This is a genomic window from Algibacter pacificus, assembly GCF_008033385.1.
In the GTDB taxonomy this organism is placed as follows: domain Bacteria; phylum Bacteroidota; class Bacteroidia; order Flavobacteriales; family Flavobacteriaceae; genus Algibacter; species Algibacter pacificus.
Genome location: NZ_VOGY01000005.1, coordinates 1 through 57,671, shown reverse-complemented (window position 1 = coordinate 57,671; position 57,671 = coordinate 1). Strand labels below are relative to the sequence as shown.

The following is a 57,671-nucleotide window of genomic DNA, read 5'->3' as shown; positions in this document are numbered from 1 at the left end:
AACTTTTGGTTATCAGCTTGAAGGTTTTGCATTTCTAATTTTGCTTTTTCGGCAGCATCTAATGCGTTTTGAATACCATCTTCTCTTGTTTGTAAAGAGTCTAAAATTGGTTTCCAAGCAAATTTTCTCATTAATACAATTAATATTAATAAAATAATGGCTTGCATAAAAAATAAGCCTGGCGAAAAATCATGTAATAACTGATCCATGTAAAACTATAAATTAGTTGTTATTTGTTTTTGTTTAATTTAAAAAACAGGCCCTGTAACCAACCGTTACAGGAATCTGTTCTTTTTTGTTTTTTAGGAAATTCTTATTTCCCTAAGATTAATGCACCGAATGCTAAACCTTCTAATAAGGCTCCAATGATGATCATTGCAGTTTGGATTTTTCCAGCTGCTTCAGGTTGACGAGCAATACCTTCCATTGCTTTACCACCAATTTGACCTAATCCGATACCACCACCGATAACGATTAATCCTGCTCCAATTAAATTGTACATACTAATTTGATTTTTATAAATATTAATTAAACAAATTCTTTGTTGGATTTCAATTCACGTTGAAATCATACTTTTTTATTTACTAGTGGTGATCGTCGTGTTCTTCAACGGCCATACCAATAAATAACGATGATAACATCGTAAAAATAAATGCTTGTAAAAAGGCTACTAATATCTCTATTACCATTATAAACAAAGATAATACAAGTGACATCCCTGTAGAAACCACAGGCCCAAAAGATACTTTTAATGTAATGGCTAAAGCAATTAAACTCATTACAACAAAATGACCTGCTGTAATGTTTGCAAATAAACGTATTAATAATGAGAATGGCTTGATAACCACAAAACCTACAAGCTCTATAACAGCTAATATTGGGCGTAATATATAAGGTACTCCCGGCATCCATAATGTGTGTGCCCAAAAATCTTTAGAACCACTAAACATATAAATTACTACTGTAAATATAGCTAAACATGCTGTTACAGCAATTTGCCCTGTTACGTTAAAACCTAGAGGTGTTAAACCTAATAAGTTTAAAATCCAGATAAAGAAGAATACCGTTAATAAGAAGCCCATAAATTTACGGTACTTTTTCTCTCCAATATTTGGTTTTGCAATTTCGTCCCGAACGTAGATTACTAAAGGTTCTAATACTCTAGAAAACCCTTTTGGAATCATTTTTCCTTTTTTATAACCTCTTGCTAAAGCACCAAAACCAAGCAGCATTAAGATACCAGCCAATAACATTCCAAAAACAGATTTTGTTATAGAAAAATCTAAAACCTTATGAGCGTTGGTTGCGTGGTGATGTTCATCAAAATTAATTGTTGAAGCACCACTTTCTAATTCGTATATTTTACTGTGAAGTTTTACTAATTTAACATCTCCTTTTTCAACTATCACCTTTCCGGCATCATCATGATGAAATTCCGAAGACATAAATGTTTTTAAACCATTACTAGTCCAAACAATTACAGGCAAAGGAAAACTATAATGTGTTCCCGATTCGTTGTGTGTGTAGAAATGAAAATCGTGCGAATCCTTTAAGTGATGTGCAATATAGTCATTAATTTCTTCTGCTGTATCTACTTTGTTTCCTGGTTTATGTTGTATTTCATCTCCATAAGAAAACATAGAAAACAACGCTAAAACTAAAACTGCTATAAAATTGATAGATTTTTTTACCACCACCATACTTTTTCTAACTAATAAATTTATGCTCTGTAAATTTTGTGCAAATGTAAGTAATAATTTAAAAAAGCAAAGCCTTTTTTTTAATTAGATTTCCTAAGAATAGAAAATTCTTAAAGAATTCTTAAAAAGTTAGTAATTACTTACTATTTAAGAGCTTTGAAACCACTATCGCTTCGACGATTAAAAACAGAACTAAGGGAATTACTAACCCAATACGTTCCATTTGGGATAAATTATCATTAACAAAAACCGACGATTGAAAAATTAAAACAAAAGCGCCAATTTTAAAAAACATTAAAGTTAAATAGGCATAACCGGCCTGGTTGGGGAGTTTTTCTGCAACTATTTCCACAATAACATAAACCAACATTGCAGCCACTGTATGAAAAAGATATATAGAGAGCAGTGAGAACGAAAGCGTTTTGGTTGTTAAATAGTTTTGAAGATTGTACGCTATTAAAAATAAAACTAAAAGAATAAAAGATACAATTGAAATACGCTTAATCATTAAAGTTTGTTTTTGTTTTGGTTACTTGTTTAATAACAGCATACATAGCAATAAAAACGGCTATTAAAGTAACTGTTTTGTAATAGAGTTGGTTGGTGTTATTAAATTTTACATCGAGCCATTCGCCCAATTTACTTCCTAAATAAATTGTTACCCCCATTTGTAGTGCAATGGATGAAAACCTAATAAATGGATTAAGCTGTTTTTTTGGCTGTTTTTTGTTGTCCAGCATGTTGTAATTCTTTTTTATATCCTTGCATGGCACACGATACATTAAAAGTTGCACCAGGCTCAACAGCTAATTTACCAATCTCCACTTCGCCTTCTATAACAGCTGTTGATTTTAAAGTTAATGTTCCAGACAACGCAAGTTTACCTGAAAAAAAACCTTCAAAATAAGCATCGGTACCTTCTAAAACCCCTGTTATAGAGCCCGACTTACCCACCACAACTTTACCTCTAGTTTTAATACTACCGTTTACGGCTCCATCAATTCTAAAATCACCCTCACTCACTAAGTCGCCAACAATTTTTGTTCCTTTGGCTATTATGTTTTGACTGGAAGTTACTTCTGCCATTTGTTTATTTTTTTTACTATCTGAAAACATGAACGTTTAAAGTTTTTGATTATTAAGAGCTAAATAAGTTTCTAAATTTTTATGAACTTGGATGATACTATAATTCTCTGACGAAATCACAAAAAACGGCTTAGCAATTTTGTTTTTATCTTCATCAATTAATAATTGCTCAAATGTTTCAGCGACCACTTCATTTTTTAAACCATGCACCAAAACAAATGTGGTTTCAGGATTATATACATCTACCGACGATGATAACCGATAATATTTAACATGTTTTAAAACAGAATCTAATGATGTTTTAAACTCAGGAATATTTGTTTTTTCAGCATTTTTAAATTGAAAAACAATTTTATAATTTATTTTTACTCCTTCTACAGCATCGATAAAAGTAGAATCTTCGAGCTTTGGAAGCATTTCGGATTCTATTTTTTGAGCCTGCTTGCCTTCGTCTGTATTTGCATAAGTTATTGCTAATTGGTTTATTCCTTTTTTATAAGCTTCAAAACCATATAAACGCCCATTTGCCGTAGCCTTTAAAAGTTCCAACTTGGCAACAATAGGTTCGCCATCAAAACGTTTTATATAATCTTCACTTTTAGAAATAACCTCGGCATAATTTTGATTTTCATGTAAATCGTAAAGCGCTTCATATAAACTTTCAGGGCTATTTTCATCTTTATCTGAAACTAATTCTGGGTGTTCTAAAATAGAAGCATAACGAGACTTTGGATAGTTTTTTATAATCTCTGTTTTTGCTATTGAAGCCTCTCCATTTTCACCTAAAAGTTCGTAAATCTTGTATAGATTATATTTCGATGGCAGAATTAACCGCTCCTCTGGATTACTTTCTAATAAATTCTGAAATTTAGCTTTCGCTAACTCGTATTCTTTAAATTTCTCTTTATAAATTAACCCTAATTGATAATAAGCATAGTTTCTTTGTTTTGAAATACTATCTATTTCCTTTTGTTCTGTTGGAATTTTAGATATATAAAACTGTGGATCATATTTTTCCTCATCTGATGCTAAAGCTAATAAATCGTTGGTTGAATCGGTTTTATATTCACCTGAAATAGTTGTACTCTTACTAGACCATCGCCAATTATCTTCCAAATCACGATTCCCCCAAATTTTTGCAAATTCATTTTTACCATAAGCTACCGTGGTTGGATTATAAAAATAAAACAATGCTGCTTCTCCCGTGGAACTATTTCGTGATTCCTTAGTATTGCCAGAACCTGAAAATCCATTATTTACAGTAATTAGCCCCGCATTAGCACCGCCTTTTTCTAATTTAGCAGCTTCTTTTTCTGCTGCTGCTTCCTCTATTTTAAGAGCTTTTACAAAATTTTCAAAAACAAGTAATCGTTCCGCTTTTGGCAAACGTACCAAATTTAAAATACTGTCATTATTTTTCGCAATAGCTTCGTAATAAATAACATCTTCCAAATTATCACGCTTACGTTTAATAATTCTGAAGGGTTTAGAATTTAACTTCAAGTTACTCATTGTACTATCAAAATAAGCCCCTGCCTTAGCATATTCCGAATTATCGAAAAACATATCCCCAAGTATCTCGTAGTTTTTAGATTTTAAAATCTTGTCTTGAGAATCACTGCGCAATGATTTATTAAAATAGGAAATAGCCAAAGAATCCGATCCATTATTTAAGTGAAAATCTCCAATTTGATGATAAATTTTATCTAAAAACGGCCGGTTTTCACGATTTTCCTCCAATTTGGTAAGCAACTCCATGGCTTCAAATTTATTCCCGTTTTCAAAATCGAAATTTTTAAATTTTTCGAGATAGGCGCTAATCATATAAATTCTAGGCGTTCTTCGGTTAAGTTCAATAACCTTATCGAAGGCAAAATTAGCACTATCTTTAATACCTAATACATTGTAAAGTTGCCCTTGAATAAAACGATACCGCCCTCTTTCATCATTATTCTTTGTTTCATTAGATGCAATTTCTAATTGCGTAATAGCACTATCTACGGCTTTTATATTTAAATACCCTTGAGCTAACATGGATGTGGCATCGGCTAAATCTTGCCCTTTTAATTCTTCTAGCTCTAAAAGGCGCTTTAAATTTTTAATAGCCAATTCATTATTATCCAAACGAATATTCGTTTTTTCTCGCCAAATTCTAGCCTGATTTATCTTGTCGCTTAACGGATATTTATAAAGAATATAATTAAAAGCCTCTATCGCCGGCACAAAACGTTCATCGAAATATCGGGCTTTACCAAGTAATAAATAAGCTTCGTCCATTTGCGGATTTACCTCTTTACCCTGAATATTCATACTATGTTTCTGTATGGCTTTTACAGCTTTTTCTTCAGCGCGCGAAAAATTTTCATTCTTAGATTGCCCGGGCAGCATGACTTCTTCCGAAATTTGCATACGCTCTATAGGCAACACATCCCAATAATTATCTTGATAACTATCGTTTAAACTTCTTTTACCGTCTTCTAAAGCGTTATAACCATTATAAATAGGATTGAACTCCGCCGTTACTGCGTGGAAATTCCGGCTAATAAATTTGTCTTTTTTTCGCGAACAGCTAACTATTAAAATAGTGGCTATTAATAAAGATAATATAGTTTTAAACGATGTTTTCAATGCTGGTGTTTTTAGTCAAAAATAATAACAAGAAACTCAGGCTATTATTATATAGCGTCGTAAAAATAAGCATCTTTTTGGATTTAAACCGCTTAACTACAGAAATTACTTCTTTTTTAGCTCGACACTTAAACCTTAATTATTTGGTATTTAAAGTTTAATAACCAAAGAGATCTTTTTAATCAAAAAGCGCTTTGAGTTCAGACGCTTCGCTTGGTTTTATTTTTCCAGCAAGTAATAAACTCAATTGTTTACGTCTAAGCGCTGCAACAAAACGATCTTTTTCAAGCTTGGTTTCTGGATGTACTTCAGGCACAGGAATAGGACGACCTGTCTCATCTACGGCTACAAAGGTATAAATAGCTTCGTTAGCTTTACTTCGATCTCCAGATTCACGGTCTTCAACCCAAACATCGATAAAAACCTCCATTGAAGTTCTAAACGCTCGAGACACCTTAGCCTCCACACTTACAACACTTCCTAATGGTATAGCCCGATTAAAAGCAACGTGATTTACTGAGGCCGTAACCACAATACGTCGTGAGTGTCTACGGGCAGAAATACTGGCTGCTCGATCCATTCGAGCCAATAATTCGCCTCCAAATAAATTGTTTAACGGGTTGGTTTCACTTGGTAAAACCAAATCTGTCATTATAGTTCTAGACTGTTGAGGTGTTTTTACTTGCATCAAAAAAATTAAGGGTTACAGCGAAACAAAGTTAGGGATTTTTATAAAAGCCAAAGAACACTGTGTATTTTTAAAACTTAGTCTAGCTTTTTAACAAGCAACCAAGCGTCATTATTATGAGAAGATTTAATTGTTCTCAAGGCTTTTTGAGCTTCTAAACGCGTTTCATAACTCGCATAAACCACTTGATGCAAACCATACTTGTTAGTTCCTATTTTTCTAGCATTAAAACCTTCAGATTTTAGTTCCTTTACAATTTTGTTACAGTTTTCCTCAACCCTAAAAGCACCAGCTACAATATGAAAATCACCTGTTTGTTTTGTAGCATTTAAAGTAATTGCTGGTAATGGATTTAAACCAAAAGTCGCTTGTTGAATTTTTGCATCCAATTCTTTTTCAGCTTTTTGCTGTGCTAATTGGTTATGCGTTTCTATTTGATTTACATAAAAATTAGAAGCAACTACCCCCCCAAGAGTTAACGCCAATACGGCAACAGCTGCATATTTTAAATACGATCTGTTTTTACGTTTTTCGGCAGTAACCCCAATTGGAATTACGTTTTCTATTCGCTCAGCTTCGGCTTTGTAAACTTCACGTGATACTACAGTAGTTTCAAATTGTGATAGCCCAAAAGCATCAGTTAAATAATTTAATTTATAAGATGGTTCAAATAAAATTTTACCTTCCTTGTTAAAAACAATAGTTCCTATATTTTCAAAAGATAATGTTTCGCCTTGCTCCAAACTTTCTTTTAAAACCTTAACACGTTTTGCTATTTTTTTATTGGCAAGCTCAAAGGTTGTATCTTCTACATCTGCAATATAATGCGCTAATAACCCATCATTTTTTTGAATTTGCTCATTAAAAGACAGCTCTTTTTTAGGAGGAAAAAACGTATTGTTTTTTTCATTTATCGAGGCCGAGACAGATTGTGTTAAAAATGAGCCCAACTCAGGGATGGTAACACATTCATATCTATATAGTAAGTCGCTTACGTAAGTTTCTAATTGCATAAAGACAAAGTTAGAAAATAATAGTTTTCGATAAAATTTATGTCAATATTTTTATTAACAGATTAAAAATTCTTTTATTGTATGTTGAAAACAAGCCATTTACAATGACAAAAAACAATTTACTCTACACTTTAGCTTTGCAACATATCCCAAATATAGGCGATATTACTGCTAAACGATTAATTTCTCATTGTGGTTCTGCAGAAGCTGTTTTAAAAGAGAAAAGACAAAATCTACAAAAAATTGATGGTATTGGCAGCGTTATTTTAGATAGCTTGTTTAAACCACATCATTTAAAAGAAGCTGAAAAAGAAATCCGCTTTATTGAAGACAACAACATTCAAGTATTTTATTTTGAAGGTGATGATTATCCAGAAAAACTAAAACACTGTATCGATGGTCCCATTTTATTATTCCAATCGGGGAAAGTTAATTTAAAAAAACAACGCCTTATTAGTATTGTTGGCACACGAAAAATTACAACAAACGGCATTGCTTTTTGTGAAAATCTTGTAGAAACATTAAAACCTTTCAATCCTGTAATTATTTCTGGTTTTGCTTATGGCACCGATATTACAGCACATAAAGCCGCCATAAAAAACAACTTACAAACCGTGGCATGTTTGGCGCACGGCCTCGACCAAATTTACCCCAAAGCACATAAAAAGTATATGGTTGACATGGAGAAAAACGGTGGTTTTTTTACCGATTTTTGGAGTACCGATAATTTTGATAGAAACAATTTTTTAAAACGAAACCGAATTATTGCGGGTTTAAGTGAAGCGACTATTGTGATAGAATCTGCCCAAAAAGGTGGTAGTTTAGTAACTGCCGATATTGCGAACTCGTATAATCGTGATGTATTTGCTGTACCCGGCCGCACTACCGACAACCAAAGTCTTGGATGTAATAATTTAATTAAGCAACAGCGTGCACACATGCTTACTACACCGTTAGATGTGCCTTATATTTTAAATTGGGAATTAGAGGATGCTAAAAAACCAGCCATACAAAAACAGTTATTTGTAGAACTGGACGCTACCGAAAAAGTGATTTACAACTATTTAAAAGAAAACGAGAAACAGCAATTAGACATCATTGCTATTAATTGCAACTTACCCATATTTAAAGTGGCTAGTATTTTATTAACTATGGAATTAAAAGGCGTTGTAAGACCATTACCGGGTAAACTATTCGAGATTATTTAGTTTTAAAACCCGTTATTAATAGGAACTACCACCAAACTAAAAAGCATTTTTTTAATTCACCATTTGGTAATTTTAACCAAAAAAGTGGCGAAAATTGGCGTTCTAAAATAGGGTTCGACAATTCTATAAACGCTGAATAGGTTAGCCAATCTACTTGTGTATGTGGTGCAATAATCCAATCTATTTTTTTAGGAATATAAAATTTACAGTTTGAAAACTCAATAAGACTTTCCTTTTTGATGTAGAATCCAACAATACAATCTTGATTTAATGTTTTTAGAATGATTCTTTCTCCAAAAGGAATAAATAATTGGGCTTTAAAATAGACTTGCTGAGTAATTTCTGAAGCTTTTAAACTGAATGTTTCTAAGTAAGATTCACAGTGTTTAGAATAAAGTAGTGGTAATTGCTTTTCGCTAAGTTTCTTAAGTTTTTCTACTAAGGCATCCTTTCTGTTTGGACCAATAAAATGATCTATTTCTGAAGTTCCTACGGAAGCATCATAAACATAAAACTTATAAATAACCTCTAAATGAATGGGCTTTTTATCTTTTAGAAGCAAACAATCTATTTCACCTAAGGTGGTTTTTCCGTTTTGAATTTGAAGATTTTCAGCAAGAATTTTAACAGCTGTATTCCGGCTTAATTCAAAAGAAACTAAACGCTCAATATATTTCCCGAGGCGCAACTTATCATCGATATCTAAATCTATTTTATCCGATTTAGAATCTATTTCAAATTGATACATATTAAAAACCACATCCTTTTTCCATAAACGTGGCGTTTTTAGGAAACCATCGTATCTATTCTGTACGTCTTTGGTGTGTTTTGCCACGGATTTTTGTAAAGTATGTTAAACCTATTAGACTATAAAAATCTAATAGGTTATTTTATAAAGTATCGTATTAATACCCAACCTTTTCGCGAACTCTGCTTAAAACATCATTTGCTACCAATTTTGCTTTTTCAGCTCCAATAGCTAAAACAGCATCAATTTCTTCAAGATTATTCATATAATAATTATAGCGTTCGCGTTGCGTGGCAAACTTTTCAACTATCAATTCAAACAAGGCTTGTTTGGCGTGGCCGTAACCATAATTCCCATTTTCGTAATTGGCTTTCATGGTTTCAATTTGAGCATCGTTTGCCAATAAACTATAAATAGCAAAACAGTTGCAAGTGCTCCAATCTTTTGGATCTTCAAGCGCTGTACTATCGGTTTCAATAGACATAATTTGCTTGCGCAGTTTTTTATCTGGTAAAAATAAATTAATGGTGTTATTGGCACTCTTACTCATTTTCCCTCCGTTGGTTCCAGGAATGAGCATGGTATTTTCTTGTATTTTACCTTCTGGCAATACAAAAGTCTCCCCCATTTTGGCATGAAAACGCGAAGCCACATCACGGGTCATTTCTATATGTTGTAATTGATCTTTTCCAACCGGAATAATATTAGCATCGTATAATAATATATCGGCAGCCATAAGCATAGGATATGTAAATAAACCTGCGTTTACATCCTCTAAACGATCGGCTTTATCTTTAAAACTGTGCGCTAATGTTAAACGCTGATAAGGAAAAAAGCAACTTAAATACCATGACAACTCTGTGGTTTGAGGAATATCACTTTGACGATAAAACACCGTTTTTTCAACATCTAAACCAAAGGCAAGCCAAGTTGCAGCCGTAGAATACGTGTTTTCTCTTAAAACTTTAGCATCTTTAATTTGCGTTAAAGTATGCAAGTTTGCGATAAATAAAAACGAATTATTTTCAGGGGCTTCAGCCATTTTTATTGCTGGAATAATAGCGCCTAAAATGTTTCCTAAATGTGGTGTTCCTGTGCTTTGTATGCCTGTAAGTATTCTTGCCATGTGTGCGTTCCCTAAAATGCGGGAATCTTGTTAAAATTAAACTCAATTTTTGATATATGAGCAAAGGTAATTTTTTTAATAGAATTGCTCAATACAATTATGTATTTTTGAGGACGATGAAAATTTTTAAATACATATTTTGGGTATTCTACCGTATTTGGTTTTATATATTGGTAGCTATACCAATACTTATATTATTACCAATTCTATTAGTTTCTATTGCTAAAGAAGCCTGGTACCCCCTGTTTTTTAGGTTGGCGCGGTTTTGGGCCAAAATAATTTTGGTAGGCATGGGCTTTGCGTATAAAATTGATCGTGAACAAAAACCAGATCGCTCGAAAAGCTATATGTTTATTGCCAACCACACCTCCATGGCAGATATTATGCTTATGCTGGTTTCGGTTAGAAATCCCTTTGTATTTGTTGGAAAGGCCGAATTGGCAAAAATTCCTTTATTTGGTTTTTTCTATAAACGCACTTGTATTTTGGTGGACAGAAGTTCGGCTAAAAGCAGACAAGCCGTGTTTTTAAGAGCACAGCGCAGACTACAAACAGGAGTAAGTATTTGTATTTTTCCTGAAGGCGGTGTACCCGAAGAACATATTGATTTAGATACATTTAAAGACGGCGCTTTCCGCTTAGCCATAAACCACCAAATTCCTATTGTACCTATCACTTTTGCCGATAATAAAAAACGTTTTTCTTATACTTTCTTTAGTGGAAGCCCTGGTAGAATGCGCGTAAAAATCCATAAATTTTTACCAACCGAAGGTTTAACAGCAAAAGACACGAGAACCTTGAATGATACGTCTCGAAACATTATATTCAACCAACTACAAGCTTTTAAAAAATAAAAAACCGCCCTAAGTAGAGCTGCTTTATTCACTATTGATTTTCGAGTTTAAAGAAAATCAAGATTTAACCAAAAACCTAAAATTTAATTGCAACACCAGTATACACCCCAACATAATAAGGTTTAAAATCGCCAAACGTATTTTTAAACGTATTAATTTGATATTTTATCATAGGCTCCAAATTAAGATCAATAGTTTTGTTAAGTTGATAATTTAAGCCCAATCCAAAATTAGCACTATAACTAACTTCATTAATATTGCTGGCCTCTCCTGAAAAGTAAGATTTTGTTCTTTCGGTATCTGTAAAAATCTCGTTTCCATTTAAAAACAAAGAACTAAAACCTCCAATAACATTTAACCCTATTTTTTTATTTACTAGTGCATATTGTAATTCTACTGGCACTTCAACATATCTTAAATTTTGACTAATTGATGTTCGCGAATCATCTATAAAATCGGCTTGTATATTAGCATCCAGCCCCTCACCACTAACCAGCAAAACCTGTGATGACACCCTAACCGTAGAAAGTTTGCTAGTGCTTACATTTTGCAACGGTTTACTACTAACCGAACTTACTCCTGCAGCCTCATAGACCACCACATTATCAATATTATACCCTAAACTTAAATTACTAATCCCCGAACGAACACTTAGCCTATCTGTTAAAGCATAACGCGCCGAAATACCATAACTTATATAAACTTCACCCGATTTTGAATTACTATTAAATTGAGGATCAATAGCAGACCCTTCACCCGATGTATTAAAATAAACAGGGGCCGCATTAGCAGCAATACTCCAACGGCCATCCTTTTCTTTTTTTTCTATAATTATACTATGTGCTTTTGCTAGAGCTTCCTCAATGGTTAAACTTCTATTTTTAGTATTAGCTACAATTTCATTAGGTATTACTTTTTCTTCTATTTTTGTTTCTGCTACAACATCCTTAGTCGCTGTTGGCGTTAAATTATTTTGAGCTTTATAAGAAGAAATAACGGTGTTTTTTTCACTCTCGGAATCTGTTACAATGTTTGTTTTAGCAGGATCTATTGGGCGATTTTCTTCACTTAATCTATTGGATGAAGCCAAAGAACGCTTTTTGATTGTATTGACATTCGAATTAATCGGACTATCTTTTTCTTTTGATGCTGTTTTAACAATTTCCGACTTTTTATTCACCGTTTCTTTCTGAATTTCTTCATTTGAAACTACTGTTTTAATCGAACCAGAGGTATTATTCCCCGAAATACTTTCACCTCCTATTTTAGAGGATCGTGTCGTTTCGGTATCAACAACCTCTTGTTGCTCTATATCTTCAGAAGAGTTAAAAACACCATTAATCCCTAAGCCTAAAAAGAGCAACAATAATGCTGCTACTCCAGCGTAGCGCCACCAAATTGGAATAATTCTACGTGTGTTCTTACTTGTATTAAGTTCGGCCTCAATTTTCTTCCAAACCGCATCACTAGGAACCGGTTCAAAGTCTTTTAAACCCTCCTTAAAAAGTCTGTCTATGTGTTTTTTGTCACGCATTTATAATGATTGCAAATAAGTTGTTTTTTTATGAGTTTCAATAGCTTGCTTCAAAATCTGTCGGGCTCTCGCTAAATTAGATTTCGAAGTTCCTATATTTATTTTCAGCATTTCGGCAATGTCTTTATGCGAATAATCATCTAATACATACAAGTTAAAAACAAGCCTATACCGGTCTGGCAATTCTTGAATGATACGAAGTAAGTAATCTATAGAAAGCTGTTCCTCTTCAATTTCAACTTCAACATTTTCAAGAGTTTCTTCATTAATAATATCAAAAACCTTTTCGTTTCGGTAGCGTTGCATTACGGTATTAATGGTAATACGTTTTAACCAACCTTCAAAAGAACCTTTGTGTTTAAATTGATCTATTTTTTTAAATATGGTTAAAAAAGCGTCTTGTAAATTATCTTCCGCTTCGGTATAATTTCTAGAATACTTTAAGCACACGGCGAAAAGTTTACTCGAAAAGAGTTTATACAGCTCACCTTGTGCTTTAGTATCGTTAGTTTTACAATGTTCTATGAGTTGCTTTAAACTCAAAATTATACACGTGTTAGTTAGTTTCTTCTTCTACAACAGGGACTTCAATAATTAAATATTGATCTTCACCATCGGCATCTTCGCCTTGCCAAAATTTAAAAATATATGAGTCGCTGCTATTAGTGACTATAAAATTAAATGTATCTTCAACTAATTGATCCTCTAGTGTTTCGCAATTATCATCTTCCAAAACATAATTAATTGGAGCTACAATACGTTCATTATCATTTTTACGATAATAAAATTCACTAAAAGAATAGCAGCTAGACGGTTGATAATATGAAACCGTAATGGGATAGGTTTCACCTAATGTAAAAGTTTCTGGAATATCTACACTTTCTACCGGTAAAATATCAAAACTATAATTAGGACTATCATCATTCACACTACAAGAAGCCAAAATTAGTGCTAAACAAATTACAAGCATTTTTCTCATTTCAATAATTTTTTTAGTTAAAATTTACGTTTTGTTTTATAGATGCTCTTTTTACAAAATGGTTGCGTAGACTACTAAATATAGCGCAAAAAAAATCCCGAACACCTCGGGATTTTATATTTTTAAAAGAAAATACTATTTTAATTAACACCTTCTTTAATAGCTACTTTTATTTTTTGTTCTAACTCATCAAAAAGCTCTGGATTGTCTTTTATAATGGCTTTTACAGCATCACGACCTTGGCCAAGCTTGGTATCTTCATAACTAAACCAAGAGCCGCTTTTCTTAACAATTTCGTATTCTACGGCAACATCAAGAATTTCACCAACTTTACTAACACCTTCCCCGTACATAATATCGAATTCGGCCATTTTAAATGGTGGCGCTACTTTGTTTTTCACCACTTTCACTCTAGTTTTGTTACCTAAAACATCACCATTACTACTTTTAATTTGTGTAGAACGACGAATATCTAAACGTACCGATGCGTAGAATTTTAAGGCATTACCACCCGTTGTTGTTTCAGGATTACCAAACATAACACCAATTTTTTCACGCAATTGGTTAATAAATATTACGGTACAATTTGTTTTACTAATAGACCCTGTAAGTTTACGTAAAGCTTGAGACATTAAACGGGCATGTAATCCCATTTTAGAATCTCCCATTTCACCTTCAATTTCACTTTTTGGGGTTAATGCCGCAACCGAATCGACCACAACAATATCAATAGCACCAGAACGAATTAAATTATCGGCAATTTCTAAAGCTTGCTCCCCATTATCGGGTTGAGAAATAATTAAATTATCGATATCGACACCAAGTTTTTCGGCATAAAAACGATCGAAAGCATGCTCAGCATCAATAAAAGCAGCAATACCACCCGCTTTTTGAGCTTCGGCAATAGCGTGTAATGTTAATGTGGTTTTACCCGATGATTCTGGTCCGTATATTTCAATAACACGGCCACGTGGATAACCGCCAACACCTAAGGCGATATCTAATCCTAGTGATCCGGAAGGAATAGCTTCGACATCTTGAATAGCGGCATCGCTCATTTTCATTACTGTCCCTTTTCCGTAGGCTTTATCTAATTTATCTAAAGTAAGTTTTAGTGCTTTTAATTTCGCTTCTTTTTCGCTGCTCATTATATATTTTTTATCTGAAGATTTATTTGCTAAATTACTACATCTTTTGTGAGGATACAATAATAGTTTTCAACATAATGGAGATTTCCATAAAGCTGATTAATTGGTATTTAGAAGAAATTAAGCCTCCCTACGCAACCATTTTACTTATTTTACATCTGTTATATGAAAAAGGGAAAATTGTTTGCTATGAAATTTATCAAAAAAAACAATTATTATTAACTAATTCGAAGAGCGCTTAAATATGTATTATTTAGGCGTTTTTTTTTATGATGCCCTTATTTATGAAAATACACTTATACATTGAATTAAGAAAAAACATAAGCAAACACACGCGCTAGGGATAGTAGTGAAAAGCCCACAGCCCGACGCAAGGAGGTGCGCGGACTTGTAACGAATAGCCCGACCCTTTTCGGGGAGCGCCCAAAAGATTTTCATTCTAAGGCTGAGTTGCTTTGAAAATATTATCTTTGCCGCTTAAAATATTTCTTAACCTTAAAACTTAGTATAGCATGCAACTGTACAACAAATTAAGCGCAGAAGAAAGGGCCGAATTAATTGACAACGCAGGAAAAAGTCGATTAACACTTTCTTTTTATCAATATGCCAAAATTGGCAATCCACAAATTTTTAGAGATCATTTGTTTTTAACTTGGGACGCGATGGACGTTTTGGGTAGAATTTATGTGGCTCATGAGGGAATTAACGGACAATTATCTTTACCAGCCGACCGATTTAATGAATTTAAATCGCATTTGGATACCATAGATTTCTTGAAAGATATTCGGTTAAATATTGCTGTTGAGCAGGATAATAAATCCTTTTTGAAGTTGAAAGTGAAAGTGCGTAACAAAATTGTTGCCGATGGCTTGAATGACGATACCTTTGATGTGCGTAATAAAGGTGTACATGTGGATGCTGACAAATTCAATGCATTAATTGAAGATGAAAATACCGTTTTGGTGGATATGCGAAACCACTACGAGAGTGAAATTGGGCATTTTAAAAATGCTGTAACGCCTGATGTGGATACCTTTAGAGAATCTCTAGATATTATTGAAGACGATTTAAAATCTCACAAAGAAGATAAAAATTTAGTAATGTATTGCACCGGTGGCATCCGTTGCGAAAAGGCGAGCGCTTACTTTAAACATAAAGGTTTTAAAAATGTGTTTCAGTTAGAAGGTGGTATTATTGAATATACACGCCAGGTGAAAGAACAGAACCTAGAAAATAAATTTTTAGGTCAGAATTTTGTGTTCGATGAGCGCCGTGCAGAACGTATTAGTGATGACGTAATTGCGAATTGCCACCAATGCGGCACCCCTTTCGATGTGCACACCAACTGTGCAAACGAGGCTTGCCATTTATTATTTATTCAGTGCGACACTTGCAAGGAAGAAATGAATAATTGCTGTTCTACAAACTGTAAAGAAATTCATGCTTTGCCATACGAAGAACAAAAAGCATTGCGAAAAGGCCAAGGTAATAGTAACGATATTTTTAAGAAAGGTCGTGCCGACCACTTACCATATAAAAAGGATTTACGTAACATTTTTGAGACTTTAAAAGTCGATAAAATCTAAATCTACAGTTATGCAAAACATAGAATTAATGGCGCCTGCCGGTAATTTTGAATCGCTACAAGCAGCTTTAGATAATGGTGCAGATTCGGTTTACTTTGGTGTAGAGCAATTAAATATGCGTGCTAGAGCTTCGGTAAATTTTACCTTAGATGATTTACCAGAAATAGCAAAACGTTGTGAAGCTAAGGGCGTAAGAAGTTATTTAACTTTAAACACTATAATTTACGATCACGATTTATCCATCGTAAAAACCCTAATTACACAAGCTAAAGCAGCCAATATAACGGCTGTGATTGCTATGGACCAATCGGTAATTGCGATGGCCAGAGAGCAGCAAATGGAAGTGCATATTTCTACCCAAATTAACGTAACTAACATTGAAACGGTTAAGTTCTATGCTATGTTTGCCGATACTATGGTTTTAAGTCGTGAGTTAAGTTTACGCCAGGTTAAAAAAATTACCGAGCAGATTGAAAAAGAACAAATAAAAGGCCCATCGGGAAAACTGGTTGAGATAGAAATCTTTGGTCACGGTGCGCTATGCATGGCGGTTTCCGGTAAATGTTATATGAGTTTACATTCGCAAAACTCATCGGCAAACCGAGGGGCTTGTAAACAAAATTGCAGAAAAAAATATACCGTAATCGACCAGGAAACTGGTTTTGAAATGGAGTTGGATAACGAGTATATTATGTCGCCTAAAGATTTATGCACCATCGATTTTTTAGATGAAGTGGTCGATGCTGGTATAAAAGTTTTAAAAATTGAAGGTCGAGGTCGCGCGCCAGAATATGTGGCAAAAGTGATAAAATGTTACCGCGAAGCTATTGATAGTATTGAGAACGGAACTTATAATAAAGAAGAAGTAATAAGCTGGATGCAAACCCTAGAAACGGTTTACAATCGTGGTTTTTGGAGTGGGTATTATTTGGGGCAAAAACTTGGAGAATGGAGTAAAGGTTCTGGATCGCACGCCACACAAAAGAAAGTCTATATTGGAAAAGGTACACACTTTTTTCCTAAAGCTAATGTGGGTGAGTTTAAAATTGAAGCTTACAATATTAATGTTGGCGATACCATTTTAATTACCGGACCAACAACAGGTGCGCAAGAATTAGTGGTTGAAGAATTTTTAGTAAACGACCAAAAATTAAGTGAAGGCACAAAAGGCGATTTGGTAACTATAAAACTACCGTTTAGAATCCGCCAGTCTGATAAACTATATAAAATTGTTGAAAATAAAGTAGAAGCCTAATGGTTGTTATCACGCTACAGCGGAAAAAATGTATTGGTTGTAACTACTGTGTCGAGTTGGCCCCAGAACAGTTTCAGATGTCGAAAAAAGACGGAAAAACCGTATTGCTGCATGGTCAAGATAAAAAAGGATTTTTCACTTTAAAATCTAACGATGAGCTTATTTTTGAAGCTGCGGATCATGCAGCTAAAGCCTGCCCGGTTAAAATTATTTCGGTAAAACAGGTTTAGTGTGTTTTTTGCCACAAATTCACGAATTTATTTTTAAAGCGTATGTGTTAAATTACACGAAATTTGAAACCCCTGGTTTCCGTAAAAAAAATAGAGTTTACTTTTTTAATTTTCGTGTATTTACAGCTATTTAATTAGTTTAAAATAAACGTGTAATCAATATCTTTTAAGTTTAAAACACTTATTCCTGTACGATTTTCTAGGTTAAACAGCGCTTGTAATTCTTTAATTTCTTCCCGTTTAAACATAAGCACCAAATTAGATTGCATGGACGGAATTGGAATTTTACGCTGCACCTTGGCACAAGCGTATTTATTTTCCCAATAATCGATTTCTATATTGATTATATAATCTTTAAATTGCTTAAATTCACTCTGTTTTAATTCTAAATATATATTATTGAATTCCAAATGATACACCCCACATTCACTACAAAAAGAAAGCTCTCCCGAAGGCACTCTAGATAAAATTTTAATACTATTTCTACACATAATCTATCTTTTTAATAGCAGTCCGTTTTTATTTGATTGTTATCTTGAAAAGCACTTAAAGGTAAATTTAACTCCATTGACGTAATGTCATCAAGAACGGCTAATACACCGTTTTGCATGGCAACAGAACCACAAATCATGATAACTCCACCTGTTTTTAAAACTCGTGAAATAATAACTGCTTGTTCCATAATTAAATTCTGAACATATTTTTTCTGATTTTCCTCCTGAGAAAAACTCACATAAAAACCAGAAAGCCCTTTGCTATAAAAAGCACGATCTATTAGTGGTGCATATATTTTAAGTGATGCTTTGGTTCGCCCGCCCCAGAACAGATATTTTTTTGTCAATTTGGTCTCATCATTTAACATACCTAAAAATGGAGCAATACCTGTCCCATTGCAAATCATAACGACTTCTTTAGCTTTTTTGGGGATATAAAATTCGGCATTTAGTTTTATGCAAGCAGTAATCATGTCGTTTATATTTAAGGTGTTAAAGAAATTTGAAACCAATCCGAACTCATGTTTTTTAATACTTAACAGTACATTATCATCCAGTTTTGCAATAGAATACAAGCGTTCTACCGTGTTATTTTCGGGATAAATTGAAAGTAAATCACCCGATTGAAATTTTATTTTTTTATTCGGTTTTAAATGAAGCAAAAAAGATTGATCTTTATTTATTGCTGTACGTTCAACCAACTGAAACGTTATTTGCTTTTTAGAATCTATTCTACTTACAGGTTCTTTTATATCGAGCTTTAAACCTTGACTCTCACTCCATGTTTTTACCCAAACATTAAAATCTGAAAACGATTGATTATTAATTTTTTGAAGTGGAATAGTTGGAATAAAATTTTGATGTAATTGCAACATCGCATCTACCATAATAGCATATTTACAATAATCTGGATAAGCCAAAGAACCGAAACCAACCACAGCATATTGTATGGTATTTGTTTGATTAATGCTGTGAACTAATTTTTCAAAATTACTGGCATTTGTAGGCGCTTCACCCTCGCCGTAAGTCGATGTAAAAACAATAAGATGTTTGGCTTTTTTAAAACTTGAATATTTGTTCAATTCAGTAATAAAAACGGTTTTTCCTGTTTCTAAAAGCGCATTAAAAAAAGCATTTGCTAGTCTGAAGGTGCTTCCTGTTTCCGATCCAATAAGAATAATATATTCCGATTCGTCTTTTTTGAATTTATTTTTTGGCACCACCCTGTTTTTTGTACGCCTAATACTCATAGCAAAACCAGAATAAATAAAAAATAAAATAGCGATACAAGTTAATAGTAAAACAAGAGACCACCATACACTTCCTTGCCCAGTATGCAAGACAAAACTAAAGTTTGAGGCTTGTGTAATTAATGGCTTTTTTTGATTACTAATTATAGCACCCGAAAACTGATTTACAAGTATTTCTTTATCTTTTAATTTTAAGGTAAAATAGTCTTCAATATCATCAGAAAAAGGGAATTCCAAATGCTCGACCTCTTCTAAAGTTGTATTTTGAAATATTTGAAAATCTGAAACATCAAGTTTTTGGGTTTCAGCAAAAGATTCATCTGGAAATTGATGCGCAATTTTTTCCGAAGGTAATAATGAAAACTTTTCTAAAGACAAGTAAACACCGGTAATGGTAACGATGATTATAGGAATAAGCGTGTAGCGACCAATGATGATGTGATAATATTGATTAAACGCTTCTTTTACAATTTTAGAGAAAAACTTTAGAGCACCACCTTGACGTTTAGCTATTAAAACAACGCCCGTTATCGCCATTAAAAGCAATAAAAAAGACACGATACCAATAATAGCACGCCCCGTAGATTTTAAAAATAACGACCGATGTAAATTAGTAGCAAATTTAAAAATAGGTGCTTTTTCAATAAGTTCTCCAATTTTTTTTCCGGTAAACGGATTGATATAAAACGTTTCATTATCGCCATCTTTTGTTATCACCGATGCACTAACAAAATTATTATTGTCTATTTCTATGTTGATGAGTTCATTGTATTCCGTTTGCAACGCACTAATGGTTGTCGCCAAAGACAGCGTTTCCCCATTTTGAACAGCATAAGGTTTTAGCTGATTCGAAATAGGTTCGAAAGCTAAAATTATCCCCGTAACAGAGGCTAGTAAAATAAATAAAGAAGAAGATATAGCCAGAATAAGGTGGCTATATCTCCAAATAGAAATGGTCATTATTGCAATATTTTTTGTTTTAAAGAGTGCTGTACCTTTTAGGTTTTATTGCGGTATCATACGCACGTAACGGATGTATCCTGTCCCCTCATGTTTAAGTTTTACGTTTTCAGATGTTAGTAAGAATTCTACATCTTTGGTATAGTATTCTTTATCTTCTACGGCCGTTTCAAAACGGATACTATAACCAGCATCTATTTTATCGTTATCAATTTCAATCACATTTATAGCGCGTTCGCCTCCTCCAATAGTTGCTCCTGTAATAGCGTCGATATCCGTTCTAGTTTTTCCGTAAAAACGCCACCATTCCGAAATATCATGATACCATTCGTCATCGTCGCCTTGTATATACAAGGTTTTTTCGTACTCGCCTTCAGGGTTAATTAAGGAGATAACAACATAAGCCCCTTCACCTGAATAATTAATCATTTGCACCATGTATTTAAAGGCGTTTGGTTTAGCTGAAAATGCAAAAGTGGCTAATAGCGTTACCGCAAGAAGCGTTAAAAAAGTGTATGATTTAATATTTTTTTTCATGTTTTTTATTTTAAGAAGTTAATATCGCTACCACTAGCTTTTAGCAATTCATTTTCTTGTGCTAAATCGAAAACCGACTCATCGAACTCGGTTAATGCCTTTTTATCTGCACCTTGAGCGATGAGATATTTTAAAATGGTAGTATCTTTAGATTTCATAGCAGCAATATGAAGCACGGAAAGGCCGTCGTTATTCCTTGCATTAATATCTATTTTTGAAGGTTCTAAAAATTTCAATAGATCTAAATCTAGTTTTTCAATCGCGATGTGGTAAAGCGTATTGTTATCTGCTTGTTTAGATGAAAAATTAACGTTATGCGCCTTTAAAAGTTCTGCTTTTTCATAAAACCCAGCTTTGTTTCTTCTGCTAAAAGCATTCACTAAATAATAGGCCAAATTATTGCCTTTAGCATCTATAATTGTCGCATCGGCATTATTGGCTAACAAGTATTCAATAACCTCCGGTTTATTACGTTCAACTGCCAATGTTAATGCCGATTGACCGTCTTTATTCTTTAAATTAATGTTTTTATTATGCTTTGCTAAATGTTTTACAATGTCCAAACTATTAGATTGAGCCGCTTTCATAAAGGGCGTGTTTCCTTTTTTATCAGCTTGATTAACATCAATACCTTTACCAATAAAATAATCTATAATATTAATATCTTTTGTGCTAGACACTACATTAAGCAACGGGTTTACACCTTCTGTAGTGGTTACATTTGGGTTTATCCCTAAGCTTTCTAAATAATTAAAAACATCCATACCGTTAGAATGTCCGCGACCACCCTGACTAGCAAAAATAAAAGCGTTGCCGCCTTTTTTATTGGTGGTATTATATTCAATGCCTTTAGCGACAAGCTTTTTTAGCATATCGATATTTCCAGATTTAGCCGTGTAATTAAACACACCATTTCCGTAATGATCTTTGCTTTTTAAACTGACACCTTTAGTTTCAAAATAATCGACAATATCAAAATTAGACACCTTCGGAATTAAAAGTAAAAGGGCATTGGCGCCATCTTTACTGGTTTCGGTTTTTACATTAGCGCCTTTGGCAATTAGGGCATCATAAATTTTAGTATTTGTTTCTCCTGCTGCTGCTGCAAAAATTAAGGGCGAACTTCCTTTATCATCAATAATATCTACTCGCGCTCCGTTTTCTAATAAATAATTTACAAGCTCTAAGTTTCCAGAATATGAAGCCCAAAACAGGTATGTTCTTCCATCGTGAGTGAGTTTATTAACCTCGTTTTCTTTAAAACTTAAAAGGTGTTTTACAATTTCGAAATCGGCCTTTGAAAAAATAGCACTGGTTACAGCATCGAAACCAGAAGAGGTCAATGCTGTTGGGCTGTTCCCTGCCTCTATGGTTTGTTTTATAGTTTCTAAACTGGGTTTAGAACTCCAGAATTTTTTATCGTGTAATAGGTTTGCATCTTGTGCCGTAATTTGCAAACTAAAGACTAATAAGAGTACTGTATTTAATATTGTTTTCATGAGGGGTTTATTTTACGAATGATTCTATTACTGGATTTATTTTTTCGGGAGTACTGTAGTTTTCTTCATCAAATAAAAATTTGTAAAGTGGTTTGTTGTCTACCTTTTCTTCAAGAATTAGGTTTTTGTTTCTGCCATAAATATCGTCCCATTTATTACGAACTAAAGCCCATTTTTCTTGATGTTTTACCCACCAATCTGCAGCCGCTTTACATTTACTATCCGCTACTTTAACGTAGGTGTTGTAGCCTTTTTCTTTTGCTAAAATCACATCTGCTTTTCCAGCTTCGCGAATAACTTTAGCATTGTCTTGGTCGTGTACCCAACCAGTACTTGTAATTTCATGTCGGTTACCACGCGTGGTTACATTGTAATCGCTACGCTTGGTGTATTCACGTCTTGGCAATGGGGCGTCGGTGGTGTTTTCCCAATAATTTTTACCATCTACATGCACCCAAGTTCCCGAACCTTCGTAACGTGGACTATCATCTACTTGATATACTTTTTGTGTCCATTGCCCTTTAACTTCGGCCTTTGGTTTAGTAACAAAATTCCAAGTATTATCACCATTAAACATATAAAAATCGGTGTTTTCATAAAGCCAATCTTGTCTCCAGTGCTTCACAATATAAGGGCTGTTTGGCGGGCCAACTTGCAATAAGTGCTGAATAGAAATTTTGTTTTTGTCATCTTCAACCAATTGCGCCCATTCCAAACCTTTATCAATTTTGGTCTCCGATGGTTTGTAAAGCGAGTCTTCACTATAGTTAAAAGTTTCTGCAAAATTGAAAGTCACTTCAAAACAGCCACACATCTTTTTAATGGCTGCGGCATCTTGTTTTTTTTTGTTTTGAGCAAATCCAGCAAAGGATGTTGTTAAGGAAATTAAAGTTAATAGTGCTAGTTTTTTCATTTTGAAACGTTTGTTATCGAGGATTAAAAAATAATTGAAAATTTGTTGTTCTTATTTAGACTGAATTAAGATAACTTATATATTTGCAGCAAATTTATATAGAATGAATCTAAATAAAAACAATATTGTAATCTTTTTTCTAATATTTTTTTGTCTCATTGGATTTTCTCAAACAGAAAACGAAACTGCTCAAGACATGAATAGCTTAGAGGAAATTGTGGTGACTGGGCAATACAATCCGCAATCTATCCGAAAATCGGTTAACACTGTTATTGTTATAAATCGTGAACAAATTGAAAATCAAGCAGCCAATAATTTAGCCGATTTACTGAATTATAATTTAAATCTAACCGTAATTCCGAATTCGAAAAGTGGAAAATCGACCATTTCTTTTTTTGGTTTAGACGCCCAATATTTCAATGTTTTGATTGATAACATTCCATTGGTAAGTGATAATGGTTTTGGAAATAATATTGATTTAACGCAAATAAATTTAGATGATATTGAGCGTATAGAAATTGTAGAAGGCGCTATGGGTGTGGAATACGGCGCCAATGCTGTTTCGGGCGTGATTAACATTATCACCAAAACATCAATAGATAACAAATGGCGCGTTCAGGCGCTTTTACAAGAAGAAACGGTTAGCGATGAGTATACGTGGTTCGATGAAGGCCGGCATATTCAGGGTTTAAATATTTCGCATAATATTAATGAGCATTGGTTTAGTAGAATTGGTATAAACCGAAATCAGTTTGCGGGTTTTTACAATAATCAATTGGGTAAAAACCATTACCAAAACGACAGTTTAAGAGGCCACAGTTGGCTACCTAAAACACAAATAAACACCAATGCCTTTTTAAATTATAAGAAGAACAATTTCCAGCTTTCGTATAAAACGGAATATTTTAATGAGGTGATTAATTATTACGATGCTGCTGTTCGAGCCAATATTGATACCGACTCACAGACTAGTAATCCGTCGGCAACCGATAGAATTTTCACTACCAATCGTTTTGTAAATAACTTAAACATTAACGGACATTTTACCTCTGGAGCAAATTATGGCTTATCACTTTCTTACCAACAGCAAACCCGCGATTTAAACCAATTTACTTACTACATCCTTACTCAAGAACGAACAAACGAAACCGATGAAACCTACCAATCTAGCAGCGTGTTTTTTGGAAAAGGCTTGGTTAGTAATTTGGTAAAAAGCGATGTTTTTAATTTTCAATTGGGTTTTGAAAGTCGCATAATGAAAGGTTTTGATACCGAAGCTTCGGGAGATGTTACTCAGTTAGACAAAGTGCAAAAACAAAATAATACAGCTGTTTTTGGTTCTTCGGAATTTAATTTGAGTGAAAAATTCTCAATACGTCCAGGAATTCGATATGAGTACAATTCCTTATTTCATTCCAAATTAATAAATTCTTTTAGCACGCGCTATTTAATGAATCATGGTTTTGAATTACGAGGCAATATTGGTACATCTTACCGTACGCCAAGCTTTAGCGAGTTGTACTACTATTTTGTAGATTCTAATCATGATGTGCAAGGCAATGAAAATTTAAATCCTGAAAACGGGTTCTCGGCCGCTGTAAATCTTAAAAAACGCACTTTGATAAATACGGTTTCACTGATAAATACTTTTAAAATCACCTACCTCAATGTTAACGATAAAATAGATTTAGCCGTTGTAAATTCTTCACCTTTACAATATCAGTATATCAATATTGATGCTTATAAATTATGGGGGATCACTTCGGAAAATAAAATTAAAACCAATAATTGGTCTTTTAATTTGGGCGCTACGCTTCAGGGTATTTCCCAAATTGCAAATAATGAAGTGAATGCTAACAATGATTTTCTGTATTCGTTTCAAATAAATACCAGTGCGAATTACTTCATTAAAAAATGGAATACTAGTGTAACGCTGCTTTTAAAACACAACGGTAAACAAAAAGATTATGTGGCCTCGGGAACCGATTCCAATAAAAATGCTCTATTCGAAAAAGCAACAACCAACGCTTATACCTGGCTAGATGCTTCTGTTAAAAAATCTTTATTCAACAATAAAATTCAAGCGACCCTGGGAGGTCGAAACTTGCTAGATGTCACCAATGTTACCGTTAGCGGTTCTTCTACCGGCGCTGTACATTCAAGCGCTAACAGTTCTTTATTGTTGGGTTATGGCCGCTCTTACTATTTAAAACTTTTATACAATCTTAATATTTAACCAATAAATACTTTTAATTATGAACAACAAATTTTCAACTTTAATATTATGCGTTTTTGCTCTTGTTTTATCAAGTTGTAGCAGTGATGAGACGCCCAGCGACCCCATAAAAATAGTGATAGAAGGCGCTTCCATTTCACCAGAAGTTGGTGGGCCAAATGAACAAAACCAAGTTTATATTGACTTAAGTACCAATACAACTACTGCCATCCAAAGAGATACTTGGGATTTAGGGTTTTATTCTGGAACAGAATTTAGAGTAGCAATAAATGGTTCAATTTATATGGCCGTAGCCGAATTAACTGAAACAGATATTGATGCCGTTTCGTCGTTATCAACCGAAGTTCAAGAGTTACAACCTAGTGTCGCTGTAGGAACTTACAAGGCTGAAAACATTATTTATGTAGACGCTCCGGATGGAACTATTTCAGAAACAGCTATTTCAGAAATTTCTGCTACCGATGTTGATAACAAAGTGTATCTAGTAAACTTAGGAAACGAAGTTGGAACGGAAACCCCTTCTACAGGTAGTGTAGAAATTTCTGGAGATTCTAGAGGCTGGAAAAAAATACGTGTTCTAAAAAATGGAGACGATTATATTTTACAATATGCCGATTTAGATGCAACCACTCACAAAGAGGTTACAATTTCTAAAAATTCAAATTACAACTTTACATTTTTTAGTTTCAATACCGAAACTGTAGTAAATGTAGAACCTGAAAAAACCGAGTGGGATTTAAATTTTACTGTTTTTACTAATGAAATTGAAGGTTACGGCTCTTATGGTTATTCAGATTTTGTTGTAAATAATGTAAAAGCCGATGCTAAAGTATATATGATTGACACCGATATTGACGCGTTTACTTATGCCGATTTTGCTTTAACCGATGTAGTTGATGCTAATTTCACTAACGATCAACGTAGTGTTGGAAGCAGTTGGAGAAATGGTGGCGGCCCAGGATCTCTACCTTCTTTAAAAGACCATGTATTTTACGTAGTAAGTGATACAGACGGAAACCTATATAAACTTAAATTTTTAGCATTAACCAACGCCGATGGCGAGCGCGGTTACCCAGAGTTTATTTATAGCTTGTTACAATAAAGTTTTATATTTATTCCTAATTTTTAATTGAGTTTAGTGAAAAAAGCCACTTTTAAAAGGTGGCTTTTTAATATCCTTTAAACAGTCTTCTATCACTTAATCCAAGTGATAAATTTCCATAATATCATGCAAATACTTTTCGAAATCAATTTTTAAATCGATTAATTTTCCCGTGTGTACATCGAATACCCAACCGTGCACTGTTAAGCCGCGATCTCTATAAGCCTTTTGTACCGCTGCCGTTTTAATAAGATTAACGCACTGTTCTTTAACGTTTAACTCCACTAAACGATCGTATCTTTTTTCTTCACATTCAATGCTATTTAATTCTAATTTATGAATTCTATAAACATCACGAATATTACGTAACCAAGGATTTAAAATACCTAAATCTGCCGATTGCATGGCGGCTTTAACGCCTCCGCATCCGTAATGTCCACAAACCACAATATGATTCACTTTTAAATGATCTACAGCGTAGTTTACTACAGACATAACATTCAAATCGATACTAATCACCATATTAGCGATATTACGGTGCACAAAAACTTCACCAGGACCTAACCCCATTAAATCTTCCGCCGTTACCCTACTGTCACTGCAACCTACATATAATAATTCTGGTTTTTGTCCTTTTCCTAAATCGTCAAAATAATTTTCGGAAATCGCTAATTGTTTTTTAATCCAACTTTCATTGTTTTCAAATACTTTCTTTAAATCCATATCTTATTTTTTAATTCTACAAAGGTAAAACAATCTAATTTGCATCCTTCACATAACGTTTCACCCATTGCAAACAAGATTTAAAATCTTTAAAAATATGTTCATTAGGTATAAAATCTGGAATAATATCTATGCGCTCCATCATGTACCGCGGTTGTTTTAACAAACCGACAAATAGTACTTCAACATGATTGTTTTTTAATTCTTGTAACATATCTTCCATAGCATACAAACCAGATTGATCCATATATTGCATGCGCCCTAACCTAATAATAACGGTTTTTGCGGTATTTGGGATTTGTAACGATAAGGCTTGAAAATCGCTAGTTGAACCAAAGAATAATGGCCCTTTTAAATGTTTGATAAAAACTTCATTTTTTAAATTTTCTGGAAAACCTGCTTCATCATCCCACATCTCTTCTTTTAGAGATTTAACATCGGAACGCTCCGCGGTTAAATCTCCTATTTTTTTCATAAACATTAACGACGCAATAATTAAACCAATACCAACAGCATAAATTAAGTCCCAAAAGGTTGATAAAAGCAACACAACAATCATAATTAAAACTTCCGAACTCAGTTTTACAGGCCCAAATTTTATATCTTTTGGTAAACTAGGAATTGCTTTTAAGCCTTTATAATCCATAACACCAATACCAACAGTAATTAAAATACCCGCTAAAACGGCTGCTGGAATTTTGGAAGCGACAGGTCCTAAAGCAAGCATGATGACAAGTAATATGACGCCTGCAATCATTCCAGAAAGCTTAGTTTTTCCACCAGCATTAATATTTACAACCGTACGAATAGTAGCTCCTGCTCCAGGAATTCCACCAAAAAGAGCCGCAATACTATTACCAATACCTTGCCCTATTAATTCTTTATTCGGCTTATGCTTTGTTTTTGTCATATTATCAGCAACTACACTCGTTAAAAGAGAATCTATAGCTCCTAGTAAAGCTAATGTAAGTGCTGTAAAAACATAAGGTGTTATACTACCCAAACTAAAACTTGTAAACATTTCTAGTTTTGGTATTGGGATACCGCCCGGGATTTGAGAAATAGGTCGATACCCTAAATTAAATCCATAAGCTACCCCTGACACCACGATTAATGCGACTAATGTACTTGGTACAGCTTTAGTAATACGTTTAAAACCATAGATTATAAATATAGTGGCTAAAGCTAAAACCAATTCTAACCAATTTATATTTTGCAAAGCACGAGGCAACACTTTTATAGCTCCAACGGTTCCAGAGGCTTCTTTTCCTGCTAGAGTTTGTGCTTCATTTAATATTTGTTCTGCTGAAATCCCTTCAGCTTTAGCAATAGTTTCTTTGAAATTTTCGAGCACCAAAAGGCCTTCTCCTGCTTCTTCTTTTAAAATATTTTCAAGTAAAATTTCTTTGGCTTGCGGTTTAAATTGATCTACAAATTCCGCGTCTTCTTTTGGGTAATAACCAATAGATGGGAGAATTTGAGTTAAAAGAATAATGACTCCAATAGCCGTCATAAATCCAGAAACCACGGGATATGGAATATACCGAATGTATTTACCTAGCCCTAAAAGCCCTAACCCCACTTGCATAAATCCTGCTAACATAAAAACCGTTAAAATAGCAGGTAATGCTTTTTCTACACTACCATCGTTAGCAGCAACAAGACCAGCAATAACTACCATACTTACAGCAGTCATAGGAGCAGTAGGTCCTGAAATCTGCGTGCTAGTACCTCCAAAAAGAGCCGCAAAAAAGCTAATAAAAATAGCGCCATATAAGCCAGCCTCAGGCCCTAAACCTGACGACACTCCAAAAGCTAAAGCCAGTGGGAGCGCCACTATTCCTGCCGTAATGCCACCAAAGGCATCGCCCTTTATATTTGAAAATAAACGCTTCATATACTGGTTTTAAGTATTTCTCTAAGTTAACTTAAATTTTTAACGATTTAAAAAATTTAAACCGCCTTTTGTTAGAAATTTACAAACGCAATAATATTCACTTGATCTCTGCCTGAGGTTTCAAAAAACTGATTCATATACCCCAATTCTAGTCGTAGTTGTTCAGAAAAGGTATATCCTAAACCGCCATAAACCCGATTTCTATCAAACACCGACGATTTAGTATTTAAAAATATTTCGTTATAGGCCGAAAGATATAATGGATTATTCCCTTCTTCGTTATACTGAAGTGGGATTTTTACGCCTAAAAAATAACGAAAACGCATTTTAAAATCAGCTTCAACAAAACGTTGTTCAAAACGATAGCGATGGCTTAACCCTACTTTACCAATACTTTGTTTAGTTGTGAATTGCTGAAAAATACGATGCTCGTTTACAGATACTTTTTCATCGGTTTCTCCAACATAATTTTCGGATAATATATAACCATATCCTAATAATATATTGTTTTTCTCTGTGATATTATATCCTAAACCGGTACGTAAAAGCAATTGCTCTAAATCACCAACAACATTATAATTTCGGTACTGTACCTCGTTATGAATATTCCACTTGCTATTTATTTTTTTGTTTCCAATATAAATCAACCAGTTTCCTAAATCGCTATCTTGGGCTTGAGCAAATATTGGTAACATTAACACTAATATTAATGCTACCATATTTACCTTCTTCCTTTTTACTTTTCTATTCATAAAACTTTACTGCACCTGTATTAACATCATACATAGCACCAATTATTTTTATGGCGCCGCTTTGCTCCATTTCTGTTAGTATTGGGCTTTCGGCATGAATTCTATCAATCATTAACTGCACATTCATGTGAGATACTTGGTCAACAAATTCTAAGTTCTTAGAATTTCTTAAACTTTCATCTTTAGGTTCTGTAACGGCATGGACTGCAGGGTTTATTTTTTGAACTAACTTTGTTAAATTACCCATTTCGGCACCATCGCAAGCACCTTTTACAGCACCACAACTAGTATGCCCTAAAACAACAATAAGTTCTGTACCGGCTAGCTTACATGCAAACTCCATACTCCCTAAAATATCTTCGTTTACAATATTTCCTGCAATACGAACGCTAAAAATATCGCCTAATCCTTGATCGAAAATCAACTCGGCAGAGACTCTCGAATCGATACAACTTAAAATAGTTGCAAAAGGAAATTGTCCAGAGCTGGTATCGTTTACTTGTTCTAAAAGGTTTCGGTTCGCTTTTAAATTTTGTTGAAACCTTTGATTACCTTCTTTTAAATATTGTAATGACTTTTCAGGTGTCATTGTTGCCTGTGTTTCTTTTGTATGTGCTTTCATAATATTTTCTTTTTTTTTAAACAACCTGTTTTTGTGTGCTACCGGTTATAAATAGCGACACCTTTAAATTGTTAATTACATTTTTAATATCCGATGTATTATTAGAAGTTAAATCGGCATTATCCGCACGATTTACAAGCAGTAAGTTCACTTGATTTTTTTCTAAATAATTGGATAGATTTTTTATGGTATTATCATTTTTTTCAAATACAAAATCAATGGTTTTATTTACATCAATCGTATTCATTTCTTCTGATTTATCAATACTTTTTACAATATTGAAGGTTTTTAAGTCCCCAGATGTTTTAGTCTTTAAATCTTCCGTAAGGACTTGATTAAAACCTTGCGATTTCCCATTTAGCAATCCAATATGCACATCGTTTTCTGGAACTAATCCAGGTTCACCAGAGATTATCACCACTGGGCCTTCATGTATTTTTAAAACAAAATCAGCGATATGGTCTCGTGTGAGCTTGATAAGTTTAGAATTCCGTTTTCCTAACACAATAATATCTGGTTTTGTCGCTTTTATATAAGCTTCGATTTCAGACTTCAGATGACCAATACGAAAATTTGACGTGATATGAACCCCATAACTTTTAATTAAGGGCTTTATCGTTTCTTGAATTTTATTTCGTAATAGATTTTGCTCGTGATTTAGAGACCGGATAGCCGATAACTGACTATCAGTTGCGATAACTTCGGTTGGTTTTTTCACATAAAACAAATCCACCTCGGTATCTAACATTTTGGATAAACTAATCGCACTTGTTACGACACTGTTAGCATGTTTCTTTAAATCTGAAAGTACTAAAATTTTAAATTTATTACTTTTCATAGCCTTTAGCTTAAACTTAAACTCGACTTCTTTCTTTCATTAAAAAACTTAATAAAACTTGCAGGGTTTTCTACAATACCGCGTTTAGAAACCAACTTAATATCAATATTTCGTTCCTCTGCTTTGAAAAGAAAATCTTCAAGAATTTCAATAATATCGTTATCTAAATACCTTGTTTTAATAAGGTTAATCTCCAAATAAGTGTCTTTAGGTAAACTATCCAATTCTTTTAAAATAGCGCCTTTATTAAAAAAGGTTACTTCTTCCGCTAAGGTCATTTTTATTTTATGCTTTCCGTTGCTGTTATCTTCAATATGAAGAAAATGAGAGTTTTGGTAACTTTTTAAAAGAATAACCACAATACCAACGGTAAGTCCTAATCCAATACCCCAAAGCAAGTCGATAAACACAATACCTAAAACAGTTGCGGTAAACGGAATAAACTGTTTCCAACCCATTTTATACATTTTTAAAAACAAACTAGGTTTTGCTAATTTATAGCCTACAACTAATAAAATGGCTGCTAGAACTGAAAGAGGAATCATATTCAATAATCGTGGGATGGCTACAACTGATATTAATAATAAAAATCCGTGCAAAATAGTTGATAATTTTGACATTCCACCCGATTGAATATTGGCCGAACTACGCACAATAACTTGTGTTATTGGTAACCCTCCAATTAAGCCCACGACAATATTTCCTGTGCCTTGGGCTAATAATTCACGATTGGTAGGGGTTACATTTTTATGAGGGTCTAATTTATCGGTAGCTTCAACACTTAATAAGGTTTCTAAACTAGCCACTAAAGCAATAGTAAACGCTACAATCCATACATCTGGATTTGTTATGGCTGAAAAATTAGGAAAACTAAACTGACCCAAAAATGAAGAAAAATCTTCTGGAATTGGCACACTAACCAAATGAGATGATGCAATGCTTAAGGTATCACTATCTTTAGTGAAAACAAAATAAATAATACCCATAACAACCGCTACGAAAGGTCCTTGAATAACTTGAAATATTTTAGCTTTTTTTGCTAATACTTTGTCCCAAAACAATATAATTCCTAAACCTATTAGGCCAATGAGTAGAGATCCTAAAATAATATGATCTGTAATATTGAATAGGGCTGAAAAAGTATTTTCACCAGAACTTTCAACAAAACTATCGGCACCTTCAAGCTCCGCATCATAACCAAAAAAATGTGGAATTTGTTTTAAAATAATAATAATTCCAATACCAGTTAACATGCCTTTAATTACAGAAGACGGGAAATAATACCCTATAACCCCAGCTTTTAAAACTCCAAAAATAATTTGAATAATACCCCCTAAAACAACAGCCACTAAAAAATTCTCATAGCCTCCTAAAGAACCAATAGCCGTTAAAACAATGGCTGCTAATCCGGCAGCAGGTCCACTAACTCCAAGGTTAGATCCACTTAAACTCCCAACAACAACACCTCCAACAACACCAGCAATAACTCCAGAAAATAGTGGCGCACCACTAGCTAATGCAATACCTAAACATAATGGTAACGCAACAAAAAACACGACAATACTCGCGGGTAAGTCGCTCTTAATATTTTTAAACATAGATAAATTCACTTTAGCCGAAGTGTTATGCTTCAGCGGTTTTAATAATTTTTAATAATCGAATAATATTGAACAAAACTGTTCAACAACGGAAAAATTATTAAGCGAATTTTGGAGGTGGAGAAATTAAATTAAGGTAAGGTTTTGAATAATTTTTAACATAATAGCTTAAATGACTTATTGCTTCTTTTAAGCTAACAAAAACATCGTTATCTTGATTTTCTAAAATAATATCTTTTACTGTTTTAACTTTTGGCTGTCCATTTTCTTCTTCTTCTGCCATTGAGAAAAACAACGAAATATCAACAGAATTGTCAACCATAGCAATTACAGTTGGAGCCGTTAAAAACACCAAAAAAGAAAATAAGAAGAAAAAAGAAACGATGTTTCTTGACATTTATTTTAAATTTTATCGATTGCTAATATACCATTAAAATCTTATGCTTATAAAAAACACGCTATTAAAATGCTGTTAATGTTTTAATATCTTCGGAAGACAGCCATCCCGTTTTTCCATCGGATAGCTTTATTTTTCTCCAATTATCAACAGAATCTACAACCTGAACTTTTGTGCCTTCATGAAGTCTAAAGGCTTCTTCACTTCGTAAATTTGGTTCACTTTTTACTCGAGATTCTTGTGCAAAAACAATCGCTGGTTTGTCTTTTTTATCTAATGCATATTTCTGAAAAGCAAAGGCCAACGCAACACACAATAGTATAAAAGACAGTGTACTCCCTATAAAAGCTAAACGTTTTCTACCCGAAGAATAAGCAAAATAATACATTAAAAATAACAGTACAAAAACAAATACAAGTACTACAGCGGCTTTGGCCCAAGCATCAAAACTCATGCTGTGTGTTATGCTTTTAAATAATTTTGAAAAACCAACATCGGGCACAACTTCAATTGCATCGATAGTCATGTTTTTAGCAAAAGCTAAGTTGTTTTTAATCTCTTTATCATTTGGTGCTAACTGCAGCGCCTTTTCATAATAAAAAATACTTGGAGCTATATTATTTAGCTTGTAATGGGCATTAGCAAGATTGAAATACAAATCCGCGGAATGGTTTTTAGTATCCAAAATAGATTCATATTTTGAAATAGCTTCTGCATATTTACCCTCGTTATAAAGGGTGTTACCTTGTTCAAAAAGGATATTGTTTTGGGCAATTAATCCAAAACTGAACAAAAACGAAAGTATGTATAGTAAATTCTTCATATTAACGTGCTTGTTTATCAATTAACGAAATGGTTTTAGCCGCTTTACTATAATCTTCCTGCATGGTTATAATATCTATTGGCGTATAACGTGCTAACTCGCAGCTTTCTAAAATACTTTTAAAATCCTTTATAACTTCGGCATCGACTCGCTTTTTCGATAGTAATTCGTTTATTTTATCTTTACTTAACTCGTTAGTTTCAATGTGTAACTTCGCTTTTAAATAATTGTGTAATGCTTTTTCCAAAGCAATATAAAAGGCTTCTTTTTGCCCTAAAGATTTTTTAGCACTGCTTAAATATTTCTTCGCTAATTTATCGGCTTTTCTAATACGATTTCCGAAAACATCGGCATCCCGTGTTGCTTTCTTATTACGAAAAACAATAGCTATTGGAATCACTAAAAATGGCAACAACAGCAAGCCCCAAAACAAATTGGTTTTAAAGAAATAATGAGGTTTTATACTTGTAAAATTGGTTTTAGTTTTTATGAATGCAAATTGGTCGTTATTTAAAACCACCGCTTGTTTAATAGTGTTTGCTGTTGCATTGTTAACGCTTTCATTGGGATTATTTAAGGGGCCATTTTGAACATCGATAACAATCTCTTTGGAATTTAATCGTTTGTAACTTTTCGTTTTTAAATCGAAATATGAAAAGGAAATACTCGGAATTGGATATTTACCTTTATACTGTGGCACCACCGTATAACTATCGGAAATATCACCTTGCATACCTATAGAATTAGTTTTAATGTTTTCGGTATGTTCTGGTTCGTAAACTTCCAAAGAACTTGGTAACGACAACTTAGGAAGTTTAAACAATTTTAAATTCCCATTTCCTCTTACAGCTACTTTTATTTGGAGCGATTCTGAGGCATCAAGTTCTTCTTTAGAGCTGGATACATCAAAACTATAACTTCCTACGGCACCAGTAAAATCTGCTGGTTTACCTTGTTCTGGCAGCGGCTTAACCGTAATAGTTTGGTTGCCGGCCGATATGGTTTTACTAACACGAGACATTAAGGCGTTTCCAAAAAAATCACGGCGGTTTGTTGGCACCCGCATAGAAATATTTAAACTTAATGGCTCGATATTTAATTTGCCGGTTTTTTGTGGGTATAATACTGTTTTTCTTAAAACTAAAAATCTATAACTTTCGCCTTTATACGTGCCATTTTCTACTTTCTGACCTTGAGTGTTTATAGTTTGACTCCAAAAATCGTTATAACGCGGACTATCAATTTCATTCCAATTATCTACGGCTAATTTTGGCGATACGTAAAGCTTGTAAACCACAGTAATGGCTTCATTTAAATACGGATTAGTTTTAGAAATTTCGGCTACTAAATGAATATTTTCTGAAGCAATATAATTAGGATCGTTTGGATCCTTAGGTTTATCTACTGCGGCAGTAACCTCAACTTTTACAGGCACCGTTTTATAAACTGTCCCATCAATAACAATGGTGGCTTGAGAAATAGTAAACTTTCCGCGTTGTTTTGGGGTTAAAAAATAGGTGTATGTTTTTTTATAGGTACGCACACCATTAATCCAAGAATTACTCACAGATTGGTTGGGTCCACTCACATTAAAGTTTGAAAAATCGGGTGGATTAAAATTATCACCATCCTTATTCATTTCAAAATCGACTCGTAAACGTTCGTTTATACCTAATACCGTCTTACTGACTTTGGCTTCAAATTTTACTTGAGCAGAAGCTAAACTAGTAATAAGTACAAAAAATAATATGTATATATGTTTTACTACTTTCATGTTATAAATTTAAAAACCTATCGGAATTTTAAAATCTTTTTAGATACCGAAAACAAATTGCTAAACTACCAATCCTTATCGGTTTTAACCTTAACACCTTGCACTTTTTCTGCATTCATTTTTTCTTGAACTTTTTGTTCTTGGTTATTCATGGCTTCCAGCAAGTTTTTTATTTGCTGTGGAGACATTTGCCCCGGCTGAGGTTTAGGCTGTTGCTGCTGTTTATCCTCTTTATCGCCATCTTTACCTTGATCTTCTTTTTCGTCTTTAGGCTTGCCATCTTCATCTTTTTTATCGTCGCCTTCTTTCTTATCTTGATCGCCTTCGTCTTTTTTATCTTCTTTATTATCGCCGTCCTTATCTTTGTTATCCTTATTTTCTTGGTCGTCTTTTTTATCCTTGTTATCTTTTTGATCTTCGTTCTTATCTTGTTTATCGTCCTTATTTTCGTCGTCTTTGTTTTGATCTTCTTGTTGCTTAGCACATGCTTTTGCCAAGCCTAAATTGTAACGCGTTTCATCATCGGTAGGATCATTTCTTAAGGCACTTTTAAAAGCTTCTACAGCTTCTTTACATTTTTTACCTTTCATTAAAATGGTTCCAATGTTATGAAATGCTTTATGTTTTTCAGATTTAGACGTTGCTTTCGTTGCTGCTTCCTCTAGCCTAAATACAGCTTCGTCTAAACTTCCTTTAGTATAATAAGCGTTTCCTAAATTGTAAGCGCCTGCAATACTATTAGGATTTTCAGAAATGGCTTTTCTATATTCCATTTCGGCCGAAACATAATCATCTTCATTTACCAAGTTATTACCTTCATAAACGTAATCGTTCGCTTTTTTAAGTGCTTGTAAATGTGCCTTTTCTTCATCTTGTGAAAAAGAAAAAAAGGTTACAAACAAAACTATAAATGTAATTAAGTATTTCATTTTTAAATTCTTATACCTAAGATAAAAAACTTAGATTTTTTTGTTGTTAACGAAATTATAAATTCTCATTAAATAAATTCAACTTTTTCAACCAACCAGTTTTTCGTTCTAATAAGAAAACATCTATTAGTAAAAAGAAAATACCCAAACCTAAAAACCATTGAAACTGATCTTCAAAATCGGCAAATTGTTTGGCTTCAAATTCGGTTTTGTCCATACCGTTTAATATCTCTCGAATATTTTCAACGACATCATTGGTGCTTTTTCCGTTAATATACACCCCATCAGCTTCATCGGCAATCTTTTTTAAGGTGTCTTCATTTAAACGTGTAATTACCGTTTCGCCTTGGCTATCTTTTTTATAGTTTAAAACAATGCCATTTCTTTTAATAGGAATGGGGCCACCTTTTATATCGCCAACACCAATGGTAAAAATCCGAATCCCTTCGTCGTGTGCTTGTTCGGCCACAGCAACGGCGTCTTCACTATGATCTTCTCCGTCGGAAATTATAATTAAAACCCGGTTGGTTTGTTCTTCATTATCAAAATATGTGGTAGCTAATTTAATAGCCTCATTGATTGCTGTTCCTTGTGAGGAGAGCATATCGGTATTCATATTATTCAAAAACATTTTAGCCGAAGCATAATCTGTGGTTATTGGTAACTGCGGAAAAGCCTTTCCGGCGTAAGCGATAATCCCAACACGATCGCTGGCTAAATTATTGATGATTTGCGTCACCAATTGTTTCGATTTTTCCAATCGATTTGGCGCAATATCTTCGGCCAACATACTTTTAGAAACATCGACAGCAAATACAATATCCACACCTTCACGCTTTACCGTTTCTAGCTTTGTCCCTATTTTAGGATTTACCAATGCAATGGTTAAGCATAAAAATGCTAAACATAACACCACCACTTTTAAAATGGATTTAAACAGCGATTTATTTGGGCTTAAACGTTTTAATAACGCTTTATCGGCAAACTTTTTTTGTGTTCGGTATCTCCAAAATTGAAGTAGCAAAAACAGGACAATTATTACAGGAATAATTGCCAAAGTCCAAAACCATATTTTTTCTTCTAATTGAAACATTTTTTTTAGTTTTCAGTCTCGGTCACAGTTTTAAGTTAGCGACGAATCTTAACTGCATTTTTTTGTTCTAAATTATTATTTATTTATATGAAACTTTTAAATAATGTATGGCGCAATAGTAATTCTAACAATAATAAAAAGCCTGCTAAAAGCACTAATGGTCTGTATTTTTCTTCGTAATTATAAAATTTAAACTCTTCAACATCTGTTTTTTCAAGCTTGTTAATTTCGCTATAAATTTCTTCTAATTTCTTGTTATTTGTAGCTCTAAAATATTTTCCACCGGTTACATTGGCTATTTCTTTCAGTAAAGCTTCGTCTATTTCCACTTTAATTCTTCCGTATTGAAATTGGCCTGTTCGAGGATCGATAGCTACTGGCGATAAAGCCATACCATTAGTTCCTAAACCAATAGTATAAGTTTTAATACCATATTCTACAGCTAATTCACTGGCGATTTTAGGATCGATAAAACCCGAATTATTAACCCCATCGGTTAATAAAATAATGACTTTACTTTTGGCTTTACTATCTTTTAATCTATTTACAGATGTTGCTAAACCCATACCAATAGCGGTTCCGCCTTCAATAATATTATTGTATTCAATACTTCTTAATGAGCGTAATACAATAGCTTTATCGCTGGTAATTGGTGTTTTTGTATAGCTTTCCCCTGCGTATTCAACCAAACCTATTCGATCGTTTGGACGACCTTTAATAAACTCGGCTGCCACTTCTTTTAGTGCATCTAAACGATTGGGACGTAAATCTTTCGCCAACATACTGGCCGAAACATCAATGGCCATAACGATATCGATACCTCGTGTGGTTTTGGTTTTAGAGGATACATCTACCGTTTGCGGTCTTGCCAAAGCCATAATTAATAAGGCCAAGGCCAATAAACGCAAAGCAAACATAATGGGTTTTAATTTTGTTAACCAAGAACTGGTTACTTTAAACCCTTTTAAACTCGACATTTTTAACTCTGCCGTTTGTTTATTATGCTTAAACACATACCACAATATAGCTAGCGGAAGCAATAGCAACAACCAGAAAAATTCCTTATTTACAAATTCGATGCCTTCAAACATTATTCTTCTGCTTTTTTAAGTTCAACGGAATTTATAATACGTTCCACAATTTTATCGGCATACGGATCTGTTTTATTCCAAACAATAGAAATACGCTGTAAAATATTGTTAGTTGAAAATTGTAAAATCACATATTTACCTTCATAAAATTCTTTGGAATTTAAAATTGGGAAATTTGCCGTTCCATGTGTTTTTAATCCTTCTGCACCATTAGGTGTTGTAAATTTATCGCTTAGAACTGCAATATCGGTAACTCCCGCCTGCTCCAATTGTTTTATAGCACCATCTTGAGCTTGCTTTAAATCGATATTTTCATCCTGCTTAGCTTGCTTTAAAACTATTGTAGATACATCGACACTAAAGAAGTTTAATAAACTTCCGTAATTAAAACTTGTAACACTCATTTGAGCCTGCGCTTCCTCTGGAAGTTCAACCGAACTGCGTTTTAAAACCTTTGGCGTTGTAATAGTAATTGGAGGAACCCCGTAGGCACTAGTTACCCAATCGCCCTCTAAAAGCTCGATACTATCATGCCCGATAAGCGTATCTTTTACATAACCAAAACCATATTTTAAAGAGAAACCTACAAAGGTCGCTATCAATAAAAACAAGGCAATAACTACGGTTAAAATTACTTTATTACGCTTCTTTTTACGGGCTTGTGCTTCACGATACTGTTCATCAAGAAGTTTTTCTTCTTCTGTTGGTTCTGGCAAGGCTTCTTTTACATTATCAATTTCAACATCAATTGTGCTTCGGTCTAATTTTGCTAACTCAATATCTGGCGCAGATTTGGCAAACTTTACTAAATCGGCACGCTTTAAAATACTTTCAATATTTTTAATATCCTCTTTACTTAAATCAACCTGATTGCCTTCTTTAAGTATATTTAATCGTGTAATTAACTCATCCGTGGTACTTTCTAAGGCGCGATCGTAAACTTTTTCATCTAAATATTTACGGATAATAAACGTTAATTCAGAATAATAATCTTTTAAATTTTCTTGTTCTAAATACGGACTTTCATCAAGAGTTTTCAAGGCTAATTTAGCACGATCGTATGGTGGAAGTAAAGCAATTTTTTCCTCTTCGGAAAGTGGTTTTTTACGCCAAATAAACCAATACAACAGAAAACTAATGGCAGCAATAATTAACAACACTATTAACGCTGTTTTCCACCAATCGCTAGGCGATTTTTCAACTTCAATAATAGGCTTAATATCATAAAGCCCTTGTTTTGTAGTATCTATTACCACATTGTTTACTTCAACTTTTAACGAATCGGTAAAAAATGTTTTGGTACCAATAATTACTTTTTGGCGTGGAATAGTGTACGATCCCGAATCGAATTGGGTTAAACCATATTTTTTAACAAGGTTGTATTTGTCGTTCTTTTTTAAGGTATCAACCGCATAAGATTCTATCATTTCTAAAGGCGAAAATGATTGCCCTTCGGGGAAAACCACTAAACTCGTCGTATCGGTTTCTACCTGAATATGATAGGTAATTTGCTCACCAATTTTTATGGAAGTGGAATCGATAGCCGATGTCACTTGCGAAAATGAGAAAAAAGAAAACAAAGAAAAGAAAATAGCCAGCATAACGGAATTTCGCCCGATAGCCAACACTTTGTTTGATGTATTTATATTTCCTATAGTATGTTGTTTCACTTTCAATTTTTTTAATTCTTATTTAGAATTATGCGCGGTGTTTAAAATAGCCTAATAGCTTTTTAACGTAACTTTCATCCACTCTACAATCTATAGCACCTGCACCCGATTTGGTAAAACTCTCTTTGTAATACTTTACTTTTTCGTGATAGAATTTACTGTAGTTTTTACGTACCGATTTTGATGATGTATTTACCAACATGAGTTCGCCCGTTTCTTCATCCTGCATTTGCACCATGCCTAAATTCGGAATCTCTTCTTCACGTTTATCGAAAATTCGAATACCGGTAACATCGTGTTTTTTAGCCACAATTTTCATGGTTTGATGATAATCGTCGGCAATAAAATCGGACAACACAAAAGCAATCACTTTTTTCTTCATGACATTTTGCATGAATTTTAAAGCTTCGGCTAAGTTAGTTTGTTTACTTTCTGGTTGAAATTCGATTAATTCTCGAATAATACGAAGCACATGCGAACGTCCTTTTTTAGGCGGAATATATAATTCTACTTTATCTGAAAATAAAATAAGCCCTATTTTATCGTTATTCTGCGTTGCTGAAAAGGCTAAAGTTGCAGCAATTTCGGTAACTACTTCATTTTTAAACTGGCTTTCGGTACCAAATAATTCCGATCCCGAAACATCAACCATAAGCATCATGGTTAATTCGCGTTCTTCTTCAAAAACTTTTACGTAAGGTTCGCTATAACGCGCGGTAACATTCCAATCAATGTTACGAACATCGTCCCCAAAATTGTATTGGCGTACTTCACTAAAGGTCATACCACGACCTTTGAAGGTAGAATGATATTCACCTCCAAAAATATGATCAGACAGTCGCCGTGTCTTAATCTCTATTTTTCGTACTTTTTTTAGTAATTCTTTAGTATCCATGTATTCAGTAAACAGTTTTCAGTCGCAATATTCAGTTATCATTAAACCGTTGAGTTTTTAGTATTCAGAAAAATAAGTCACTACCCACTAAAGCTGAATACCGAAACCTTTTTATGGCACTTCAATCTCGTTTACTATCTTATTAATGATATCTATAGAGGTTACATTTTCGGCTTCAGCTTCGTATGTAATACCTATTCTATGGCGTAACACATCGTAAACAACAGCACGAACATCTTCTGGAATAACATAACCACGACGTTTAATAAACGCGTAACATTTTGCTGCTGTCGCTAAATTAATACTACCACGTGGCGATGCCCCAAACGAAATTAAAGGTTTTAAATCGCTTAGTTTATATTTTTCTGGATAACGCGTTGCGAAAATAATATCTAATATATATTTTTCAATTTTCTCATCCATGTACACCTCTCGAACCGTTTCCTGCGCACGCAAAATTTGCGACACCGAAACTACAGGATTTACTTTTTCCCAAGAGCCTTTTAAATTAGAGCGCATAATTAATTGCTCTTCATCTAATTTTGGATAATCTATTACGGTTTTTAACATAAAACGATCGACCTGTGCTTCCGGTAACGGGTAAGTTCCTTCTTGTTCCACAGGGTTCATTGTTGCCATTACTAAAAATGGTTTATCTAATTTATATGTTTCATCTCCAATAGTAATTTGCTTTTCTTGCATCGCTTCTAATAATGCCGATTGCACTTTGGCTGGCGCACGGTTTATCTCATCTGCTAATACAAAATTTGCAAAAATAGGCCCTTTTTTAATCGAAAAATCATTAAGCTTCATGTTGTAGATTAACGTCCCTGTAACATCGGCCGGTAATAAATCTGGCGTAAACTGGATACGGCTAAAACTACCATCTACGGCTTGTGCCAACGTATTAATCGCTAATGTTTTCGCTAACCCAGGAACACCTTCTAATAAAATGTGTCCTTGCCCTAATAAACCTATTAGTAAACGTTCCACCATGTGTTTTTGGCCTACGATTACTTTGTTCATTTCAAGCATTAATAAATCAACAAAAGCACTTTCCTTTTCAATTTTCTCGTTAATAGACTTAATATCAATTGTACCTGTTTCTTCCATTATTTTCTTGTAATTTAAAAGCCGAATATACAGCCCTTATTTGAGGAGTGCAAATTGTTAATTTTTTTCGGTTGACGCTGTTAAAAATTGGTTAAAAATTAAACAAAATGCAATGTTTTCGGACTTTAACCTATTATTATGATAAGTTTTTCTTAATTATTTTTTTATTTCTTTTTTAATGCAAGTTTTTAACTATAATTTATTATTAATACCTGCACCATAAACTTGTTTTTAAGTATTTTTATAGATGAATTAATTATGAATACACAACAGCATGACAAAAACAGCCCTAATTACAGGTGCCACTAGCGGAATTGGAAAAGCAACAGCCTTTGAATTCGCTAAACATGGTATTAAATTAATACTCTGTGGCCGACGATTAGAACGCCTAAACACCATACAAAACGCACTAAAAGACCTAACCGAGGTACATATTTTGAATTTTGATGTACGAGATAAAGAAGCGACACTCAATGCCATTAACAGTTTACCTGAAAATTTTAAAACCATCGACATTTTAATAAATAATGCTGGAAACGCCCATGGATTAGACCCCATTAACGAGGGAAACATTGACGATTGGGATGCCATGATGGATATTAACGTTAAAGGTTTACTCTATGTTAGTAAAGCCGTTATTCCACAAATGACCGAAAGACAATCGGGGCATATTATAAACATTGGCTCATCGGCAGGAAAAGAAGTTTATTCAAAAGGCAATGTGTATTGCGCAAGCAAACACGCCGTTTTAGCCATTACAGAAGGCATGCGTATCGACTTAAACCCTTACGGTATTAAGGTGGGCGCCGTAAACCCAGGACTGGTAGAAACCGAGTTTTCGGAAGTTCGTTTTAAAGGCAACCCCAATGCCAACAATACCTACAAAGGCTTTAAAGCTTTACAAGCCAAAGATGTTGCCGACGTTATTTATTTTGCCATTTCACGACCACCACACGTTAATCTGGCCGATATTTTAATGTTCTGTACCGCACAAGCAAACAGCACTATCGTTAACAAAGAAGCATGATTAACAAACGCCTCCTCATAAAACACCTTTTGGCTCACAACGATGAGAATAGTTTTTATGACAAAAAGCGTAAAATTGATATTGGGTATAAAGAAGGGAAAGCCAAGTTTTTAAAACATGTTTGTGCATTATCAAACAGCAACCCAAAAAACAACGCATACATTGTTATTGGAGTAGAAGACGAAGAAAACAATATTGTTGGCGTCGATTTTTTTGATGATAGTAAAATTCAGAATTTAATAAACGCCTATTTAACCAACCCACCCATTGTGCAGTATGAAAACATCCCATTTCCGCATCTGCCGGACCACAAAGTTGTGGGTTTGGTTACCATTAGACCAACAGGAAAACTAACATCCCTCCGAAAAAACGTTTGGAAATACTACGGAGGCTCCATCTTCTTTAGAGAAGGCAGCATTAGCATGCCTAAAGTTTTTGAAAGTGACATAAAAGATGTTAACTCCAAAATTGTTGAAGCCATAGAAAAAAATGCGCAAAACAATATTGAACACACCCTCGACGGCGTTTTCGATTTCATGAAAACTCGTGTGGACTACAACCCACAATACAAAGTGTTTCAAGAGTATTTTGTAATCTGCTGGGCTGGGCAAAAAAAAGTCACCAAAAATCAAATTTACTACTCACGGGTCGATATAAAACTGATTAACGAACAAGTTCTTTTATTTTTTTCCGCCTTAGACGAGGTCTCCATATCAATAACCGATGAGACCTTTAAAATTATTGAATATGTCAACTTAGCATTTCAAAATTCAAACAAATATTACCCCTTAGAAGAAACCCTTATTAAATTTGAAAATAACGCGAGTTACACCATAGAAACCAAACTTTTATTCGAGCCACCACAGTACGACAAAAAAGTTTTACACCACATTTACAACAGCAATAACAGCATTCTAGAAAAACTAAAAAAAGGCCTATCATTAACCCAACAAGAAGAAAACGATTTAAAAAACCTCCCCGTTACCTACTTAATTTGCTACCTTAATTTGTTTCACGAAGCCATCGACAAACTAAACGAAGCCAAACCTTATTTAAAAAAACACAACACCGAAGTTTATACTTTATACAAAGAAACCGTACGTATTTTAAGAAAAATAAAATATAGTTAACCTTAAGGTAATACTAAAACCAACACATTTCCCAAATTATTTTTAAATTTGCAATGCTATTAATCTTTTTAAGAAATTAACCTTGATGCTTGTTTTCATTTCAGCCGGAAACAGTTCAAGGTTTTTTTATACTAACAAACACCAAAACTCCAACAGCTCGTTTTTTTTTGCATAAAAAAAGCGTCCTAAAAATAGAACGCTCATTATATTATATAACATCTAAGAATAAAATCTTTATTTATTCATATTTTTTATTTCATCAACAAAAATATCCAAATCCACACCTCTTTCTACTAATTTCAGTGCTTTATCTACAATATATTTCACATTATCAGAATGAAAACCAAGTCCTAATGCTATTTTCTTCAGCAAAATCACTTCTTGTTCACTTTTAATTTCATCCACATAAACCATACGGGTCAAATCATACAAACGCTCTAAACGACGATCGTAAGATACCGGCGGATTAATTGGATGATTTTTATAATCCTTCAATATAATCTCAAAATCACCTTCACTAATATCCAATTTATGTGCTAAACGTTTTAAAAACGCTTGCTCATCATCCGTAATAATGCCATCATTCATTGCTACTTTTACAATCGCTGCAAAATGGTCCTCGTTACGTTTTTTAAAACCACTATCAAATAAATCTGAAAATGACATATCTTAATTTCTTTTAGTTAGTGCTGCAAACCTACATCTTTTTTTTAAGATTTTAAACCTTAAGTTTATTTTTTTGGGCGTTCCCCAAGGGTCAGGCTTTCCTCTGCAAGTCCTCGCGTTGCTGATTTCCATCAGCAACGCTGTGGGCTTTCCGTTGCAATCCTTAACGCAAATACAGAAATGCCTCAGATAATTTAGTCCAAAAAATTTAACATTTTTGGCAAATTCAAACCCCTCATAAACCCATCTAAACCTTATATTTGCAAACGTAAAACCATAATTACGTGAGTAAATCTATCCTCTCGCAAACTTATTTACAGACTTTGCAAACGCAAAATCTGCAAACTGCTATTGCCAAAAATCAAAACAAAATACATTTAAAAGGTCTTGTAGGCTCATCACTATCTTTCGTTATTGCCAATGCCTTTAAACAAGAAGACAAACCTTTTCTACTCGTTTTTAACGACAAAGAAGAAGCCGCCTTTTACCTCAACGATTTAGAACAACTTTGCAACAACAAAGATGTTCTATTCTACCCAGGAAGTTATCGTCGCCCTTACGAAATAGAAGAAACCGATAACGCCAACGTATTACTCCGCGCCGAGGTTTTAAACCGTATCAATTCGCAAAAAAAACCGGCCATTATTGTTACCTATCCCGATGCCCTTTTCGAGCAGGTGGTTACCCGCAAAGAACTGGAGCGCAATACACTAAAAGTAGCCGTAAACGATAATTTATCCATAGATTTTGTAAACGAAGTCCTTTTCGAATACCAATTTAAACGCGTCGATTTTGTTACCGAACCCGGCGAATTTTCAGTTCGTGGCGGTATTGTCGATGTCTTTTCATTCTCTAACGACTTGCCTTATCGTATCGAGTTTTTTGGAGACGAGGTGGATACCATCCGGACTTTCGATGTGGAAACCCAATTATCCATCGATCAAATAAAAAAAATAAACGTTATCCCTAACGTTGCCAATAAATTATTCGAAGAAAAACGTCAAAGTTTCTTAAAATACATAGCTCAAAAAACAATTATTGGTTTAAAAAATGCCGATATACTCTTTTCAAGAATCGACGATTTTTACAAAAAAGCCGAGGATACCTATAAAAATCTATCTTCCGAAATAAAACAAGCCAAACCAAATGAGCTGTTTTGTAATTCCGCCATCTTAAAAAAACAATTACTCGACTTTTCAATTATAGAATTCGGAACCAATTCTATCATGTCTAAAATTGGAAACGCCGTTCAAATTATAGAGTTTAAAACCACACCGCAACCATCTTTTAATAAACAATTCAATTTATTAATAGAAGACTTAAACAGCAATCATAACAAGGGTTATACCAATTATATTGCCTGCGTTAGCGAACAACAAGCCAAACGTTTTCACGATATTTTTGATGATGTGGAAGGCGACGTTTCTTATCAAACCATCGTATTATCTTTACATCAAGGATTTATAGATCACGATACTAAAATAGTGTGTTATACCGATCATCAAATTTTTGAACGTTACCATAAATTCAACGTAAAAAATGGCTATGCAAAAAAACAAGCCATCACTTTAAAAGAACTCACCAATCTTGATATTGGCGATTACGTCACGCATATCGATCATGGTATTGGACGTTTTGGCGGACTTCAAAAAATAGATGTTGAAGGCCAAAAACAAGAAGCTATTAAATTAGTTTATGGCGAAAGAGACGTGCTTTATTTAAGCATTCATTCCCTGCATAAAATCACAAAATTTAATGGAAAAGACGGCAAACCTCCTAAAATTTATAAATTAGGTAGCACCGCTTGGAAAACTTTAAAACAAAAAACCAAAGCACGGGTAAAACACGTGGCTTTTAATTTAATAAAACTTTACGCCAAACGTAAAACTAAAAAAGGCTATCAATACAAACCCGATAGCTATATGCAACACGAGTTGGAAGCTTCGTTTATTTACGAAGACACCCCCGACCAAAGCACCGCAACAGCCGATATTAAAATGGACATGGAAAGCGAACGCCCCATGGACCGTTTAGTTTGTGGCGATGTTGGTTTTGGTAAAACAGAAGTCGCTATTCGCGCGGCTTTTAAAGCGGTAGACAACGGAAAACAAGTGGCCGTTTTAGTACCAACAACCATTTTAGCATACCAACATGCACGTACTTTTCGTGAACGTTTAAAAGATTTCCCGGTTACGGTAGATTATGTAAACCGCTTTAGAACCGCTAAAGAAAAACGCACTACCCTAGAGGGTTTAGAAAACGGTAACGTAGACATTATTATAGGTACCCACCAAATTGTAAACAAAAACGTAAAATTTAAAGATTTAGGACTTTTAATAGTCGATGAAGAGCAAAAATTTGGAGTTGCCGTAAAAGAAAAACTAAAAACACTAAAAGAAAATGTCGATGTACTAACCTTAACCGCAACACCCATTCCAAGAACCTTACAGTTTAGCTTAATGGCAGCCCGCGATTTATCGGTTATAACAACACCACCACCAAACCGCTATCCTATTGAAAGCCACGTGATTCGTTTTAGTGAAGATGAAATTCGAGATGCGGTGAGTTATGAAATTCAGCGTGGCGGACAAATTTTCTTCATTCATAATAGAATAGAAAATATAAAAGAAGTAGCTGGCATGATCCAACGCTTAGTACCCGATGCCAAAATTGGCATTGGCCACGGGCAAATGGATGGCAAAAAACTAGAACAACTCATGCTTGCTTTTATGGATGGTGAATTTGATGTTTTGGTAAGCACCACCATTATTGAAAGTGGTTTAGACGTGCCCAATGCCAACACTATTTTTATAAATAACGCCAATAATTTTGGCCTAAGCGATTTACACCAAATGCGCGGCCGTGTTGGGCGAAGCAACAAAAAAGCCTTTTGCTATTTTATAACCCCAGAATATTCGGCCATGACCGACGATGCCCGAAAACGCATTACCGCTTTAGAGCAATTTACAGAATTAGGTAGTGGGTTTAATATTGCCATGAAAGATTTAGAAATTCGCGGCGCTGGAGATTTACTCGGTGGTGAACAAAGTGGATTTATGAACGATATTGGTTTTGACACTTATCAAAAAATATTGAATGAAGCCATTGAAGAACTTAAAGAAACAGAATTTAAAGACCTTTATGACGAACCCGAAGAAGATCGCGTTTATGTAAAAGATGTCACTATAGACACCGATTTTGAATTACTTTTTCCAGATGATTATGTTAATAATATCGCTGAAAGATTAATCCTATATACGCAGCTAAATAATTTGAAAACCGAAGCCGAATTACGTACTTTTGAAACGGAATTAATCGATCGTTTTGGAGAACTTCCAAAGCAAGTGACCGATTTACTAAATAGTGTCCAAATTAAGTGGTTAGCAACCAAAATTGGTTTTGAGAAAGTCGTTATGAAAAAAGGGAAACTTGTTGGTTATTTTATAAACGACCAACAAAGTAATTTTTATCAAAGTCCGAGTTTTACCAAGGTTTTACAGTTTGTACAAACACACCCTGGAGCTTGCACAATGAAAGAGAAATCTACCCGAAATGGCTTACGACTTATGCTAACTTTCGAAAACATAAAAACAATAAAGCAATCTTTAAGCGCATTGCAACCCATCGTGGCTTAATTTTTGTTTCATTTTAAAATTAAATAAATACATTTTCAAAATTGTGAAACGTTTACTCTATTTAATCCTCTTATTACCTAGTTTTTTATTTGCCCAACATAGCATAAAAGGCACATTCTCTCCTGCAAAAGATTACAATTTTGCTTTACTTTACAAAGTAACACCAACCCTATCTGCTTATATTGCTAATTCCGAAGTGGATAAAGAAACCGGGGGTTTTGAATTTCAGTTAGATTCTACACACACAAAAGGCATATATCGTGTGGTTTATGCCGTACCACAAGAGGATTACAATTTCGACGTGATTTACAACGGCAAAGAAGATATTGAATTGACTTTTAATTCTGAAACTGGGGTTATGTTTCAAAAATCTTCCGAAAATAAACTTTTAGCTTCCTACACCAACAGCATGTCTATGGTAACCCAAAGCATTGGTAATTTCTTTAGATCGGGAAGTAAAAAAACAAAAGCTTTAAAATCTATTTTTAAAACACAACAAGACACACAACACGAGTTTGAAAAAGCAGCCCAAGGCATGATTGCTTTAGAATTTATAAAAGCCAATAAACCTTTTGTTCCAAGCGATTTTGAAGATTTGGAAACCTATAAAAACCAATTAAAATCGCATTATTTCGATTATGTAGATTTTAATAATCCAACATTACAAAGCTCCAGTTTTTTAGAAGAAAAAATGCTGAATTACGTATTTGGAATGTCATCGGAAGCAGAAGATGATGCCACCAATTACAAAAATAATATAAACGTTTTTTGCGACGCTTTAAAAATAGCGCCTTACGGTGTGCAACGTATTTTACTGGTTGATTTATGGGAACAAATGGCCGATTTAGGTTTCGAGTCTGTTGCCAATTATATTTCAGACAATTATTTAATGACCGTAGCAAAAGCGCTAAATGACAAAGAATTAATTAGCGGCTTAACTATCTTTAAAACCTTATCGATTGGTAAAAAAGCTCCAGACTTTCCTCTTAAAATAAAAAAAGAAGGTAAACTTATTGACACCCAATTAAGCAAACTAGATCTTGCAAAAAATTACATTGTAGTCTTTTGGAGTAGTACTTGCTCACATTGTTTAGATGAAATTCCACAACTAAAAACCTTTGTAAATTCTTTGGATAAAGGTTTGGCAAAAGTTGTTGCTATTGGTCTAGAAGATGAACCTTATAATTGGAAAAGCCTCACCTACGATTACCCGAATTTTATACATGTTTACGGCGAAGGAAAATGGGATAATGAAATAGGCGATGCCTATAACGTTACAGCAACACCAACCTATTTTATTTTAGACAAAGACAAAAAAATTATATCAAAACCCGAAAATTTTAAAGCTTTACAAGCCTTTTTCAACACAACAGAAGAATAGTATAAAACAAGCAACATAAACACAATTTTAAAGACCACAACTTTAGTGGTCTTTTTTTATTTTAAAAAATTAATGTTTTAAGTATAATTCCTTAAATTCGCATCCTTACTAGAATTAATGATAAATGAGCGCTAAATTTCCTGAATACAAAGGACTTGACTTACCAAATGTTGCAGACCAGATCTTAAACTATTGGCAAGAAAATAACATATTTGAAAAAAGTGTAACCACCAGAGAAGGTCACAAACCTTTTGTGTTTTTTGAAGGCCCACCTTCGGCAAACGGCTTACCAGGGGTTCACCATGTTTTAGCACGCGCTATTAAAGATATTTTTCCGCGTTATAAAACTATGAAAGGCTACCAAGTAAAGCGTAAAGCTGGCTGGGATACCCATGGTTTACCTATTGAATTAGGTGTAGAAAAAGAACTCGGCATTACCAAAGAAGATATTGGTAAAACCATTTCGGTAGAAGATTACAACGCAGCCTGCCGAAAAGCCGTTATGCGCTACACCGATGTTTGGAACAACTTAACTCAAAAAATGGGATACTGGGTAGATATGGACGACCCGTATATTACCTACGAACCAAAATACATGGAAACCGTTTGGTGGCTATTAAAAGAAATATACACTAAAAATTTAATGTATAAAGGCTATACTATTCAGCCTTATTCACCAAAAGCAGGAACTGGTTTAAGTTCGCACGAGGTTAACCAACCTGGAGCTTACCAAGATGTTACCGACACCACTATTGTGGCGCAGTTTAAAGCCATAGAAAACACCTTGCCCGATTTTTTACAAAACGAAGGCGACATCCATTTTATAGCTTGGACTACCACACCTTGGACATTACCAAGTAATACCGCACTAACCGTTGGACCAAAAATTGATTATGTTTTAGTTGAAACTTATAATCAATACACATTCAAACCTATGAATGTTATTTTGGCAAAACCATTGGTTAACAAACAATTCGACGGAAAATTTAAACGTGTAGAAGAAAAATCGGCTCTTTTAGAATATAAAGATGGTGATAAAAAAATTCCATATTTTGTTGTAAAAGAATTTAAAGGAAAAGATCTTGTTGGTATTAAATACGAACAATTATTACCTTATGCTTTACCAAACGATAACCCCGAAAATGCCTTTAGAGTTATTGCTGGAGATTTTGTAACCACAGAAGATGGTACCGGAATTGTACACACCGCACCAACTTTTGGAGCAGACGATGCTTTGGTTGCCAAACAAGCAACACCAGAAATACCACCAATGCTTGTAAAAGACGAAAACGACAATTTAGTACCACTTGTAGATTTACAAGGTCGTTTTAGACCAGAAATGAAAGAGTTTGGTGGTAAATATGTTAAAAACGAATATTATGATGACGGTGAAGCTCCCGAACGCTCTATAGACGTTGAAATTGCTATTAAATTAAAAGAAGAAAACAAAGCCTTTAAGGTTGAAAAATATAAACACAACTACCCACACTGTTGGCGTACAGATAAGCCAATTCTATATTACCCATTAGATTCTTGGTTTATTAAAATTACCGATGTAAAAGGGCGTATGCACGAGCTTAACACAGGCATCAACTGGAAACCAAAAGCTACCGGAACTGGCCGTTTTGGTAATTGGTTAGCAAATGCAAACGACTGGAATTTATCGCGTTCACGCTACTGGGGTATTCCATTGCCAATTTGGAGAACCGAAGATGGTAAAGAAGAACTTTGTATTGGTTCTGTTGAAGAATTAAAAGCCGAAATGGCAAAAGCCGTTTCCGCAGGTGTTTTAGCTGAAGATATTTTTGCAGATTTTGAAGTTGGAAACAATTCCGAAGAAAACTATGCGAAAATAGATTTACACAAAAATATTGTTGACAAAATAACTTTAGTTTCGGCAAGCGGACAACCTATGAAACGCGAAAGCGATTTAATTGATGTTTGGTTCGATTCTGGGTCTATGCCTTATGCGCAATGGCACTATCCTTTTGAAAACAAAGAAAAAATTGACGACAACAAATCCTTCCCAGCCGATTTTATCGCAGAAGGTGTCGATCAAACTCGTGGATGGTTTTACACACTCCACGCTATAGCTTCTATGGTTTTCGATTCTGTGGCTTACAAAAACGTAGTCTCTAACGGATTGGTCTTAGATAAAAACGGACAAAAAATGTCTAAACGTTTAGGGAATGCCGTCGATCCATTTGAAACTTTAGGAACTTATGGTGCCGATGCCACCCGTTGGTACATGATTGCTAACGCAAATCCTTGGGATAATTTAAAATTCGATTTAGAAGGTATAGAGGAAGTAAAACGTAAATTCTTCGGAACACTTTACAACACCTATTCATTCTTTCAGCTTTATGCTAATTTGGATAACTTCAACTATAGCGAAGCCGATATTCCATTAAACGAACGCCCGGAAATAGATCGCTGGATCCTTTCAGAATTACACACTCTTATTCAGAAAGTAGATGCGTTTTATGCCGATTACGAGCCTACAAAAGCAGCGAGAGCCATTTCAGATTTCACACAAGATTATGTAAGTAACTGGTTTGTACGTTTAAGTAGAAGACGTTTCTGGAAAGGTGATTACCAACAAGATAAAATTTCGGCATACCAAACACTTTACACCTGTATGGAAACTATTGCGAAGTTAGGTGCCCCTATTGCACCGTTCTTTATGGATAAACTGTATTTAGATTTAAATTCGGTTACTAAAAAAGAATCTTTTGAGAGTATTCACTTATCAGAATTCCCAGTATTTAATACCGATTTTGTTGATAAGTCTCTAGAAAACAAGATGGAAAGCGCTCAAATTATTTCCTCTTTAGTACTTTCATTACGTGCAAAAGAAAAAATAAAAGTAAGACAACCTTTACAAAAAATAATGATTCCTATTGATAGTGAATCTCAAAAAAATGAAATTTTAGCCGTTGCAGACCTTATAAAATCAGAGGTTAATGTCAAAGAAATTGAAGTTTTAGAAGATGCTTCGGATATTTTAGTAAAACAAATAAAACCAAACTTTAAAGTCCTTGGCCCCCGTTTTGGAAAAGACATGAAAGCCATAGCGCAATTAGTTAATAACTTCACAGCGAACGACATAAAAGACATTGAGCAAAATGGTATTTTGGACGTCGAAATTAACGGAAAAAGTATTACCTTAGAACGTGCAGATGTTGAAATAACATCGCAAGATATCGAAGGGTGGTTGGTTGCAAACGAAGGTTCATTAACAGTAGCTTTAGATGTTACAATTTCTGAAGAATTACGTCATGAAGGTATTGCGAGAGAATTAATAAACCGCATACAAAATTTACGAAAAGATTCAGGTTTTGAAGTTACAGATCGTATTAATGTTACTTTTCAAAAAGACGAACATATTGTAAAGGCCGTAGAAACAAACCTTGCGTATATTAAGTCTGAAACACTAACAAACGAATTAATAATTATTGATAAATTAGAAGATGGTATAGAAATTGCTTTCGATGAAGTAAATACCAAATTATATATCGAAAAAAACTAAAATTATGGCAGAAAATACGGTAAGATACTCGGATGCTGATTTAGCAGAATTTAAAGTACTAATTACAGAAAAAATAAAAAAAGCACAACACGATTTAGCCTTAATACAAAGTGCGTATATGAACGACCATAGCAATGGAACCGAAGATACATCGCCACAATTTAAAGCTTTTGATGAAGGTAGTGCGGTAATGAGTAAAGAATCGAACTCGCAGTTAGCCATTCGTCAAGAAAAATTTATTCGCGACTTAAAAAACGCTTTAATTCGTATTGAAAATAAAACTTACGGTGTTTGTCGTGTTACAGGGAAATTAATAAACAAAAAACGTTTAGAACTTGTACCACATGCCACATTGAGTATCGAAGCTAAAAACATGCAATAATTCGTAATTAAAATTTTATATTTGAAACGTCTCATGCTTTCATGAGGCGTTTTTATTTTTTAAACATGTCTTTAAAAAAATCTATTATACTTATTATTTCCATTTTATTAATCGATCAGATTAGTAAAATTTATATTAAAACCCATTTTGCCCTTCACGATAGTGTCGAGGTTTTTACATGGTTTAAAATATATTTTATTGAAAATGATGGTATGGCCTGGGGTACAAAAATTAGTGATTTTGCTTCATTTATAAATGACAGAACTGCAAAAATAGCTTTAACATTATTTAGAGTCTTTGCCATTTTTGGTATTGGCTATTGGCTAGTAGATACCACCAAAAAACAAGGTTCTAAAATACTAATAGCCGCTATTGCATTAATCTTTGCTGGTGCCTTAGGAAATATTATAGATTCGGTATTCTACGGCGTTTTATTTGACAGCAGTTTTAACCAAATAGCTTCATTTTTACCTGAAACAGGTGGCTATGATGGTTTTCTACACGGAAAAGTAGTAGACATGCTTTATTTCCCATTATTTAGTGCAGACCTACCCAAGTGGATTCCTTTATATGGCGGACAACGTTTCAATTTTTTCGAACCCGTTTTTAATGTTGCAGATATGGCCATAAGCACGGGTTTTTTAATGCTTATTGTTTTTAATAAGAAAGCGTTTAGTAAAAACTAAAACCGATAAACCCGCTCCGGAGTCACACAATAATCCAAACGCACATCACTTTCAAAAACATCGGTAATTTCCGCGTCAGCATTAAAAAAAGACAAGCCAATTTTAATAGTTTCAGGTTTACATTTGGCTAAGAACCTATCATAAAACCCTTTACCGTAGCCCACGCGATTACCTATTTCATCGAAAGCTAAAAGCGGAATAAAAACCACCTCAACTTTGTCGTCCAAAATCTCAATACCATCAACAGGCTCAGGAATATTATAACTATTTTTTTTAATCACGGTATTATCGGTAAGCAAAAAATGCATCATTGCTCCCGTTTTAAAATCACTTTTAGAAATTAAAATATTTTTATCTTTTCCAGATAGAATATTAAGAATATAATCGGTATTGACTTCCTTATGTTCTTCAATAGCAAGAAAAACATGGTAAAATGAATAATCCCAAACAGGCAATTTTAAAAGCTGATTAGCAATAGCCAAACTAAAATCGTCTATTTGATTTTCAGATAGCGCCTTCCGAAGTTTTTTATACCTTTTACGTAATTCGTTTTTAGTCATATCCTATTCAGAATTTGTAATCAAAAATACGTAAAATTTAATGTTTCAACCGTGTAGAAATATGAAATAAAGCATCCCCTTGATACACAATCGGCGATTCGTTTACATTAATAATATATCCTGAATTTGGTGCTTTTACAGCATAGTCAAACTTTCCATAAGGATCGGTAATATTCCCCAGAACATCACGCTTATCCACATACGACCCTATGGCTACGGATGCTTTAAACATACCCGAAAATTTGGCTCGTTGCCATTTACTATCATCAATAAAAATACTGCCTTTTCTAGGGCTAGACGATTTAAAATTAACCCCTAACATCCCTAAATGTTTTAAAACCCGTTTACAACCATTTACTCCAGAATTAGTAACAACATCATCAATATGGTTCGACTTTCCACCTTCAAAAAGCAACAAAGGCTTTCCTAATTTAAAACAGGTCGTTCTAAAAGATTTAGATAAATTTTTAGAGTATAAAACAAAAGGCGCAGCAAAGGCTTTTGCTAATTCATTAAGTTGAATATCACCTTTAACATATCGTAATTGCGGTGCATTAAAACGGCCAGAGCCTCCGGTATGAAAATCTAATATAATATCCACATGGGGTAAAATATCTGTCACCAATTTATAAGCCACACGCCCTGCTAACGAACCCGTAGGACTTCCCGGAAACACGCGGTTTAAATCCCGACCATCGGGAAATTCTCGTTTTAAATTTATAAATCCGAACACATTAATAACCGGAATGCAAATAATGGTTCCAATCTTTGGTTTATTAATGCCTTTAGCAATAAGTTGACGTACAATTTCCACACCGTTCACCTCATCGCCATGAATTCCCGCAGTAAAAAGCACTGTGGGCCCAGGTTTTTTAGCACGCTCAATAATAACCGGCACATTTACCGGTGTTGAAGTATGCAAATTAGCAACATCAAAATTAACCTCTCTACGTTCTCCTGGGCGTATATCCTCTCCTAAAATAGTTAAAATGTTATTACTTAATTCTGGCATTTATTTGGTGTTTTTTTCAATATAAACAATAATATTTTTTGCAATATTGCGTCCCGTAGCGCTTTCAATACCTTCTAAACCAGGCGTGGAATTTACTTCCAAAAGTAATGGTCCACGTTCCGACTGTAACATATCCACACCACAAACGGGTAATTTTAAGGCTTGCGCTGCATTCATCGCCACCTTCAACTCATCGTGATTTAATTTTACAATCACTGCCGATCCGCCACGGTGTAGATTAGAACGAAACTCGCCTTCTTTCCCTTGGCGTTTCATAGCGCCAACCACTTGGCCGTCCACCACTAAAGCCCGTAAATCTGCACCTTTAGCTTCTGCAATATATTCCTGCACCAAAGCACGAGCTTGCAAGCCATTAAAAGCTTCTAAAACCGATTCGGCTGCATTTTTAGTTTCCGCTAAAACCACCCCCAAACCCTGAGTTCCTTCCAAAAGCTTAATAATTACAGGTGTTCCGCCAACATGTTTAATAACACGTTCCACATCGCGAGAATAATTGGTAAACACGGTTTTTGGCATCCCAATTCCGGCTTTAGACAACCGCTGGAAACTACGCAGTTTTGTCTTGTCCTGAAATATGGCTACAGGTTAAAAATTGAATTTAGGCTGATAATTTGTATACCATATTAGGTGTTTTATAATCTAAAGATAAGTGT

Annotated in this window: 53 protein-coding genes (1 of these 53 running past the window's edge); 14 read left to right on the top strand and 39 right to left on the bottom strand. The window is 34.1% G+C overall.

From position 1 onward, the window contains the following. From FQU21_RS09065 to FQU21_RS09025, 9 genes are all read right to left on the bottom strand, one after another. Positions 1-209: the 5' portion of a F0F1 ATP synthase subunit B gene (locus FQU21_RS09065; RefSeq protein ID WP_147677688.1), read on the bottom strand. The gene continues 292 nt to the left of window position 1, outside the view; 209 of the gene's 501 nt are visible here — the first part of the coding sequence; the start codon lies at positions 207-209; its stop codon lies off the left edge, out of view. 104 nt (positions 210-313) lie between these two features. Further along, positions 314-502 carry an ATP synthase F0 subunit C gene (gene atpE, locus FQU21_RS09060; RefSeq protein WP_004569351.1) on the bottom strand — a complete coding sequence of 63 codons (189 nt, stop codon included), beginning with the start codon at positions 500-502 and terminating at the stop codon, positions 314-316. An 82-nt stretch (positions 503-584) separates the two neighbouring features. Next, positions 585-1,700 (bottom strand): F0F1 ATP synthase subunit A, encoded by a 1,116-nt coding sequence (atpB, locus tag FQU21_RS09055; protein WP_147677687.1) that lies wholly within the window; start codon positions 1,698-1,700, stop codon positions 585-587. A gap of 136 nt (positions 1,701-1,836) precedes the next feature. Then, entirely contained in the window at positions 1,837-2,208 is a 372-nt protein-coding gene (locus FQU21_RS09050; RefSeq protein ID WP_147677686.1) for a DUF6168 family protein, read from the bottom strand. After that, positions 2,201-2,440 (bottom strand): AtpZ/AtpI family protein, encoded by a 240-nt coding sequence (locus tag FQU21_RS09045; RefSeq protein ID WP_187269355.1) that lies wholly within the window; start codon positions 2,438-2,440, stop codon positions 2,201-2,203. Before FQU21_RS09045 ends, FQU21_RS09050 begins: the two co-directional genes overlap by 8 nt. Then, entirely contained in the window at positions 2,403-2,816 is a 414-nt protein-coding gene (locus FQU21_RS09040) for a bactofilin family protein (protein WP_147677685.1), read from the bottom strand. Before FQU21_RS09040 ends, FQU21_RS09045 begins: the two co-directional genes overlap by 38 nt. 6 nt (positions 2,817-2,822) lie before the next feature. Beyond that, positions 2,823-5,414: a type IX secretion system periplasmic lipoprotein PorW/SprE gene (gene porW, locus FQU21_RS09035; protein ID WP_147677684.1), complete on the bottom strand. Its 2,592-nt coding sequence runs from the start codon at positions 5,412-5,414 to the stop codon at positions 2,823-2,825. 178 nt (positions 5,415-5,592) lie between these two features. Continuing rightward, positions 5,593-6,102 carry an acyl-CoA thioesterase gene (locus tag FQU21_RS09030; protein WP_147677683.1) on the bottom strand — a complete coding sequence of 170 codons (510 nt, stop codon included), beginning with the start codon at positions 6,100-6,102 and terminating at the stop codon, positions 5,593-5,595. Positions 6,103-6,179: 77 nt separating this feature from the next. Then, positions 6,180-7,115 (bottom strand): HU domain-containing protein, encoded by a 936-nt coding sequence (locus tag FQU21_RS09025; RefSeq protein WP_147677682.1) that lies wholly within the window; start codon positions 7,113-7,115, stop codon positions 6,180-6,182. Between the two features lie 104 nt (positions 7,116-7,219). Here FQU21_RS09025 and dprA point away from each other — a divergent pair, with 104 nt between their 5' ends. Further along, positions 7,220-8,323: a DNA-processing protein DprA gene (gene dprA / locus FQU21_RS09020; RefSeq protein ID WP_147677681.1), complete on the top strand. Its 1,104-nt coding sequence runs from the start codon at positions 7,220-7,222 to the stop codon at positions 8,321-8,323. Between the two features lie 25 nt (positions 8,324-8,348). On the opposite strand, the gene FQU21_RS09015 is transcribed toward dprA, so the two are convergent. Both FQU21_RS09015 and trpS read right to left on the bottom strand, forming a co-directional pair. Then, complete coding sequence (locus FQU21_RS09015) at positions 8,349-9,158, bottom strand: DUF1853 family protein (RefSeq protein ID WP_147677680.1); 810 nt, start codon at positions 9,156-9,158, stop codon at positions 8,349-8,351. Positions 9,159-9,228: 70 nt separating this feature from the next. Further along, positions 9,229-10,197, bottom strand: coding sequence for a tryptophan--tRNA ligase (gene trpS, locus FQU21_RS09010; RefSeq protein ID WP_147677679.1), 969 nt, complete (start codon positions 10,195-10,197; stop codon positions 9,229-9,231). A gap of 116 nt (positions 10,198-10,313) precedes the next feature. Between trpS and FQU21_RS09005 the strand changes: the two genes are divergently transcribed. Continuing rightward, positions 10,314-11,051 (top strand): lysophospholipid acyltransferase family protein, encoded by a 738-nt coding sequence (locus FQU21_RS09005; RefSeq protein ID WP_147677890.1) that lies wholly within the window; start codon positions 10,314-10,316, stop codon positions 11,049-11,051. A gap of 76 nt (positions 11,052-11,127) precedes the next feature. Here the strand turns inward: FQU21_RS09005 and FQU21_RS09000 are convergent, their stop codons facing one another. The 4 genes from FQU21_RS09000 to recA all read right to left on the bottom strand — a co-directional run bounded on the left by FQU21_RS09000 (position 11,128) and on the right by recA (position 14,712). Then, positions 11,128-12,585: a porin family protein gene (locus FQU21_RS09000; RefSeq protein WP_147677678.1), complete on the bottom strand. Its 1,458-nt coding sequence runs from the start codon at positions 12,583-12,585 to the stop codon at positions 11,128-11,130. After that, a complete protein-coding gene (locus FQU21_RS08995) occupies positions 12,586-13,128 on the bottom strand; it encodes an RNA polymerase sigma factor (RefSeq protein WP_147677677.1) in 543 nt (180 codons plus the stop codon). A 13-nt stretch (positions 13,129-13,141) separates the two neighbouring features. After that, on the bottom strand, positions 13,142-13,564 hold the full coding sequence (locus tag FQU21_RS08990) for a hypothetical protein (protein WP_147677676.1): 423 nt from the start codon (positions 13,562-13,564) through the stop codon (positions 13,142-13,144). Between the two features lie 140 nt (positions 13,565-13,704). Continuing rightward, positions 13,705-14,712 carry a recombinase RecA gene (recA, locus tag FQU21_RS08985; RefSeq protein WP_147677675.1) on the bottom strand — a complete coding sequence of 336 codons (1,008 nt, stop codon included), beginning with the start codon at positions 14,710-14,712 and terminating at the stop codon, positions 13,705-13,707. Positions 14,713-15,224: 512 nt separating this feature from the next. Here recA and trhO point away from each other — a divergent pair. Genes trhO through FQU21_RS08970 form a run of 3 tightly spaced genes read left to right on the top strand, consistent with a single transcriptional unit; the run spans position 15,225 to position 17,783 of the window. Further along, entirely contained in the window at positions 15,225-16,298 is a 1,074-nt protein-coding gene (trhO, locus tag FQU21_RS08980) for an oxygen-dependent tRNA uridine(34) hydroxylase TrhO (protein WP_147677674.1), read from the top strand. A 10-nt stretch (positions 16,299-16,308) separates the two neighbouring features. Continuing rightward, positions 16,309-17,553, top strand: a complete 1,245-nt coding sequence (locus FQU21_RS08975) for a peptidase U32 family protein (RefSeq protein WP_147677673.1) — start codon at positions 16,309-16,311, stop codon at positions 17,551-17,553. Next, positions 17,553-17,783, top strand: a complete 231-nt coding sequence (locus FQU21_RS08970) for a ferredoxin (protein WP_147677672.1) — start codon at positions 17,553-17,555, stop codon at positions 17,781-17,783. Before FQU21_RS08975 ends, FQU21_RS08970 begins: the two co-directional genes overlap by 1 nt. Positions 17,784-17,917: 134 nt before the next feature. On the opposite strand, the gene FQU21_RS08965 is transcribed toward FQU21_RS08970, so the two are convergent. From FQU21_RS08965 to FQU21_RS08945, 5 genes are read right to left on the bottom strand one after another with little or no spacing between them, the layout of a single operon-like run. Further along, positions 17,918-18,274, bottom strand: a complete 357-nt coding sequence (locus tag FQU21_RS08965; RefSeq protein WP_147677671.1) for a DUF6686 family protein — start codon at positions 18,272-18,274, stop codon at positions 17,918-17,920. Between the two features lie 11 nt (positions 18,275-18,285). Next, on the bottom strand, positions 18,286-20,487 hold the full coding sequence (locus FQU21_RS08960; protein WP_187269354.1) for a PepSY domain-containing protein: 2,202 nt from the start codon (positions 20,485-20,487) through the stop codon (positions 18,286-18,288). A 45-nt stretch (positions 20,488-20,532) separates the two neighbouring features. After that, positions 20,533-21,024 (bottom strand): DUF2271 domain-containing protein, encoded by a 492-nt coding sequence (locus FQU21_RS08955; RefSeq protein WP_246124807.1) that lies wholly within the window; start codon positions 21,022-21,024, stop codon positions 20,533-20,535. A gap of 5 nt (positions 21,025-21,029) precedes the next feature. Beyond that, entirely contained in the window at positions 21,030-22,523 is a 1,494-nt protein-coding gene (locus tag FQU21_RS08950) for an ankyrin repeat domain-containing protein (protein WP_147677670.1), read from the bottom strand. A 7-nt stretch (positions 22,524-22,530) separates the two neighbouring features. Then, a complete protein-coding gene (locus FQU21_RS08945) occupies positions 22,531-23,436 on the bottom strand; it encodes a DUF6607 family protein (protein ID WP_147677669.1) in 906 nt (301 codons plus the stop codon). A gap of 196 nt (positions 23,437-23,632) precedes the next feature. On the opposite strand from FQU21_RS08945, the gene FQU21_RS08940 reads away from it, so the two are divergent. Together FQU21_RS08940 and FQU21_RS08935 are read left to right on the top strand one after the other, a co-directional pair. Beyond that, positions 23,633-25,672: a TonB-dependent receptor plug domain-containing protein gene (locus FQU21_RS08940; protein WP_246124806.1), complete on the top strand. Its 2,040-nt coding sequence runs from the start codon at positions 23,633-23,635 to the stop codon at positions 25,670-25,672. A 19-nt stretch (positions 25,673-25,691) separates the two neighbouring features. After that, positions 25,692-26,774: an HmuY family protein gene (locus FQU21_RS08935; RefSeq protein ID WP_147677667.1), complete on the top strand. Its 1,083-nt coding sequence runs from the start codon at positions 25,692-25,694 to the stop codon at positions 26,772-26,774. Between the two features lie 96 nt (positions 26,775-26,870). Here the strand turns inward: FQU21_RS08935 and FQU21_RS08930 are convergent, their stop codons facing one another. The 15 genes from FQU21_RS08930 to FQU21_RS08860 form a co-directional block, all read right to left on the bottom strand. Further along, entirely contained in the window at positions 26,871-27,497 is a 627-nt protein-coding gene (locus FQU21_RS08930) for a carbonic anhydrase (RefSeq protein WP_147677666.1), read from the bottom strand. A gap of 34 nt (positions 27,498-27,531) precedes the next feature. Further along, positions 27,532-29,394 (bottom strand): SulP family inorganic anion transporter, encoded by a 1,863-nt coding sequence (locus FQU21_RS08925; protein ID WP_147677665.1) that lies wholly within the window; start codon positions 29,392-29,394, stop codon positions 27,532-27,534. A gap of 71 nt (positions 29,395-29,465) precedes the next feature. Beyond that, positions 29,466-30,113, bottom strand: a complete 648-nt coding sequence (locus tag FQU21_RS08920; protein ID WP_147677664.1) for a DUF2490 domain-containing protein — start codon at positions 30,111-30,113, stop codon at positions 29,466-29,468. A 25-nt stretch (positions 30,114-30,138) separates the two neighbouring features. Further along, positions 30,139-30,768, bottom strand: a complete 630-nt coding sequence (locus FQU21_RS08915) for a carbonic anhydrase family protein (RefSeq protein WP_147677663.1) — start codon at positions 30,766-30,768, stop codon at positions 30,139-30,141. 16 nt (positions 30,769-30,784) lie between these two features. Continuing rightward, entirely contained in the window at positions 30,785-31,606 is an 822-nt protein-coding gene (locus FQU21_RS08910) for a universal stress protein (RefSeq protein ID WP_147677662.1), read from the bottom strand. Between the two features lie 5 nt (positions 31,607-31,611). After that, positions 31,612-33,204 (bottom strand): SulP family inorganic anion transporter, encoded by a 1,593-nt coding sequence (locus FQU21_RS08905; protein ID WP_147677661.1) that lies wholly within the window; start codon positions 33,202-33,204, stop codon positions 31,612-31,614. A gap of 100 nt (positions 33,205-33,304) precedes the next feature. Continuing rightward, positions 33,305-33,601, bottom strand: a complete 297-nt coding sequence (locus FQU21_RS08900) for a hypothetical protein (RefSeq protein ID WP_147677660.1) — start codon at positions 33,599-33,601, stop codon at positions 33,305-33,307. 64 nt (positions 33,602-33,665) lie between these two features. Next, positions 33,666-34,424, bottom strand: a complete 759-nt coding sequence (locus FQU21_RS08895; protein ID WP_147677659.1) for an SH3 domain-containing protein — start codon at positions 34,422-34,424, stop codon at positions 33,666-33,668. 1 nt (position 34,425) lies between these two features. After that, positions 34,426-36,198: a BatD family protein gene (locus FQU21_RS08890; RefSeq protein ID WP_147677658.1), complete on the bottom strand. Its 1,773-nt coding sequence runs from the start codon at positions 36,196-36,198 to the stop codon at positions 34,426-34,428. A gap of 65 nt (positions 36,199-36,263) precedes the next feature. Next, a complete protein-coding gene (locus FQU21_RS08885; protein WP_147677657.1) occupies positions 36,264-37,127 on the bottom strand; it encodes a tetratricopeptide repeat protein in 864 nt (287 codons plus the stop codon). A 55-nt stretch (positions 37,128-37,182) separates the two neighbouring features. Further along, a complete protein-coding gene (locus tag FQU21_RS08880) occupies positions 37,183-38,220 on the bottom strand; it encodes a vWA domain-containing protein (protein ID WP_147677656.1) in 1,038 nt (345 codons plus the stop codon). Positions 38,221-38,303: 83 nt separating this feature from the next. Then, positions 38,304-39,311 carry a vWA domain-containing protein gene (locus tag FQU21_RS08875; RefSeq protein ID WP_147677655.1) on the bottom strand — a complete coding sequence of 336 codons (1,008 nt, stop codon included), beginning with the start codon at positions 39,309-39,311 and terminating at the stop codon, positions 38,304-38,306. After that, the gene (locus tag FQU21_RS08870; RefSeq protein WP_147677887.1) at positions 39,311-40,912 is read right to left on the bottom strand and encodes a hypothetical protein; all 1,602 of its coding nucleotides are present in this window, start codon (positions 40,910-40,912) and stop codon (positions 39,311-39,313) included. Before FQU21_RS08870 ends, FQU21_RS08875 begins: the two co-directional genes overlap by 1 nt. A 97-nt stretch (positions 40,913-41,009) precedes the next feature. Next, positions 41,010-41,876: a DUF58 domain-containing protein gene (locus FQU21_RS08865; RefSeq protein ID WP_147677654.1), complete on the bottom strand. Its 867-nt coding sequence runs from the start codon at positions 41,874-41,876 to the stop codon at positions 41,010-41,012. Between the two features lie 111 nt (positions 41,877-41,987). Then, positions 41,988-42,989 (bottom strand): AAA family ATPase, encoded by a 1,002-nt coding sequence (locus tag FQU21_RS08860; protein ID WP_147677653.1) that lies wholly within the window; start codon positions 42,987-42,989, stop codon positions 41,988-41,990. Between the two features lie 274 nt (positions 42,990-43,263). On the opposite strand from FQU21_RS08860, the gene FQU21_RS08855 reads away from it, so the two are divergent. Then, complete coding sequence (locus FQU21_RS08855; RefSeq protein WP_147677652.1) at positions 43,264-44,016, top strand: SDR family NAD(P)-dependent oxidoreductase; 753 nt, start codon at positions 43,264-43,266, stop codon at positions 44,014-44,016. After that, positions 44,013-45,146 carry an ATP-binding protein gene (locus FQU21_RS08850; RefSeq protein ID WP_147677651.1) on the top strand — a complete coding sequence of 378 codons (1,134 nt, stop codon included), beginning with the start codon at positions 44,013-44,015 and terminating at the stop codon, positions 45,144-45,146. The genes FQU21_RS08855 and FQU21_RS08850 overlap by 4 nt, the downstream gene beginning before the upstream one ends. 234 nt (positions 45,147-45,380) lie before the next feature. Here FQU21_RS08850 and FQU21_RS08845 read toward each other — a convergent pair whose 3' ends face one another. Further along, positions 45,381-45,812 (bottom strand): TerB family tellurite resistance protein, encoded by a 432-nt coding sequence (locus FQU21_RS08845; RefSeq protein ID WP_147677650.1) that lies wholly within the window; start codon positions 45,810-45,812, stop codon positions 45,381-45,383. Positions 45,813-46,096: 284 nt separating this feature from the next. On the opposite strand from FQU21_RS08845, the gene mfd reads away from it, so the two are divergent. From mfd to FQU21_RS08820, 5 genes are all read left to right on the top strand, one after another. Next, positions 46,097-49,447: a transcription-repair coupling factor gene (mfd, locus tag FQU21_RS08840; protein WP_147677649.1), complete on the top strand. Its 3,351-nt coding sequence runs from the start codon at positions 46,097-46,099 to the stop codon at positions 49,445-49,447. A gap of 43 nt (positions 49,448-49,490) precedes the next feature. Further along, positions 49,491-50,828, top strand: a complete 1,338-nt coding sequence (locus FQU21_RS08835) for a TlpA family protein disulfide reductase (RefSeq protein WP_147677648.1) — start codon at positions 49,491-49,493, stop codon at positions 50,826-50,828. Positions 50,829-50,952: 124 nt separating this feature from the next. Continuing rightward, positions 50,953-54,357, top strand: coding sequence for an isoleucine--tRNA ligase (ileS, locus tag FQU21_RS08830; RefSeq protein WP_147677647.1), 3,405 nt, complete (start codon positions 50,953-50,955; stop codon positions 54,355-54,357). Positions 54,358-54,361: 4 nt separating this feature from the next. Next, positions 54,362-54,739 (top strand): TraR/DksA family transcriptional regulator, encoded by a 378-nt coding sequence (locus FQU21_RS08825; RefSeq protein ID WP_147677646.1) that lies wholly within the window; start codon positions 54,362-54,364, stop codon positions 54,737-54,739. A gap of 65 nt (positions 54,740-54,804) precedes the next feature. Continuing rightward, the gene (locus FQU21_RS08820; protein WP_147677645.1) at positions 54,805-55,425 is read left to right on the top strand and encodes a lipoprotein signal peptidase; all 621 of its coding nucleotides are present in this window, start codon (positions 54,805-54,807) and stop codon (positions 55,423-55,425) included. Here FQU21_RS08820 and FQU21_RS08815 read toward each other — a convergent pair. The 3 genes from FQU21_RS08815 to FQU21_RS08805 are packed head-to-tail and all read right to left on the bottom strand — an operon-like array spanning position 55,422 to position 57,594. Beyond that, complete coding sequence (locus tag FQU21_RS08815; RefSeq protein ID WP_147677644.1) at positions 55,422-55,985, bottom strand: 5-formyltetrahydrofolate cyclo-ligase; 564 nt, start codon at positions 55,983-55,985, stop codon at positions 55,422-55,424. The genes FQU21_RS08820 and FQU21_RS08815 overlap by 4 nt on opposite strands. Positions 55,986-56,022: 37 nt before the next feature. Next, positions 56,023-56,997, bottom strand: a complete 975-nt coding sequence (locus FQU21_RS08810; RefSeq protein WP_147677643.1) for a succinylglutamate desuccinylase/aspartoacylase family protein — start codon at positions 56,995-56,997, stop codon at positions 56,023-56,025. Next, on the bottom strand, positions 56,998-57,594 hold the full coding sequence (locus FQU21_RS08805; RefSeq protein ID WP_394348400.1) for a RimK family alpha-L-glutamate ligase: 597 nt from the start codon (positions 57,592-57,594) through the stop codon (positions 56,998-57,000). It lies immediately after the preceding gene. Between the last annotated feature and the right edge of the window lie 77 nt (positions 57,595-57,671).

Bases quoted from the DNA above. Each gene is read 5' to 3' on its own strand.
- FQU21_RS08930 (WP_147677666.1), bottom strand. From the start codon at position 27,497: ATGGATTTAAAGAAAGTATTTGAAAACAATGAAAGTTGGATTAAAAAA.
- FQU21_RS08850 (WP_147677651.1), top strand. From the start codon at position 44,013: ATGATTAACAAACGCCTCCTCATAAAACACCTTTTGGCTCACAACGAT.
- FQU21_RS08860 (WP_147677653.1), bottom strand. From the start codon at position 42,989: ATGGAAGAAACAGGTACAATTGATATTAAGTCTATTAACGAGAAAATT.
- FQU21_RS08905 (WP_147677661.1), bottom strand. From the start codon at position 33,204: ATGTTTAAAAATATTAAGAGCGACTTACCCGCGAGTATTGTCGTGTTT.
- FQU21_RS08920 (WP_147677664.1), bottom strand. From the start codon at position 30,113: ATGGTAGCATTAATATTAGTGTTAATGTTACCAATATTTGCTCAAGCC.
- recA (WP_147677675.1), bottom strand. From the start codon at position 14,712: ATGAGCAGCGAAAAAGAAGCGAAATTAAAAGCACTAAAACTTACTTTA.
- FQU21_RS08820 (WP_147677645.1), top strand. From the start codon at position 54,805: ATGTCTTTAAAAAAATCTATTATACTTATTATTTCCATTTTATTAATC.
- FQU21_RS08970 (WP_147677672.1), top strand. From the start codon at position 17,553: ATGGTTGTTATCACGCTACAGCGGAAAAAATGTATTGGTTGTAACTAC.
- FQU21_RS09005 (WP_147677890.1), top strand. From the start codon at position 10,314: ATGAAAATTTTTAAATACATATTTTGGGTATTCTACCGTATTTGGTTT.
- FQU21_RS08990 (WP_147677676.1), bottom strand. From the start codon at position 13,564: ATGAGAAAAATGCTTGTAATTTGTTTAGCACTAATTTTGGCTTCTTGT.
- FQU21_RS08880 (WP_147677656.1), bottom strand. From the start codon at position 38,220: ATGTTTCAATTAGAAGAAAAAATATGGTTTTGGACTTTGGCAATTATT.
- FQU21_RS08885 (WP_147677657.1), bottom strand. From the start codon at position 37,127: ATGAAATACTTAATTACATTTATAGTTTTGTTTGTAACCTTTTTTTCT.
- FQU21_RS08890 (WP_147677658.1), bottom strand. From the start codon at position 36,198: ATGAAAGTAGTAAAACATATATACATATTATTTTTTGTACTTATTACT.
- FQU21_RS08845 (WP_147677650.1), bottom strand. From the start codon at position 45,812: ATGTCATTTTCAGATTTATTTGATAGTGGTTTTAAAAAACGTAACGAG.
- FQU21_RS08925 (WP_147677665.1), bottom strand. From the start codon at position 29,394: ATGAAGCGTTTATTTTCAAATATAAAGGGCGATGCCTTTGGTGGCATT.
- FQU21_RS08875 (WP_147677655.1), bottom strand. From the start codon at position 39,311: ATGTTTGAAGGCATCGAATTTGTAAATAAGGAATTTTTCTGGTTGTTG.
- FQU21_RS08825 (WP_147677646.1), top strand. From the start codon at position 54,362: ATGGCAGAAAATACGGTAAGATACTCGGATGCTGATTTAGCAGAATTT.
- FQU21_RS08945 (WP_147677669.1), bottom strand. From the start codon at position 23,436: ATGAAAAAACTAGCACTATTAACTTTAATTTCCTTAACAACATCCTTT.
- FQU21_RS08940 (WP_246124806.1), top strand. From the start codon at position 23,633: ATGAATAGCTTAGAGGAAATTGTGGTGACTGGGCAATACAATCCGCAA.
- FQU21_RS08810 (WP_147677643.1), bottom strand. From the start codon at position 56,997: ATGCCAGAATTAAGTAATAACATTTTAACTATTTTAGGAGAGGATATA.
- FQU21_RS08855 (WP_147677652.1), top strand. From the start codon at position 43,264: ATGACAAAAACAGCCCTAATTACAGGTGCCACTAGCGGAATTGGAAAA.
- FQU21_RS09030 (WP_147677683.1), bottom strand. From the start codon at position 6,102: ATGCAAGTAAAAACACCTCAACAGTCTAGAACTATAATGACAGATTTG.
- FQU21_RS08865 (WP_147677654.1), bottom strand. From the start codon at position 41,876: ATGGATACTAAAGAATTACTAAAAAAAGTACGAAAAATAGAGATTAAG.
- FQU21_RS08965 (WP_147677671.1), bottom strand. From the start codon at position 18,274: ATGTGTAGAAATAGTATTAAAATTTTATCTAGAGTGCCTTCGGGAGAG.
- FQU21_RS09050 (WP_147677686.1), bottom strand. From the start codon at position 2,208: ATGATTAAGCGTATTTCAATTGTATCTTTTATTCTTTTAGTTTTATTT.
- FQU21_RS08950 (WP_147677670.1), bottom strand. From the start codon at position 22,523: ATGAAAACAATATTAAATACAGTACTCTTATTAGTCTTTAGTTTGCAA.
- trhO (WP_147677674.1), top strand. From the start codon at position 15,225: ATGCAACTGTACAACAAATTAAGCGCAGAAGAAAGGGCCGAATTAATT.
- atpB (WP_147677687.1), bottom strand. From the start codon at position 1,700: ATGGTGGTGGTAAAAAAATCTATCAATTTTATAGCAGTTTTAGTTTTA.
- FQU21_RS08895 (WP_147677659.1), bottom strand. From the start codon at position 34,424: ATGAAGAATTTACTATACATACTTTCGTTTTTGTTCAGTTTTGGATTA.
- FQU21_RS08960 (WP_187269354.1), bottom strand. From the start codon at position 20,487: ATGACCATTTCTATTTGGAGATATAGCCACCTTATTCTGGCTATATCT.
- FQU21_RS08935 (WP_147677667.1), top strand. From the start codon at position 25,692: ATGAACAACAAATTTTCAACTTTAATATTATGCGTTTTTGCTCTTGTT.
- FQU21_RS08955 (WP_246124807.1), bottom strand. From the start codon at position 21,024: ATGAAAAAAAATATTAAATCATACACTTTTTTAACGCTTCTTGCGGTA.
- FQU21_RS09040 (WP_147677685.1), bottom strand. From the start codon at position 2,816: ATGTTTTCAGATAGTAAAAAAAATAAACAAATGGCAGAAGTAACTTCC.
- FQU21_RS08975 (WP_147677673.1), top strand. From the start codon at position 16,309: ATGCAAAACATAGAATTAATGGCGCCTGCCGGTAATTTTGAATCGCTA.
- FQU21_RS08815 (WP_147677644.1), bottom strand. From the start codon at position 55,985: ATGACTAAAAACGAATTACGTAAAAGGTATAAAAAACTTCGGAAGGCG.
- dprA (WP_147677681.1), top strand. From the start codon at position 7,220: ATGACAAAAAACAATTTACTCTACACTTTAGCTTTGCAACATATCCCA.
- FQU21_RS09025 (WP_147677682.1), bottom strand. From the start codon at position 7,115: ATGCAATTAGAAACTTACGTAAGCGACTTACTATATAGATATGAATGT.
- trpS (WP_147677679.1), bottom strand. From the start codon at position 10,197: ATGGCAAGAATACTTACAGGCATACAAAGCACAGGAACACCACATTTA.
- FQU21_RS08870 (WP_147677887.1), bottom strand. From the start codon at position 40,912: ATGCTGGCTATTTTCTTTTCTTTGTTTTCTTTTTTCTCATTTTCGCAA.
- FQU21_RS08900 (WP_147677660.1), bottom strand. From the start codon at position 33,601: ATGTCAAGAAACATCGTTTCTTTTTTCTTCTTATTTTCTTTTTTGGTG.
- FQU21_RS09000 (WP_147677678.1), bottom strand. From the start codon at position 12,585: ATGCGTGACAAAAAACACATAGACAGACTTTTTAAGGAGGGTTTAAAA.
- ileS (WP_147677647.1), top strand. From the start codon at position 50,953: ATGAGCGCTAAATTTCCTGAATACAAAGGACTTGACTTACCAAATGTT.
- atpE (WP_004569351.1), bottom strand. From the start codon at position 502: ATGTACAATTTAATTGGAGCAGGATTAATCGTTATCGGTGGTGGTATC.
- FQU21_RS09045 (WP_187269355.1), bottom strand. From the start codon at position 2,440: ATGCTGGACAACAAAAAACAGCCAAAAAAACAGCTTAATCCATTTATT.
- FQU21_RS08915 (WP_147677663.1), bottom strand. From the start codon at position 30,768: ATGAAAGCACATACAAAAGAAACACAGGCAACAATGACACCTGAAAAG.
- FQU21_RS08910 (WP_147677662.1), bottom strand. From the start codon at position 31,606: ATGAAAAGTAATAAATTTAAAATTTTAGTACTTTCAGATTTAAAGAAA.